Here is a 40923-nt window from a genome sequence, read left to right as displayed (position 1 = left end):
CCCGAACCTTTGATGCACTCTGGCGAGCGCTCGGCGACATCTGCGATCTCTTCGAGCCACAAGAGTGTTGGAACTACCTCAAGGCAGCCGGATATGCGTCCGTGTAATCGTCCGGTGCTCTAGCCTGCAACGGGCGCGATCACCCTTTCCACGAGCCTGAGAACCGCGACCCTGAACTCGGCCGGATCAGCGCCGGCCTCGATTGCGAGGGCTGCGCGGTCAAACGCCGCCGACAGAAGCGTTGCCAAGGCCGGGCTGGCGATCGATCTGTCGCCGGACCCGGACCCGGACCCGGGCACGAGCGCTTCGAGTCCCTCCTGCAAGGTTCGCGCCGAATGCGCGGCGTCAATGGCTGCGATCTCACTTGAGCCGAGGACGGACGGACCGTCGATCAGCAGCAAGCGGGTGCGGCCGGGAACCGCCATGGCATCGAGGTAGGCCACACTGCCTGCCAGCAGGGCCTCCTTGGCGGGCATTGCGGGAGCGGTCGCGGCGCCGATCTCCATCGCCACGGCTGCCGCCTCCTGCTCCAGCACCGTCCGGAAGAGATCCCGCTTGTCGCTGAAATGGTGATAGAGCGCGCCGCGCGTGACCCTGGCCTTGGCGACGATCTGTGGGGTGGAGGTTTCCGCATATCCGTTCTGAATGAAAAGGGTTCGCGCCGCCTCCAGCAGGGCGGCCCGCGTGGTATCAGCCCGCTCCCGATTTGTCCGTCCCTGCCGCGACCGTTGCATGCATACAGCCTGTATGTTAGTTAAAATACATACAGACTGTATGTTATTTAGGGAGCCTTGAACAGCCATGAGGATCACGAGCTATTATCCGGTCATCCTGACGCGTGACGTGACCGGCACGGCAGCCTTCTATCAAGCGCATTTCGGCTTCCGCTCGCTCTTCTCGAGCGACTGGTACGTTCATCTGCAATTTGGTGAGGACGCGGCGGTCAATCTCGCGGTCCTGGACAGTCAGCACGACACCATCCCGGAAGGTGGCCGCACTCCGGCATCGGGCCTGATCCTCAATTTCGAGGTCGAGGATCCGGATGCCGTCTATCGCGATATCGAGGCGGCGGGATTGCCCATTCTCGCCCCGCTTCGGAATGAGCCATTCGGACAAAGGCACTTCATCACGGCGGACCCGAATGGAGTGCTCATCGACATCATCAAACCGATCCCCCCGAGTGCTGAGTTTGCGGCCCAATACGAGGCGGAGGCCTTGCCGCATGACGGCTAGGCACGGAGCAGGATCGATTCGCCACCGCCGACAGTGGTCTCGCCATGCCCGAACGCGTGCGGAAAACGGACAGCCGGCCCCGCCTCCCCTCGCGCTAACAGGCGCTGGAAACCGAAATGGTCGCGCGGATCAACACTCGCTCGATCCGGGGGCTAATCGGGCCTGCCGAACAGAATGGTGAGCAACAAGGACGCGTCCTCGAGGCCCTTGAGGGAGTGCCTCACACCGCCGTCCAGATACACCCACTGGCCGGCGGACAGCTCCACGCTCGTGTCGGGCAGATCCAGCAGGACGCGGCCTTCCAGGCACTGGAGGGTAATCGGTCCGGCGACCTCATGGGGCGCAACGACACGACCGGCAGGAACGATCAACCGGGCCGCCTCGAAGACATCGGTCTTCACCAAGGCCGTGGTTTTGGTGCCCGCCAGCTTTTCTCCGAGCGGTCGCAGGTCGACGACATCTCCGGATTTCACGTGATCAAGCGCCATCGGACCTTGCTCCCTTCCACCCAACGCCGCCCGCTTGCGCTGCCGGCAGCTGCGTATGCTGGCTCACTCCCGCACGGGGAGATCGGTTATCTATGGCGCATGGCCGCTGGATCCATCTGAGACGGCCTAGAACTTGCGGGCGAGGATCATTTTCTTGATCTCGGCGATGGCCTTCGCCGGGTTCAGACTCTTCGGGCAGGTGTTCGAGCAGTTCATGATCGTGTGGCAGCGATAGAGCCGGAACGGATCATGCAGCGTGTCAAGCCGTCGATCCGTCGCCTCGTCGCGGGAATCGACAAGCCAGCGATAGGCCTGGAGCAGGGCCGCTGGCCCGATATAGCGGTCGCCGTTCCACCAGTAGCTCGGGCAGGAGGTGGTGCAGCAGGCGCAGAGAATGCACTCGTAGAGTCCGTCGAGCCTGGAGCGCTCTTGAGGGGTCTGCCGCCACTCGGTCTCCGGCGGAGGGGTTTCTGTCTGAAGCCAGGGCTCGATAAGCGCGTGCTGGGCGAAGAAGGTCGTCAGGTCCGGGACCAAATCCTTCAGCACTGGCATGTGCGGCAGAGGGTAGATCTTGATCCTGTCAGTCTGACAGTCGTCCATTCCCAAGGTGCAGGCCAATGTATTCAGGCCCATGATGTTCATGGCGCAGGACCCGCAGATGCCTTCGCGGCAGGAGCGGCGGAAGGTCAGCGTCGGATCGACGTTGTTCTTGATCCAGAGCAGCGCGTCGAGGACCATCGGGCCGCAATCGTCGCGGTCGATGTAGTAGGTATCGATGCGCGGATTCGCGCCGTCGTCCGGGTTCCAGCGGTAGATGCGGAACTCCTGGAGATTGGCGGCCCCAGCCGGCTTCGGCCAGGCCTTGCCTTCGGTGTACTTGGAATTCTTGGGAAGTGTGAACTGGGCCATCCAGATGCTCCTCCTGCCCCAGGATCTGTTGCCGCTTTCGTCGGTTCGACCCGGAATGGGCACCCTGCCCCCAGGTTGTCACCGCCGCGCCGGTCCGGCATGCATGATGTCATCGTTCTGGGGACCGTCGACGATCAGATAGCCGACAAGCCCACGCTCCAGCCGCGAGAGCGCATGGTCGACCAGAGAATAGCGCCCGGGCCGGCGGATCTTGAAATCGGCGATGACAGCGCCGCCTGGGGGCACCATGACGGTCTGCATGCCCGTCATCGGTATTCCGCCAAGGCCCGCTCCCTGATAGACGTGATCGAACATCTCTCCTATGACGTGGAGTGATGATGCATAATTTGGTCCGCCGACTCCGAAGAACAGGCGCACCGTCTCTCCAGGCCGGGCCCGCAGCGGATGGCTTCGCGTGAGCGCGCCGACGGATCCGTTGAACAGGAAATATTCCGGTCGCTCCGACATGAGCTTCTCGTAATCCATCTCCTGGTCGCCTTGAAATCCGAATGGCTGCGTCGTGTAGAGTTCGCCCTGCATGACGTAGAATTCCCGGTCGACCTGCGGGAGACCGCCTTCCGGCTCGACGAGGATCAGGCCATACATGCCGTTGGTGACATGATGCGCGACCATGGGCGTCGCACAATGATAGACGAAGAGGCCGGGTGTCAGCGCCTTGAATGTGACGATACTCTCCTGCCCTGGATCGGTTTGCGTGAACTCCGCGCCGCCGCCCGGTCCTGTCGCGGCATGGAAGTCCACGGAATGGACCATCAGGCTGTCGTCGCTGTTCTTGAGATGCACTTCAACCGTATCGCCGACGCGCACGCGCACGAACGGACCAGGCACTTTCCGGTTGAAGGTCCAGTAGCCATAGGTGGTTTTGTCGTCCAATTGCCCTTTCAATTCGACAGCCTCGAGATCGACGCGCACCACCTGAGGCGGTCGGACCCCGATGGGCGGCGGTAGGTCAATCGGATCGTGCACGATATCGGGAGCCGACGCCTGCATGGCGGCCCGCGGTCCGGGCATGACCTGAAGGCGCCCCTCCATGCCAGCCTCCCGGTGGCCGGGCACGGAGCAGAAATACGCGAACTCGCCGGTCTTGTCGGCCAGGAAGGCGAAGGTGGTGCTGGCCCCTTTGCCGACCACTCTCTCCGAACGGACGGCATACTGGTCGATGACGACGTCGTCCTCGGCCCCCTCCCCGTTGATGAGGTTGATCTGCACGGTTTCATCCTCATGGATCATGAGGGTCGGATTGACCCGACCGTCAATGTCGCCGCCGACGCCGATGAACACCATCTTTCCCTGAGCCACGCCGGAGCGCAGCGTGAACACGGCCGGCGCATGCATCCGCAGGGTGGCGGGCTGGCGCGACCCTGCTGCCGGGCCTGCAGGTGCAGGCGCATGGGCCGCCGGAGCCGCCGACTGGGTCTGCACCTGCAGCTCGCTAGGCTGGTGCATCGACTGGGCTTGTGCTGAGAAGCTGAGGACCGTGAATAGGGCTGCCAATAGGAGGGTTAAGTTGAGGATCCGCATGGTGAACCGATTGGGCGCAGTTTCCACGATGCGGGGCCGAGCGCCCAGGCGCTACAAGAGCCCCGTTCACATGCGGAGAACCATAGGAGCGCTGACCGGTTCCTCGCGGCGTGCGGTGCTGTCCTGCTCAGGCGGGTCGTCACCATTCCATTGGTCTGCTGGCGTACCGAGTTTCTCCTCGTCCGGCTGTTCTGGCCGACGTCCTCATCCTAATCCTTGTCGCGCGTCGGGCTCTCTCGATCACTTGCCGCTAGATCCTTCAGGATCAGGCATGTCCGCCGTCGATCGGTCACGACGCGCCGCTTGACCTTGCCGCCGTTGCAGGGCGCAAGCTGAGCCAAATTCAGCGGACAGGCAGACGTTGGAAGCCGTCATCCATGCGCCACTGAAGCAGGCTTCTGCCGAGAACGGGTTCGACGTGGCAGGGCATCTTTCGAACGCCCTTCGAACTCCTCGCGGACGGGTCCCGTCCCCATGTCGGCACAGGATCCAATCAGGCCGCCCTCCCCTCACAGATGAGCCGGCGTGTCCTGGAGTGCCGGTTGGGCAACGACGCTCAGGGCCGCACCCAGCCCCGTCCGATCGGGACGGCAAACAGGCGGCGATAGAGCGGCTCGGCCAGGCGGGGCATGATGGTCCGCTCGACCCAGGTGCGGAACGGCATCACGACCAGAAGGCCGACTGCCGCGACCGGAACCGCTCCGAGCATGTCGAAGGGAAAGTGGATGCCCAGGTACAGGCGCGACCATGCCACCGCGAGGGTCAGCAGCAGGACCAGGATGCCGGCCCAGCGCTCCTGCGTCCAGGCCAGCAGGCCGATGCCGACGGCGACGAGGAAGGTGATGTGATCGCTCGGGAAGGAGCTGTCGGCAACATGCTGGATCAGCGTGTGCCCGATCGGCACGGCGAACGGACGCGGATGGTACCAGAGCAGCGCCGCCACCTGGTTGAAGCCCAGCGCCAGCTCGGCTCCGACGAAGGAGAGCAGCAATCCTGTCCGGCTCTCCCGATGCCCCCACAGCCACAGGGCCGCGAGCAGCAGGGGCACCAGGAAGATCGCTCCCTGCGCGATGGCGATCGCCAACAGGACAACAGCATGCGAGGGATGCTCGGGGGCGTTCAGGGCGAGGAAGATCGCGTCGTTCCAGGATTCCATGTCTGCGCGTGCTCCTTGCTCCCCCTGGCATCATAGGGTCCAGGTTGGCGTGGTCCAGTTTGCATGAGCGCCCTCGCTGCGGGGGAATTGCCGCAGGCCTAGGCGACCCTTGACCACGCGCCAGTATGCTCGCCTGCTGGCATCCTGGCTTCGTGCGACTGGACTGGATCCGTCGGCCTACGGCACCCATTCCCTGCGACGGACCAAAGCGTCGATGATTTACGAAGGACAGGCAATCTCCGGGCTGTCCAGCTCCTGCTCGGCCACACCAAGATCGAGAGCACCGTGCGGTATCCTGGGATCGACGTCGACGACACCCTTCTGATTGCAGAACAGGTTGAAATCTAAACGCAGGGGCGGCTCCCCGACGAGCCGCCTCAAAGCTCATGCAACGTCCGGACTTGAGGCTTGAGCAGCCACAAGACAAACGACCGGGGCGTGCCATGTGTGGACGGCTCCCCGTTGGCAAGGGATTTGTTGAACGCGTCTGCAAGGCTGGTCGGTGCGGCCATGTGTTCGACCTGTTGGAGCGGTACTCATGACCGCTGGCCATAATGCCCTCCGCGAAGGGGTCCCGACCAAATGCTCGCATTCCAAGATGCTCTGGCACGAGTGGGTTGTCCCGCTTCCCGGTTCGACCGGATCCTGCATTAGTGTCCTTGCGCCCTTCCCAACCTCCTGATCGCCGGCTCTCCCGACGATGATTATGCCGCCTGCCCGACCACCGGCTCGCGATAGCGCTCGCCCTTGGCCATGATCGCCCACACCATGCGGGCCATCTTGTTGGCTAAAGCCACAGCCGCCACCTTCGTGGCCCGCCGCGCCAGCAGTTGCACGATCCACGGCCGCCGCGTGCCATGCCGCTGGGCAAAGCGGATCACGGCGAGAGCGCCTACGGTCAGCATGGAACGCAGGTAGCGGTTGCCCTGCTTGGTCACGCCGCCCAGCCGCTCCTTGCCGCCGCTGGAACTCTGCTTCGGCACCAGCCCGATCCAGGCCGCCAGATTACGACCCGAGGCGAATGCCTTTGGGTCAGGAATATGCGCCACCAGGGCGGTAGCAAGCAACGGACCAATGCCGGGGATCTCGGCCAGCCGGCGGCTGACCTCGCTGGCCCGGTGGCAGGCGGTGATGCGCCGGTCCATCTCCAGGATCTGACGCTTGACCAGCGCCAGTTGCTCGGCGAGTGCCAGAATGCAGGCCCGAGCCAGTTCCGGGATGCGCTCATCGCCATCGCGGACCAGCAGAAGCAGCTCGTCGACACCCTCACGGCCGATCTTCGCCACCACGCCGAACTCGGCCAGGTGTGCCCGGATGGCGTTGGTGAGCATGGTCTTCTGCCGGACCTGCATCAGCCGTACCCGGTGCAGCATCAGAACACTCTGCTGTTCACACGTCTTCGTCTCGACAAAGCGCATGGGGGCCGGGTGACCGCCTCGCAGATCGCCTCGGCATCGGCCATGTCGTTCTTCTGCCGCTTCACGTAGGGTTTGACGTAGGCCGGCGGCATGAGCTTCACCTCATGACCAAGGTTCTGCAACTCACGCGACCAGTGATGGGCCGAGGCACAGGCCTCGATACCGATCAGGCACGGCGGCAGGCTCACAAAGAACTTGAGCACCTGCCCGCGCCTGACCTGGCGTCGGATCAGCACCTCGCCCGTGACGCTGATGCCGTGCACCTGGAAGACGGACTCGGCGATGTCCAGACCGATGGTGGCGACCGTGCTCATGGGCTGCTCCTGTGCCGATGGCTGATGACAACAGCCATGCTACCTCACCGCTGGGTGGGAGCCGTCCACAGCATCAGGAGCGTACCATTCGCCATAACCTTCATCTCGCCAGAACTGGTTCATCGTGAGGGATATTCTCTCCACCGCCTGGGTCCGGAGTCGATTCTCCCGCAGAGCAGGCGCCACTACCGCCTTCCCCCGCCGCCATTGCCGCCGCCGTGTCCACCGCCGTTGCCGCCACCGGAGTTTCCGCCGCCGTTCCCATTGCCGCCACCCGGTCCCCCTCCGTTTCCGCCAGCGTTGCCGCTAGGCCCACCTCCACCTGCGCCGGAGCCGCCCCGCGAGTTGCCTGCATTGCCAGATGGCCCATTGCCGTCACTGCGTCCGCGTGCCGTCCCGGAGCTGGAGTCGCTACGCGGGGATCGAGTAGGGCCGATCTCCTGTCCGTTGGGTGAAGCCTTGCCCCTCTGCGAGCCCGTAGACGGGCTCGTTGGGCTGCCGACATCGGAGCCCTGACGGCCTCGGCTTGCCGGAACCGGGGGCCCCTGAAGCGAGACACCCTCAAGGCCCAGACGCCCTCTTGGATCGGGCGCAACAGTCACCACGGCCGGAGCATATGTTCCAGCCGGCAGGGTTACGGAGGCTTTGCCGACAACCTCAAGACCAGAACCAAGACGCAGTCCGTCCCGGGTCCGCTCGACATAAGCCTCAATGGAAAGCTGCCGAACCTGAGGACCGAGCAGATCGCGCTCTATGGTCGTTTGGGCAACTTCCAGAATGCCCCGGTTGTGCCTCCCTTCGAGGACCACTCGGCGGCCGGCGATCGGCGCGTTCACTCCGGCGAGCCTCAACGCCCCAATCCTGAGACTGCCGTCGCGCAGCCTGGTCACCTCGCCGGCGATCCTGTCGGGGCCATCGGCCCTGCGCTCGATCAGGCTTGCGACGATCATTCCATCCGGTTGGCGTAGGCCGAACACCGCAACACGCTCGCCGCGGCGCCATTGTTTCAGCCCGGTGAGTTTCTCGGTGGAGACCGTCTGACCAAGCACCCTGAAGGTTTTGCCGCGCGTTGCCTCGATTGCGCCGACGACTTCGCTGGTCACCTCGATCCGCCCTGTCGCCAGTACGCCGTTGCGGCTCTCCGCAACAACCTGCACCACCTGGCCGATCTTGAGGTCGGAGGCCGCACGCGGTTGCCCGTCGATCCGCACCGTCACGTCCGGCGCATAGGACACATGCATGCCGTTGACAATGATGCTACCGAACCCACGGATCGTGCCCATGACGCCCGTGCCACCGATGCCGCGATCACCATCAGGGTCCGACGCTATCACGCCGGTTCCGCCAATGCCGCGGTCCCCTGTCTCTTGGCTCCGCGCCGCCAGCGGCGCAAGGAGCAACGTCAGCGCTGCCAGCCCGCAAGCGGCGGTTCGTGCAATCGAAGCAGCACAGTCCCTCACGTCCCGGGCTCCTCGTTGTTGCGCTCACTGGGCCTGTCAGTCGTCGCAGGCGGGACAACCTCTTCGGAATAGACGTAGATACCAAAGTTCCAACGCCACTGACCGGGCGGCCTTCCATCGCTGGCGGCGTGCGCCTCCCGATTGAGCTTCTGGAGCGCCTGCATCGCGACCTCTCGGGACCGTTGCTGGAGTTGCTCGGCCAGCTCCCTTGTCAGGCCGTCGTAGTGGACGGCACGCTCGAGGAATTGCGGCGAAGGCGCCTCCACATTGGCCACGGCAGCAGCGATGTGGTCGTGCAGGTTGCGTCCCAGATAGTAGAGCTGCTGGTCATCCCCGCTCCGCGGCACGTACGCAGCCTCGACCAGAACGGCCCGATCGTGGTCATCGATGACGACGAGTTTTCGGTCGAGCCACTCGTCCAGCACCGCACGGGGCCGCACATCGCGTGTGACAGAGGCAACGAGGCGCTCGAAGGACGGCTGCGACGGTTCTGCTGTGCGGGGCAGCGGCAAGGGATGTCCATCGCCATCACTGAACTCCGGATCCGCGAGCCAGCGGGCCAGAATGCGGCTCGTCTGCGAGACTGTCGCTGGAACAGTGTTCACCGGCGCTCCGGCCCCGCGCAGACGGCGGACCTCCTTGCGGTGGATGCCGGTGAGAAGACTGACCCGGCTGTCGGTCTGCTCTTTGCCGGGCAGAGCAAAGTCGTACTCGGCGACATTCACGTAGAGCTCCCGCAGCAGCTCCATGAGCATCGGAAATGTAATCCCGCTCCGGATCAGCAACCGCACGAGCGGACGCAGCAGGCGCGCCAAGGGCGCGTGAAGCTTGGCTGGTTCGAGGGTTCGAGGAGCGTCGCCGGACATGCCGTCCACCTAAGCACTTTTGACGTGGGAATCAATCCCACATCTGAGTTGACGTGGGAAAATTTCTCACTTAGCCTTTCTGCAAGGGGGCTCACTCGATCTCTCGATTTGTTGGAAGGAAACTTCATGACACGGCGTCTTGCTCTCACAGTTTCGGCTTTCGCCTTGGGTCTCGCCATCAGCCTGCAACCGCTGTCGCTGGACATGACATCGCTCAAGCTTGAGAAGTCTCAGGCCCAGGCCAAAGGCGGTGACGGCGGTGGAGGAAACGGCGGCGGGAACGGCGGCGGCGGCGGAAACGGCGGCGGCAATGGCGGCGGCAATGGCGGCGGCGGTGGAAACGGTGGCGGCAATGGCGGCGGGCATGGTGGCGGAAACTCCGGTGGCGGTGGTCACGGAGGCGGTTCCGGCGGTGGAAACAGTGGCGGCTCTCGCGGCGGTGAGAATTCCCGTGGCGGCGGCAGCGAGCGTGGCGGCCGCAGCTCCGATGTGAGCAAAGGCTACGCACATGGCCAGTCCAGAGCCGAACAGGCCCGGAGCACCACCCGCGACACCAAGGACGGACGGGAGAAGGTCTCCTCCGAAGCAAGAAAAGCTGCGTCCAACGCCAAGAGCATTGGCCTCGACTCAGCCAAGCTCGGTCGCATGAACGCGGTGAATGCCTCGGCAACGGCTCGGCAGCACGCTGCGCCGAACTCCACGGTTGGCCTGATCGCCACCTACGAGAAGGCCCTGAGCATCGGCGAGGACATGGAAGACCAGATCACCGATGCCGAGATCACCGAAGCCGCCAAGGCTCTCGCAGCCCTGTCGAAGGCAGGCGTGCCGGAAGAGCCCGTAAAGGTGCTCAACGAGAGGCTCGGGCTCGACATCGATCCTGAATCGGATCTGTTCGATCGCGTCATCGACGAGGCTCGGGAACTCCAGGCCGCCCGTCAGTAACCCATTGAACGTCCTGCCGCTCCTCAGCGGCAGGATTCTTCCCAGAAAGCGATCACCCAATCCATATGGAGGATTCCTTGGGCTTGACGAGAGAAGCAGCGTTCATTCAGGACATTCGGGCTCATGTGCACGGACACGTTCAGCAGGTCGGGGTCTCCGGGAGAGCGCCCATGCGCAAAGCCGGCAAGCCTCGCGTGCTTATCGTCGAAGACGAGGTCATGATCTCGATGATGATCGAAGACATGGTGCGCGATCTCGGTGGACAGGTGGTCGGCCCAGCCGGTAAATTCGAGCGGGCCATGGCCTTGGCGCTGGACGAGGACCTCGATCTCGCTGTTCTCGACGTCAATATCGATGGTCTGGTGGTCTATCCCATAGCGGACGTTCTGCGTTATCGCGACATCCCGTTCATCTTCACGACGGGCTATGATTCCAGCGTCGTTCCGCAGCGCTACCAGCACGATTGCGTGCTCTCGAAGCCGTTCTCGCAACAGGCCTTTAATGATGTCCTGCAAGGATTCTTCGCTGACTCGTCTCTACATCCGTCATCGCGCAATTCACATGTTGCATGACGCCGCTCTTCGCGATTAACCGGCGCACGGACATCACCTCACGATGTCCGTACATCGACCGAAACCAGGATCTTCCTAAAACTGCCGAAGAACTGATCAGCCTGCCTCTTCACGACGCCGTCTATCAAGCGGCCTCCGAGCTGCGCAATCTTGCCGCCTATCTGTGCCTGAACGTCATAGATCAGGCAGGTTCCCTCCGACACATCCTTCAGCTGGACCGTAGCTCTCCCCTTCGCGAAACCCGCTACGCCTCCCTGACCCTCGCCTAGAATTCTGTAGCTGTTTCCCGGCTCGATGTTCGAGAGCTCAATCCGTCCCTTGAAGCTAGCCTTGACCGGGCCGACTGCGATTTTGGCCACCGCCTCGAACTCTGATTCACTGAGCCTTGCAAGCTCTTGGCAGCCCGGAATGCAGAGTTTGAGAACCTCTGGATCGTTCAGTGCATCCCATACGGCCGCACGGGTGGCAGGGAGGAGGACTTCCCCGGTCATGAGTATCGCCACGAGATTCTCGCTTTCCTTGATATGAGGTCTGAAACTCCGACGCCAGCCCCGGTTCACGAGGAGCGCGCATGTGAGCGATGCGGGCTGAGCTCACTCATCTGCCCATTCTCGGATGTGAGCGTTGCTCAGCTACAAACTCGTGTTTGCGCCCGGAATTGCGACTAATCAGTCCAAGCGCGAACAAGCTGTTCCTGCTCGCCGAGGTCTTCGATGCCGAGCTCGACCTCCCAATCGGTTTTCTCGGACCCGCGCGGAATCTCGATGCCGTCGTTCGGACCGCAGATGGCGCTCGTCGCCTTCATGAAGATGATGGGTTCGGGCGGCACGGTCATGCCCGATTCCGCCGCATGGTCGGAATAGTTGAGGCCGATGCAGATGAACTTGCCGACCTGTCCGACGCAGGGGCCGATGCGCGGATTCCCCTCGACACGCGGTAATGTGGACGGATCGATGCTGCGCAGCCGCTCGATCCCCGCAGGAGAGAGGGCGTCACCGGCAATGTCGGCGACGATGCCCGAAAGGTCTCGGATCTTACCATCTCGGTCAAGCATTCCAGGCTTCTCTTGACCGGGGGAACCATAGCGCAGCAGCTTCATGGGATCTTCTTGCTCCTGTGAGTTTATGGGCTAGGTTTGAGACGCGACCAAGAGGTCGGCACCCGCAGGCCGGCACGCTTCTAAACAGTCGTGTCATTCACAAGCGCGACCTTCGCGATTTTCACACAGCCTGATCCGACTGACTCTGCCCATCGACACGCAATGTAAGATGCCGCGCAGGCTCCCGTGCCCGCGACCGTGAGTGTCGAGTCGAACATTCACTCGATTTTAGAATCTACCGCCGTCGAGGATGTCCGACCCGAAGCCTTATGGACCTAGATTACTTGCTCGGTGCTCACCCCCCGGCAGTCCATCTCGTATTCAAGCTCCAGGACCGGAGGCCGGTTGTAGTGCCAGGTGAGGCCGCCACGAGCCGCGCCGCGCCTTACGATCTCTTCCGCAAGGAAAGGGTGTAGATCATGGACGGTGTAGACTTGGGCCGCAGTCGTGTCTTTCCAGGTCGCATCAACGGCACTAAGGCGCCGCTCCATCTCGTCGAGGACGAAACGAGCCTTCTCCTGCAAGCCCGCGGGAGTGAGATCGCCGCGACGGACGATATGATCCTTATAGTTGGCGAAGCCTTCGGGCGCCTCCGCACTTCCGGCAATGATGAAGGATGACGGCGCACCCTCGACCACTCTCGTGTAACTGAAGGCGTAGAACGATGGCTCACCGGGCGGGGTGATTTCGGGACAGACATTGCTGCGTGCGACTGGATTGGCCCCGTCGCGGAAAATGCCCCAGCGCTCGAGGGTGCCCACATACACTTCATTGAAGGCCTTAAACGTCTCCTCGGTGAACGGAGCCGGCGAGCGCAGTTCGCAGGCGCAGAAGGAGGTCAAAGGACGGCCGGTCGCCTCAATAACTTCTTTGATCCGCTCGAAACCCTCGGCGAGCGCTACAGGCTCGCGAAAGCGGACGCGGACGATTTCGTGGCCCGGAAGCGCCGCGACACCTGCCGAGTACTGGAAGACGCCTGGAATGTAGCGGTAGCCGCCAGGGGTAAAGTCGATCGTGCTCAAGTTCTTCCTCCTTGTTGAAGCTTCTGTCGCGCTGCCGTTTGGACGGCATCTACGATGGCGTGGTACCCGGTGCACCGGCAGTAATTGCCGGAGATCGCCTCGCGGATCGCATCCCGCGATGGATCCGGATCAGACGCGAGAAGTTCTGCTGTGGTCAGCAGCATCCCGGGCGTACAGAACCCGCACTGCAGTGCTGCGCGCTCAAAAAACGCATCCTGCAGCGTCTTGATTCGGCCGCTGGCTGTTGCCCCTTCGATCGTCTCGATGCTGCATCCATCCGCCTGGACGGCGAGCATGAGGCAGCTGCGAACGCAGCGTCCATCGACGACGACTGTACATGCCCCGCAAACTCCATGCTCGCAGCCGACATGTGTTCCAGTGAAACCGAGTCCCTGCCGCAGCCAGTCCGCCAATGACAGGCGCAGCGGTACCCGCGTGTGAACATTTGCACCATTGACGGTACAGGAGATCTCCGCGGTGGGCTCTTCAGGGTGCGCATTCATGCCTGTTTTCCCGTGTGCTTGGCGAGCGCCCGGCGAAGCAGAACACCTGTGATATGGCGCTTGTACTCCACCGAATATTCGCCCGAAGAGAATACCTCGATGTCTGAAAGGGCCTCGATGGCTCGCACTTGGGCAGCCGGGTCGGCTGGTGAATGCCCAGCCAACACGCCTTCCACGGCCCGCGCCCGGACGGGCCCGTCAGCAATCCCAAAAAAAACGATACGTGCGCTCCTGATGACGCCCTCCATCGTCTGTATTCCGCTCGCTAGGCCCGCTATCGCGAAATCGCCGTGCCGACGCGCCACTTCCTCGAAGCTGAAATTCCAACCTGCCCCCTCTCGAGGGAAGAAAACCTCAACGATCATCTCGTCGGGTGCGAGGGCCGTTTCATACATCCCAAGGAAAAACTCCGAAGCCTTGACGATGCGCCGCCCGCGAATGGAGGCGGCCGTCATCTCGGCATCGAGACAGAGGGCACAGGCAGGAAGTTCCGAGGCGGGATCGGCCAACGCGAGGCTACCGCAGACTGTCCCACGATTGCGGACTGCTTGGTGTGCAATATGCGGCATAGCAGCCGCAAGCAGCGGAAATCCACCAGCCCTGGTGACATGAGCCAGGAGGTCGGCATGACGTACGGTGGCGCCGACCCGCAAACCGCTCTCTTCATCAACAAGCGCCTGGAGCTCTGGAATATGGTTGATGTCGATGAGGAGCCCAGCCTGCGAGAGCCGCAGGTTGAGCATCGGCATCAGGCTTTGCCCGCCCGCGAGGATCCTGGCATCCTCGGCCCGGTCCGCCAGAGCGGATAACGCCGCGTCCACGGACGCCGGACGCAAATATTCAAACCGAGCGGGCTTCATGGTTCCTCCTTGGCAGAAATACTTCCTAGAGAGCGGAGGATAAGCGCCGGCGAGATCGGGGTCTCGCGGATGACGGCACCATGCGGAGCAAGCGCATCGTTCACTGCGTTCAAGACGGCCGCTCCAGCGGCACATGTGCCAGCCTCTCCGGCGCCTTTTGCACCGAGCGTGGAGCCCGAGTAAGGGGTCTCGACATGATCGACCACAATGTCAGGCATTTCCGCCGCCATCGGGACCAGATAATCGGCAAGGGTGGCGGTTGTGAGCTGACCCTCCTCATCATACCGGCACGCCTCCAGCAGCGCCTCGCCGATGCCCTGGATGACCCCTCCCCGAATTTGTTCGTCCACCAGAAGAGGGTTTATGATGCGGCCACAATCCTCCACGACCCAATGCTTCAGGCATCGCACCAAGCCGGTGTCGAGGTCGACCTCAACCAGCGAAGCCTGGATGCCGTTGGTCGGGATGGCGGCATCCGCCGGGCGGCGGTAGTTGTGCGCCACTGTAGGCTGAGGCTCGATACCAGGCGGCAGTTCGTGACCTCGAAACAGAACGACCTTGGCAATCTCGTCGAGACCGAGACGGCGGGCACCGCTCAGGTCGATGACGGCCCCGTTCCGGATGTCGAGTTCATCCGGTGCAGTCTGCAACAGGGCTCCCGCCGCTTTGAGGATCTCGACACGTAGTTTTCGGCCGGCGCCCCAAGCCGCCTCGCCTCCGATCGCGGCTCCGCGCGACGACCATGCGCCACCGCCATGCGGGGACTGGCGCGTATCGCCGGTTGCAATCGCCACGCGATCCACATCGAGCCCGACGGCATCGGCTACGATCTGCACCAGGCCCTGTGTGATCCCCTGCCCGATCTCGCACACGCTGGCGCTGCCGGTGACACTGCCATCCGGTTCGAGGGACAACACGACGGTATCTACCGCAGCCACCGGAACATGGGCACGGCCGTATGCCTCGGATCCGGACGCCGTCATCTCGACGAATGCAGCAAACCCGATCCCAAGCGCACGCCCCTGCTCCCGAGCCGCCACTATGTCCTTTCGGAGCGACGGCAGGTCTATGAGGCCTATCATCTTGTCGAGACAGGCCTCATGCGAGAGGTCGAGCAGGCGCAATCCTGCCGGATTCGTACAGGGCATGTCCTCCGGCCGCATGTAGTTGCGCCGCCTGAACTCGAGCGAATCGAGACCTAGGCGTGCGGCCGCAATGTCGACGAGCCGCTCCGTGACGGTGCAGGCGATGGGATGCCCAACCGAACGGTACTGGCCCGTGAGTGCCTTGTTCTGCAGCGCCACTTGCGCCCGGGCCCGGAGACAGGAGATACGGTAGGCCGCCCCGATCGGACGCAGGGCCATGATGGTTTCCATGGTGCTCGATCGCGGAAACACCGAGTAGGCGCCAAGCCCGTGCAGATCATGGATGTCGAAGGCGGTGATCAAGCCGTTTGCGTCGACCGCCATGCGGGCTGTGATCTCGTGCTCGCGGGCATGGATGTCGGACATCATGCTCTCGATCCGGTCGGCGACGAACTTGACCGGTCTTCCCATAAGCCTTGCCGCCGCGCATATGGCGATCTCGTCTGAGTAAACGTGCATCTTGATGCCGAAGCCGCCTCCGACATCCGGCGCAGAGACCCGCACCCGCGCCATCGGCATACTCAGCAGTTCCGCAATGTGCAGATGCATCTGATGCGGCATCTGATGTGAGATACGAACATCCAGAACCCCGGAAGCCGGCTCGTAGACTGCGAGCACGCTCCGCGGTTCCAGCGTGACGCCGGTATGTCGTGTGAATCTCAGGCATTCCTCGACCACGAGAGACGCGGCCGAGAAAGCCGCATCAACGTCGCCCGATCCCAGCTCGCAGCTCCAGGCGAGATTGGTGCCCAACTGGGGATGCGCGAGCGGTCCGTCGGGTGCGAGCGCGGTTCGGAGGTTGGCCACCAGCGGCAACTCCGAAAACTCGACCGCGATCAATTCCAGTGCGTCCTCGGCAATGGCGCGAGAGTGAGCAAGAACGAGGGCGACTGGCTCACCCTGATATGCCACTCGGCCATTGGCCAGTGGATACTGCTCCGGCGACTTAAGACCGGGGAAGACCGCCGAGACTGTCTCCCACGATTGACAGACAGGTTCGAGATCGGCCCATGTCAGGACCGCCACGACGCCCGGAAGGCTCTGCGCATCGGCGGTGCCAATGGACAGAATTTCCGCGTGTGCATAGGGGCTTCGCAGGAAAGCGGCATGGAGTTGCCCCGGCAGGTCAAGATCGTCGACGTAGGAGCCGCGCCCGGCCAAGAGGCGTCGCGTGCCCTCGCGCGGCCGTGGTCGTCCGACCTCACGAAAGCTTTTCATCAAGCCAGTCCCATGTAGGCTTCGCGGATCCGCGGATCATTCGCAAGATCGGACGCCCTGCCGGATGCCGTGATCCGACCGCGATCAAGCACGAAGGCTCGATCGGCAAGCTCGAGCGCGTTCATGACGTCCTGCTCGACCAGCAGGATCGCGACGCCGCTCTTGTTGATCTCCCGCAAGCTGTTGGACAGAAGCTCAACTATTCGCGGTGCGAGCCCGAGAGAAAGTTCGTCGATGAGGAGAAGCCGCGGTCGCGCCATCAGCCCACGGCCTACTGCGCACATCTGCTGCTCCCCACCGGACATGGTCCCAGCGTCCTGGTTGCGGCGTTCCGCAAGGATCGGGAATGTACGGTAGACACGCTCCAGGTCAGCGTTGATTTCGGCCCGATCCTTGCGGAGATAAGCTCCCATGAGGAGATTGTCGCGGACGCTCATCGCCGAGAACAGGCGTCGCCCCTCTGGAACATGGGCGATTCCTGCCTGGACGAAATCTGCTGGTCGAGCGCCCGACATTTCCTTGCCACCGTACTGCATGCCGCCGGCCTTTGTCGGGATCAGGCCCGAGATGCAGCGCATGAACGTGCTCTTTCCTGCACCGTTTGAGCCAACCAGGCAGACGATCTCGCCTGGATTGATATCGAGCGTCACGTCCCAGAGCACCTGTACGTCACCGTACCCGGCCTGCAAATTACGAACTTCAAGATGTGCAGGAGTCCTCATGCCGCCCCTCCGATCGCAGCCGCATACTTTGCGCCAAGGTAGGCCTCGACGACTGCTGGGTCTCGAAGCACGGCACGAGGCTCCCCTTCAGCAATCCGCTGACCGTGGTGAAGCACCAGGATACGTTGCGATACTGACAGAACAACTTTCAATAGATGCTCGATCAGAATGATGGTGACGCCCTGCTCCGCGATACGGCGGATCATCGCCAGAGCTTCATCGACCTCGGTCGAATTGAGACCGGCATTGACCTCGTCGAGCATCAGCAGCCGAGGTTTCATGGCCAGGCCTTTGGCGAGTTCAAGGCGTTTTCGCTGGGCCAATGTCAAGGTCGCAGCAGGACGATCGGCCACCTGCCCCAGCCCCGTAAAGCGCAAATGCTCCATAGCGGCCGCATGGGCATCGCGGAGGCCCCCAACCTGACCGGCGAAAAGCGCCCCGGCCGCAACGTTTTCAACGACTGTCATCTTCGGGAAGGGCTGAACGATCTGAAACGTGCGAGCGAGGCCGAGTCTTGCAATTTCGTACGGTTTCAGACGTGTGATGTCCTTTCCGTCGAACTGGATGCTGCCGCGTGTCGCGGGATGAACGCCTGTGATGACGTTGAGAAGCGTCGTCTTTCCGGCGCCGTTCGGGCCGATCAATCCAAGGATCTCACCTGGCTGGATCGAAAACGTGATGTCGTCAACCGCTCTGAGCCCTCCGAATACCCGAGAAACCTTGTTCAAGGATAGAATAGCGTTCATGCGGGAAACCTCTTCGCGCTGCGCCAGTTGCGGACGAGAGCAAGCAGGCCGTTGGGGAGGAAGAGCACAAGCAGCACAATGATGACTCCGAGCGCCGCAGCATGGAGCGTCAGAAGGTTACGCCAGACAACCTCTTCGAAGAGGAGGAGAATGAAGGCTCCAATTGCCGGGCCGAATACCGTGCCGAGGCCACCAAGCAACACCATGACGAGCGGCTTCACTGACAGCAGGATGTCGAAGACGTCCGGAGGCTCAATGTAGTTGACCCAGGACGCATAAATGGCGCCAGCCATGCCGACGAAAACGGCCGACAGAGCGAATGCACCGGTTTTGTACGCGTATGCGTTCACGCCGAGGATGTTCGCGGCATCCTCGTTCTGCTGGATACAGCGCAGGCCGAAGCCAAGTTTGCTTGCCTGTACGAAGACGGCGGTCGCCATCGTCATCGCGGCCAATGCCAGCATGGCATAGAAGAACAGCATCGCCTGGGCGCCGACCGATATTCTCAGAAGGGGGAGGTTTATGCCCATACCGCCGCCGGTGATGTCCGGTGTCGTATTGATGATCTCACGGAGGACCTCGGCGATGACAAGGCTTGCGATGGCAAAGTAGTGACCACGCAAGTGCAGGATCGCCCCGCCGATGACTGCAGCGAAAAGCATCGCCACCAAGCCCGCCGCGGCCCATGTACCGATCATCGGAACTCCGCCTCCTTGAAGCACCGCCGATGTATAGGCACCGAGGCCGAAGAAGGCGGCAGTCGCGAAGGATGGATAACCGGCGAGACCGCCGATGAAATTCCAGGATTGAGCTAGAACCACGTACATCGCAAGCATGGTCGCGAGACGGAGAATGTAGTTGTCACCAAGCAGTGGTAGCGCCGCGAAGACGCACGTGCCGATGAGGAGAATGAGCCAGTTTCTCATTCATAGCCCCTCTTGCCGAGAATCCCGCTCGGTCGAACGAACAGGAGAAGAAGAAGGAGACCGAACGACAGCGTGACCGCGTGCTCGGGCCCGAACCAGAACGCCCCAAGGCTCTCGATGACCCCGAGAACAAGGCCTCCGACCAGCGCGCCGGGCACACTGCCGAGCCCTCCGAGCACGCACACGACGAACGCCTTGCCGAGGAACATCGAGCTGTTGAGAGGGGAAATCGGGTACACGATGGAAAGCAATGCTCCAGCGGCACCGGCCATAAGAGCCCCGAGACCGAAGGTGATTGCATTGATGTGACTGACGTCGACACCCATCAGCGCTGCCGCTTCGCGATCCATGCGGACTGCAACGATTGCGCGACCGATACGACTGTCTCGTAGGAGCCGATACAGCAGCCCCGTCAGGAGCATGGCCAGAACCATTGCCGCCACACGGTCGCCTGGTAGAAAGATCGGACCGATCTCTACTGATGGCATCGGCGTGGCCAGGTTCACCTTCTTGTAGTCAGCCGTGAACGCAAGAAGCATTGCGTTGTTGAGGAGCAGATCGAGGCCGAAAGTGAGGGTCAGAGTAATCAGGACTGGTGCCGTGATAACCCGGTTCACGAACCCTGCCTGGATTGCATATCCCAGGCCGTAGAGCAGGCCTCCGGCAATCACGACCGAGGCGAAGGGGTGAATGCCTGCGTAAACGTAGCCAAAATATGCGACGTAGGCACCCAGCACGACGAAGGAGCCGTGCAGAAGGTTGATCACGTTGAGAACGCCCCAGACCAGGGAGAATCCGACTGCAATGCAAGCGTAAAGCCCGCCCAGGACGATGCCGTTCGCTAGGACTTGAAGATAAATCATGGGATTGGTTTTCGCTGGATGTGCGAGCTTTTTGGGAGGGCGGGAAGGAGTGACCCGGGTCGCCCCTTCGACGATGATCGGCCCTAGTTGAACTTGAAGTCAGCCTGCTTGATTGATGAAGGATGAATGACTACCGGCTTGCCTCCTTGGATCTGGAAGACGGGCGGCTCGAGGGAGATGATCTGCCCCGTCGGGCCAAACTTCACCCGACCATAGAAGGTCTCCGTATCCATTGCAGCAAGGGCGTCGCGGACCTTCTTGGGATCAATCGTGCCTACGGCCTCGATGGCAAGCTGAAGGATTGCCCCACCGGCTGCCGCAGATGCCTCCGCATAGTCCGCCTCGCCGCCATATTTCTTGGCCCAGGCCTCGTTGAAAGCCTCGGTCGTTCCGAAGACGTCCTTGCCCTTATAACGGACAGCCGGATGCCACCACGCAGCGCTTGAGATGTTCTCGCCCAGAGGGCCGGACGCCTGGATGAATTCCTTGTATGCCGGACCTGCAATCATTGTGATGACGGGTGCTTTGACACCCTGATCCGCCATTTGCTTCCGGATCAGGATCAGATCGTTGATGTAGCCCGTTGCGAAAACCCAATCCGGTTGAGCCGAGCGCATCTGCGTGATAGCCGCGCTGTGGTCCATCGCGCCGATCGCATAGCGCTCAAACATGACGACTTCGAGATCGCGCTTCTTGGCCCCCTTCTCCATCTCCTGGGCAATGGCGAGCGGGAACAAGTCGTTGCGGGCGAGAATGGCAACACGCTTCACGTTCTTGTTTTTCTCGGCGACGATTTTCGCGAGCGGCTCTGTGAGTGTGTCGTTCGGAGTGAACGTCCCGAAGAGATACTTGTAACCCTGGTCGTAGACCTGCTCGGAGGACGCCGTCGACGCAATCGTGGGGATCTCATACCGCTCCGAGACGGTGCTCGCTGCCTTCGCCGCGCCGGAGCCGAAGGGCGAGAAGAGGAAGTTGACCTTGTCCTCGGTGATGAGGCGTTCCGCGGACTGAACGGCCTTCGGCGTGTTCGATGCGTAGTCCACGTATACAATCTGAACCTTGTAGGCCTTGCCGCCAGCCTTGATGCCGCCCTTGCCGTTGACCGTCTCGGCCCAAAGATCATAGCCTCGCTGCTGTTTGATCCCTTCAGGTGACAGAGGCCCGGTGAGAGGCAGCGGCGCACCGATCCGAATGACATCCTGTGCATGAGCGGCACCGATGCCTATTGTCAGTGCCGCCGCAGCAAGTACTCCTGATACTCTCTTGAAAGACATTGTTCTCTCCCCTCTTTATTGCCGGTAGTGTGGCCCTACCGCTCGGTTTGCTTCAAGATTTAATTCTGGAACAATCCGTTCTCGTTTCGGCAACGAGTGCTCAAATGATCAGCACCGATGATCGCGATTGGATTGCATGGAGCAGGCTGTAGGCGGTTGACGCAGACGTCTTCGGATTGCTGCTGGCATGGCCTGCCATCACAACGCTCATGCTGCCGATCTCGCTTTCTGCTTCGAGGACGCCTGTGTTGCCGGCGGCCGATGGGTCCGCCACGAGGCGCACCGTTGTCCGCTCGAAGCCGAGCCCCGCAAGGGCGACTGTCGCAGCCAGATTAGCATTCTTAGGATAGTTCAGGGCGGCCTCACGGGCACTTCCCTCGAAGAAGACAGTCCGCGCCTCTAGACCCTCGAGGTCGAGGATCTGCTCGGCAGGAGTGCCACGCCATGCGACAGGCGGTTTTACGGATGTGTATGTAACTTTGTTAATGCCCGCAAGTTTCAGCGCTCCAAGCCCATCGAGTCCGGCGATTGCCCCCGCCGGTATGAGAAGCTGTGCCGGTGGAGTGGCGGCCTCCAGCAAACCTTCAAGGAAACCCGGCTCGGCGAGAGCGCCTGTCGAGATGATCATGAGGCGAATACCGGCCTTGAGCACTCCAACCGCATAGCTACGCACGGCATCCTGCCCCGCGCATTCCACGACGAGCGTCGGACTGTATGCCAGGAGATCGAGCAGACTCGTCACGATCTGCACATTGCCCGGCAGCGCCTTCCGCGCTCGGTCAACATGGCCCGGACGGACCAGTATGCCAACGAGCTCCGAACCACTGCAATCCTCGATGAGGCCAGCCGCAACCGTCTGCCCGATTGCTCCAAAACCGATGAGGGCGATACGTTCAGAACTTCCGGTCATCATGGCCTCAAACTTGTGTGGAGAGCATGCTACCTCTCGCCTGCGTTCGAACAAGATGCGATGCTGCAGCACTTCGTTGCCATTTTTCGAACGTTAAGGGCCTTCCCAATGTCTCAGAGCCAAGTCCGGTATTTTATCGAGGTTGCTCGCACAGGATCAGTTCGTGAGGCTGGTGAACGGCTCAATGTTGCATCGTCCGCTGTCAGCAGACAGATTCAAAACCTTGAGCACGAGCTTGGGATGGAGCTGTTTGAGCGGCGTCCGCGCGGAATGGTCCTAACGGCTGCCGGCGAGATCTATTTGAACTACGCCCGATCTGCCGCGCTCGAAAGCGAGCGGGTTCGTTCGGAGCTGGAGGCTCTGCGAGGGCTGAGGCGCGGGACCATTCGCATCTACACGGTTGAGGGCATCATTGCCGATGCTCTTACGAACGCTGTAGCCGTCTTCAGAGCCAAGCATCCCGGAATCGCCTTCAAGCTCGTCGCCACGGGCACGAGCGAGGTCATCCCGGCCGTGCACGACGGTCAGGCCGATCTTGGCATCTCGTTCAATGCGCAACCCCATCCGCTGGTGCACTTTGTCCGCCGAGTGCGTGACCCGGTTGCCGCCGTCGTGCATCCAGACCACCCACTCGCTCTTTTGACGCAGGTCGCATTTTCCGAACTCCTGCCATTCCCGATCGGCATCCCAGAAGTTGGTTTCGGCATCCGCCGTCTTATCGATGATCAATGCCGCAGGTTTGGGACCTCGATCGAACCTGCGCTTGAGACGAACTCGATTGAGGCACTTCGCGGGTTTGCCCGCTCCGGTGCTGGGGTGTCCATCCTGCCTCCCCGTTCGATACAACGCGAAGTCAAGCTGAACCTCGTCAAGGCGGTTCCGCTGAGCGATGCGGCGTTCAAGCATGCGTCAATCGACATAAGTGCTTTGGCCGGACGCAAGCTACCGACGGCCGTCTGTGAATTTGCTTCGGCCCTGGAGCAGGCACTATTAGGCACAAGCCCGCTCCTGAAGGAAACCTCTGTCGGAATGGAGATGTCACGCTAACCGGGAGAAGTCAGCAACAGGCGCCTTGTCGCGCGGATAGGCGATTTAGCAACCGAAGCTGGATGGCATAGGAGGACTTCGCCGTCACCACATTCCCAGAAAGCGGCACCGGGTGACGAACTGGGCTGAGTACGACGCAGCCCTGCGCCGGCGCGGAAGCCTCATGGACTGGTTCTCTGAGGAAGCAATTGCCGCCTGACGGGCCAAGCTCCGCTCCATGCGAGGCGGTCAGGGTTCTGTCGCAAGTTCGGTTTTACTTGTCTATACGCGAGCGCTCCCGGTGACCGGATCCTGTAGAATAAAAGGCTTGGCGCCGCTACCATACCGCCAAATGGCACCGAAAAATTGGCTATACTTCAAGTTTGCAACAGAACCTGAGGACTGCCGTCGCCACACTTGCCCTGTTTGCCGCCTTCAGTCCCCGGCCTTGGCCGCCGATCAGATCGAGAAGTCCCAGGCTTATGCGGTGCTTGGGCATATGCCGAAGGCAGACGAGCAGAGGGTGGACCATTGTCGGCTAACCCGGCAGGACACCCATTGGCAGCTCATCCGTGCCAATGGCAGGCAGGAACCGATCCCCGGTATCACGCTCCAGACCTTCCGATCCGTCGACGGGATTATCGTCACGGCATTGTCAGGCGCATGTAGAGAGACTGTCCCGGATAGTTGCGGGAACCTTCCTGATCCCTCCTCATCCAATGATCATCCCCAAGGTCCCACCGGGCACGGACGAGGACGCCATGATCCGCTCGGTTGCCTATTCGAAAGCCATTCTCGCCGGCATGGCGGGCGCCGTTGCCTGGGAGGTTGTCGCGCGGCTGCTGATCTGGGCCGGCGTGCCGTTCTTTGACCTCATCATGATGCTCGGGACCTTGGTCCTTCCCAACGCAGGCCCATGGGCATCCTGGTTGGCCGGGATGTCGATCCACCTGATCGTCGGCGCGATCTGGGCGGTCTTCTACGCCTATTTCTTTTGGTCCGTTCTGCCGCTGCGCCCAGCCGTGCAAGGCTTGGTGTTCGCCTTCGTGCCCATGCCGCTAGCGATCCTGATCATGCATCCTCAGTTCGATCTGATGCACCCTCTCGTCCAAAGCGGCCATTGGCCGTCTTCCGGCCTGTTCGGCTTGAGCGGGGGCGCGCACGAGCCACTCTCGATTGGGGTCGGCCACCTGATCTGGGGCAGCGTGCTGGGCCTGCTCTACACACGGCCCGTCGGCTATCCCGCCAACCGTTCCCTAAGTCCGGGCCGCCAGTCGGCCGGAGCTCATCCGCATCTCCGTTCGGCTCCCGGGCCCTCCGATCACCACTTCATGTTCGCTACTGGGATCGAATGCAGCTATCCCACGCTCGAGGGGGGACATTGGCGCATGGACCAGATGGCAGCCTGCGGCCACTACCGCCACTGGCGCACCGACCTTCGGCTCGTCCGGGAGCTCGGCCTTCGCTATCTGCGCTATGGCCCTCCCCTGCACCTGATCAACCGGGGCCCCGGCGAATATGACTGGGCCTTTCTTGATGAGGTCTCCGCCGAGATGGAGCGACTCGGCATCGCGCCGATCATGGATCTCTGCCATTTCGGCCTGCCCGACTGGCTGCAGAATTTCCAGAACCCGGAGGTGCCACAGGCGCTCGCGGATTATGCGAGGGCTTTCGCCCGGCGCTACCCACGGGTGCGGTTCTATACTCCCGTGAACGAGATGTATGTGTGCGCTAAGCTCAGCGCCCTGGAAGGATTGTGGAACGAGCAGTGCCGGGACGAGCATGCCTTCGTCACGGCCGTGCGTCACCTCGCCAAGGCCAGCGTGCTGATGATGCAGGCGATTGCCTCTGAGCGTTCCGATGCCGTCTTCATCAACAGCGAGAGCGGCGAGTTCTATCAGCCCTGCTGCCCTGATCCCGAGGTCCGCCGCATTGCGGCCTTCGAGAACGAGCGGCGCTTTCTGCCGCTGGATCTCCTGTATGCAAGGCCGGTCCATGAAGATACACGCGCCTATCTCCTCCGGCACGGCATGCCGCCCGAGGAGTACGCCTGGTTCATGCAGCAGAATGTACGCAGTCGGGCGATTTTGGGTGTCGATTACTACGAGTGGAACGAAAAGCTCATCGACAGCACCGGGCATGCGCAGACGCTAGGAGAGCTATTTGGCTGGTACGCCATTGCGGGCCAGTACTACCAGCGCTATCGGCGGCCGATGATGCACACCGAGACCAACCGAATGGATGCCCGAGATGGACCACGCTGGCTCTGGCGGCAATGGCACAACGTCCAGCTGATCCGACAGACCGGCGTGCCGATCGTGGGCTTCACCTGGTACTCGCTAACTGATCAGGTCGATTGGGACATCGCCCTGCGGGAGCCGCTCGGCAACGTGAATCCAGTCGGCTTGTTCGATCTCAACCGCGATCCGCGGATCGTCGGCTTAGCCTATCAGCATCTTGTACGCCTCTTCCAGGCAGACCTCGGCGCAGCCCCATCCATCGAGGCGGTGCTGGAAGACGCGTCGAAAATCGCAATGCAGGGGGCATGGAGGCACCATGCTTAGGATGCTTCAGGCCCATGGCCTTGATGCCGGTCCGACCCAACGGCCGCTTCTGGTAGGCGCCGTCGCGGGCGTGATCGCCACTGTCCCGGCCTTGGCGGTCCTGGCCGGGTTTCAGTCCCTCGACGCTCCGGCCCGGGCCACCGGCACGTCCGTGTTCGCGGCCAGTCTCACCTACACTGGCCTGATGCTCTTCGGCGGGATCCTCTACGGCTGGCTGTTCCAGCGCGCGGCCAACGACGTGCGGGGCGGCTGGCTCTTCGGAATGGCGTATGGCTTCATCCTCTGGATGCTAGGGCCGATTCCGCTGCTGCAATGGCTGCCGGACGAGCCCATCCTGCAGGGCTATCCCGCTGCGGGCCTGCTGCTGGCCCAGCTGCTCTGGGGCCTCGGGCTGGGATTGGCATTTCCACCAGTTCACCACTGTCTGCATGCAAGCCTGAAGAGCGAAGCCCATCCAGAATCTGGAGGCACGGGGCCGGAAGCAGCAGCCCAGGCACAGATGCTGCGGCCGCTTCCAAGGTCCAAGCGCTCATCTCTCTGAAAGGGCCGTGCCGATCAGGATTGGGATCCGGGGGAAGAGTGATATGTCCTAGAATACAACTTGGCCCGGGACGGTGAACAGGCGGTGCGAATGGAACTGGCTGGACTGGTTGGCGATGCGATTCTTTCTGCTGCCGCGGATGCAATCGTGGCAACGGACCGCGACGGGGTCATCCGGGTTTGGAACGCAGGCGCCGAGCGGATCTTCGGCCATCGCGCCGACGAGGCTTTGGGCCAATCGCTGGACCTGATCATCCCGGAGCGCCTGCGGGCACGTCACTGGGAGGGGTTTCACCGCGTCATGACAACCGGTGAGAGCCATTACGGCGAAGGCGACCTCCTCTCGGTACCTGGCCTCCGCAAGGACGGTCAGCGCATCTCGCTGGAGTTCACCATCGTGCCGCTCAAGGACGAGCGCGGACAGATGCAGGGTCTCGCCGCCGTCATGCGCGATGTGACCAGCCGCTTCGAGGAGATCAGAAGCCTGAGGAAAAAGCTGGCGGACGCAACCGCGTCCCCAAACACCCGCTGATCGGCATGGCAAATCCGTTCTACACGATCGGGCACTCGACCCGCACCATTCAGGAGTTCGTGGACCTGCTGCGCGAGGCCAATGTCCGTCTCGTGGTGGATGTGCGGACGGTCCCCCGCTCCCGTACCAATCCGCAGTTCAACCGCGACGCGCTGCCCGGAAGCCTCGGCGGCTATCAGATCGGATACCAGCATATCGCCGAGCTAGGCGGGCTGCGTGGCCGGCAGCGTCTGATCGAGCCGTCCCCGAATGATTATTGGGAGAGCGCCAGCTTTCGGAACTATGCCGACTATGCCCTGACGGACCGGTTCAGGGAGGGGCTCGAGCGCCTGATCGATCTCGGAGGCCAAAGCATCACCGCGATCATGTGCGCTGAGGCGGTGTGGTGGCGGTGCCACCGTCGGATCATCACTGATTACCTGCTCGCCTCCGGTCACTCTGTGTTTCACATCATGGGCCCGAGAAAAATAGAGCCCGCGTCGCTCACGCCCGGAGCCCGCCCTTCGCCCGACGGAATTCTCTATCCCGCCCCAGGCAAGTCAACCTGACATGCCTGGGCTGAACCGGCCTCGGCCGGTCATTTGCGCCCTGGTCTGCCCAGGCGGGAAGCCCGCGTCACGACCCGAATCCGGAACCCGGCCCCGCATGGCGGGTTCCCCTTTCAGTCAAGCTTGACCCGCCGTGGCAGGCGAACCTTGAAATTATAGGAAAGGAGCAGGGCCCGAGTGACAAGCGAACGTTATGCTATCGGTCTGGCGCGGGCCTTCGGCGGCTCGATCCTCTTTAGCCTCCCGCTGCTGATGACCATGGAGATGTGGTCGCTGGGCTTTGCCATGGGCCGTGGCCGACTGCTGCTGCTCATGACCTTCACACTCGTGGTCTTGGTCGGCCTCTCATACTTCTCGGGCTTCGAGAAGACCTTCAGCCTCAAAGAGGATGCGATGGACGCCTTCGCCGCCTTTGGGGTCGGCGTCATCACGTCCGCGGTGCTTCTCGTGGCACTTGCGGTGATCACCTTCGAGATGAGCGGGGGCGACATCGTCGGGCGGGTGGCCCTACAGAGCGTACCGGCGAGCTTCGGCGCCATGCTTGGGCGCAAGCAGCTCGGGGCGGAGCAGGACCTGAAGGCAGAGGAGGAGCGCAAGCAGGAGGCTGGCTATAGCGGCGAGCTCTTCCTCATGCTGGCCGGCGCCCTGTTCCTGGCCTTCAACATGGCCCCGACGGAGGAGATGATCCTGATCGCCTTCCAGATGAGCCCATGGCATGCCCTGGCGCTCGGCGTGCTCTCGATGCTTCTCCTGCATGTCTTCGTCTACAGCATTGGGTTCTCCGGCCAGGAGAGCAAGCCTGAGGGCGGGACCTTCCTGTCGAACTTCCTGCGCTTCACACTGGCCGGCTACGGCATTGCCCTGCTGGTGAGCCTTTATGTGCTCTGGAGCTTCGGGCGAACGGACGGTGTGGCCATGGCCGAGATCGCGAACATGCTGGTGGTGCTCGGCTTCCCAGCGTCGCTCGGCGCCGCGACGGCGCGACTGGTGGTGTGAGCCGGTGATGGACCAAGAATTCAAAGCAACCGGCATCCGCCCCGAAAAATTCCGGCCGCAAGTGCCGTGGCTGGAATGGGTGGCCTCCGGCATCGGTCTAATTTTGGTGCTCGGCCTTTTCGGTGTAATCGGGTGGCAGGCATTCAATGGCGCGTCCACGCATCCTGCAATCATCGTCGAGGTCGGAAGCGTTTCCCCCGTGGAGAGCGGCTTTCGGGTGCTGTTCAGGGCCCGGAATACTGCCGGAGAGGCTGCCGCACAGGTGGAAATCGAGGGCACAGTGTCCGGGGTGACCGCAGATGCGGAAACCAGCCGGGCGGTCCTCGACTATGTCCCCGGAAACTCGGAGCGGCACGGCGGGCTGTTCTTCACCCAAGACCCCCGTGCCGGCACCCTGGCGGTGCGGGCCACAGGCTTCGCCGATCCCTGATCAAGCCGCGAAGGCCTAGATCACGCCCGACCGGAGAAGATGATCAAGTGGGACTACGACACGCGTTAGATCCTAGCCTATAGGGCGGACCCGAAGGGCCTCGTGAGTGAAAATTGAACCCGGTTTTCGCTGACGCGGACCTCCGGTTCCACATGAACAACACGATGCTCTGGCGCTGCAGCCTCTTGCGCATTGAGAGACGCCACTTGCAATGGGCTTGCACGATCGGCACGTGTAGGCAATCCAGGAGGCCCCCTTTGACAACCAAAGGGTATCTGCCCTCGCCGCCGCGGGATTGCAGCAACATTGGCTGGCCCATGCGGGTCAAGGATGTCGCGTCGTATCCATTGGAACTTCTTGAGCGGTAAGAGGACCGCTATCACCTCCCAGGAGGATTCTGCCATGGTGCTCCGTGAACAATATGGCAATCGCGAAGCCAAGAAACCCAAGAAAGACAAAAGCAACACGAGAGTACAATCCAGCAAATGGGTTGTCAGCGAAGTGGTTGAGGCGAAAGCCAGTTCCAAGCATGAGGGCTGAACGGAGGTTCCGTACTGCGTTTCCTGCCACTCAAGAATTTGGATAAACCTGATGGGTAATCCGGAACCACGTCGGTGCTGCGTGAGTGAATTTCACAACGGGCGGTTCTTTCATCAGGGCCGCCCGTTTTCGTGCGCTCTGTCGAGCATTTCACCGAGTCTAAGTTTACCGCTTAGATGCTCGGGAGCTCACTTTTTAAGCGCGTCCTTGGCGCTTCCCAAGGCATTCTGGACCTTGCCTTTGGCTTGGTCCATCTTGCCCTCAGCTTGCAGTTTGGTATCGCCGGTCATGTCACCGGCAGCTTGCTTGATCTTGCCGCCTGTGCGGGTGGCTGCGCCTTTCACACGATCTTTATCCATTGGCATGGCTCCCTCCTGGGAGAACTGACGCTTGCTGGCGTCCACAGAACCAACTGTCTCAGGTCCGGCTCGTTCCTAACCTATTGCCGCACCTCACGATCCCGGCCTGAGTTACAGCTATGTTTTTCAACGATGTTAATCTTCTCCGGAACGGGGATGCCGGATCAGAGTTGGTCCCATGAAACGGAGCCGGATTCGTTCTTTACCGAGCCTCCATGACGGAGAGTCGCCATGGCCGATACACGCTCAGCCTCACCCCAGTCCAGCCCTCGTGAAGCGACAGGTCAGCCACAGCCTTGTCCTCCGGATTGCGATCTGCCCGAGAATTCGAAGGAGAACCTCGATGCACGACTGGATCATGCCATCGAGGAGACCTTCCCGACCAGTGATCCAATCTCGGTGACGGTCACCAAGGAGCCTGTCACGGAAGTCCCGCGCGAGCTAGGGACAGCCACCTCCAGCCCACCGAGCCGAGACCGGCAGGATAAAGCCGAGCAGGATACTGCCGAGCAGCTTCTGGATCAGGTGAGAGACACTTTGCAGGACGTAGCCCAGACGGCCTCTGGAAAGGCGCGTGAAGCTTATCGTGAGGGCCGGGACTATGTGCGGCAAGCCCGTGAACGCTACCCGCAGGCTGAGCAATATTACCAGGAGAGTCGCCGAGCCGTTGGCCAGCACACAGCCGAGAACCCGCTGATGTCCCTGCTGCTCGCCGCAGCTGCCGGGTATGTCTTAGCCTGGATGGTCCATGGTCAGTGGCGCGGACGCGACGACCATGTTCCGGAATATGGCCGAACCAGCCGGGGCTATGCTCCTCATCATGATGGAGAGCGCAGGGGATAGTCGCGAGGCGAGACGTCAAGATATCTGACCTCTTGCTGGCCGGGCCGGCCGCACCATGGCCGAGGCGGACGGAACGCCTGATCGGCACGCCGCGTTGGCATGGCGAGGCCATTCGAGCGAGGAGGCATGCAGGTCGCTCCTGACGCAGATTACCTGGCATCCCGAGCACCCGGCTCGGGCGAAATCCGGATCGGTACTGCCGCCTGGAGCATTCCGAAGGAGCATGCAGCACCCTTCCCGGTGGCAGGATCCCACCTGGAGCGTTACGGCGCCGTCTTCAACGCGGTGGAAATCAATTCGTCATTCTACCGCCCGCATCGAACGACCACTTACGAGCGCTGGGCGGCGTCGGTGCCGGAGACCTTCCACTTTGCCGTAAAGGTCCCGAAGGCGATCACCCACGAGCGCCGGCTAAGGGACGTCGGCGATCTGCTGGACCGGTTCCTGTCGGAAGCGGGAGGCCTTGGGCCCAAGCTCGGCCCGCTCCTGGTCCAGTTGCCGCCAAGCCTGAGCTTCCAGCCAGGAATCGCCGACAGTTTCCTGAGCGTCCTCAGGAGCCGGACCGAAGGTGGCATCGTCTGCGAGCCCCGCCACGCCTCCTGGTTCACGCCGGAGGTCGAAGCTCTGCTCGCCGAGTTGCGGATTGCCCGTGTGGCAGCGGACCCGGCGCCGGTTCCCGGAGCCGACGAGCCAGGCGGATGGCGTGGGCTGTCGTACTATCGCCTGCATGGCTCACCACGAATCTACCACTCCGCCTATAGTCCCGAGCACCTATCCGCCATCGCAGGGCTGCTCACGCGCGACGTTGCAGCAGGCATCGAGACCTGGTGCATCTTCGACAATACGGCAGCCTTCGCCGCCACCGGCAATGCGCTCACGACCAGACATATGGTGCAAGCCAGCTGAGCGGTGCCGCAGGATATACGGCCATAGCCGAAGGAAATTCAACAGCAGGACGTATAGCAAGTGCTGGTGGTGAATGACCGATCTTAATCAACCTAAGATATAGAGCGCTTTCCTATGAAGGTCCGCTTATGCTGCTGATGCGGAATTCTGTTAGGGTCCGCCCCGTGGCAGAAGGAGCCCTCCCAGGGTTTCGGTTCATGTCAACTTCGCGAAAGGCCGTTCAAGGAACATGGGTAAAGGAGGGTTGTTGCGAGGAAATCCTGCTCCATTTAACCTAGTCGTCAAAATCTGATGCTTGGCACTCGCTCCCGAGTCCAGCCACGGGTGGCTTGCAGTCGTTCAATTAGAATAGAACGACGCACCCGTCCTCCGCCTTCTCGGCACCCTCGGGTGTGCGACGGAGCATGTCCGGGCTCATGTGCGAGAGCAGGACGGACTTAGCAGCGATCTCCGGCAAGTGCTGTTGCAGCGTCGCCCAGTCGAGATGGAAGCGCACGGGGCGTTCGGCCGTATAGGCCTCCGCGATGAGAAGATCGGCCCCACGCGCGGCAGGGATCAGGGCATCCACCCACTCCGTATCGCCCGTGTAGCAGATCACCTTGTCCTCGCAGGTGAGTCGCAGGGCGAAGGATGGACTGCCGGATGGATGTTTTACCGGAAAGGCCCCTACCTCAATGCCGTTGACCTCGGTCGGCGTCTCCGGCTCGATCTCTACCAGGCGCACAGCGAACTTGCGTTCGACGTTGGACGACCCAGGAAACATGGCTTCCATCAGCGCCGGTAGGCGCTCGCGCACGCCCGGCGGTCCGGCGATGGTCAGGGGCGCGGTGCGACGGCTGACAAGCTGCGCATCAAGGATCAGGAACGGCAGGCCGCCGAAATGATCACCGTGCAGGTGGGTCAGAAACACCGTCTCGATGCCGTTCGGATCGACCCCGAAGCGGCGCATGGCGATCAGCGCGGAAGCCCCACAATCGATCAGGAAGCGGGTGGCTGCTCCCTCGAGGTAGAAGCACGTGTTGAACCGGCCGCCTGAGCCGAAAGCGTCACCGCAACCGAGAACACGAAGTTTCATCGCCATGCCTCGAAGTGGACGGACTTGTCCTAGCAACTCTCATTCTCGCTCTCTTGCTTGCGACCGCAATGGGTCAAACTAAGCCGTTTTGGCGCGGCTATGATGAGAACCGCTCTTCATCTCTGAGCTGCCTCCCCCTCTCTTCCTGGAGGACATGAGGTTCTGTGGGACGGCCAGTGCGAGGGCCCCTAGAAGGTTGCGGCAAGCCCAATCAGTGGCAGTACGATATCGCACGAGAGATATCGCTGCCACACAACTCCCTATGGTCTCATCCGGCGTCGGTCGGTCGCCTGATGTTGGAGACGGATGCTTCCTCTTCATTGGTGAGCGGCAAATGGGTCAGTAAACCCCTCTGTGATGAGCAAATTCGAATGTTTGGTCCTAAATGGGAAAGTCCGGAGCAGGTCCAAATTACACATATAGCCGGCCACCAAACGTCGGTTCATGGTCGCCGATATGGACTAAGCTCGTTAGTCCGGGCAGTGATCGGCGCGGACAACTGCTGGCAGTAAATTTGCCATGCTTCGCAATGGAGACTCAACCGCGCCGCGCTGCCTCGATCGCGGCGACGTCGATCTTCCCCATACCCATCATTGCCTCGAATGCACGTTTGGCTTCATCGCCGCCGGCCGCCAGCGCCTCGGTCAGGACGCGCGACGTGATCTGCCAGGACACTCCCCACTTGTCCTTGCACCAGCCGCACGCGCTCTCCTGGCCACTGTTGCCGACAATGGCATTCCAGTAGCGATCGGTCTCGGCCTGATCGTCGGTAGCGATCTGAAACGAGAAGGCTTCGTTATGCTTGAACGCGGAGCCGCCGTTGAGACCGAGACAGGCAACGCCCGCGACCGTGAACTCGACGGTCAAGACGTCGCCCTTCTTACCTGCCGGGAAGTCACTGGGCGCACGGTGCACGGCAAGCACCGCGCTGTCGGGAAAGGTCTCCGCGTAGAAGTGGGCGGCAGCCTCGGCGTCCTTATCATACCACAGGCAGATCGTGTTCTTTACCATCGCAAGTTCCTTTCGCTTCGAAGGACAGCACTTCGGCCATTCTCGGCTCAAGCTCTTCCGAAATGGTTAGCGAACTGCCTCGATCATCATGCTAGCGCGCCACATGGCTTTACCATCCCGGTCAGCCCTGGACCCCTATTCCAATAAGGGGAGTATCAGAATCCTTGAGTCAATCCGTGAGAGGATCCGCTCCCGGGGAGCGGCAGCCGAGCCTGATCAGAGACCATGCGGCAATCCCGGAGGGCAACTGAATTGTCATCGGCGGCGCATCCCTAGAATGGCGGTCTTGAATCATCTTGCTCGACCGGAGCCTGTTTGCTTCCAGAGCCACCCTTCAGCGGGATTGTGGCCACTCATCAAGGCCCGCAGGTGCTCGACGAGCGCATCAGGATGCACAGGTTTTGCGATGAACACGGCCGACGGCGGCATGTCCCCCCGGCCCGGGAAGGCCTTGCCTGACATGACCAGCACGGCGATTTCCGGCCAGCCCTGCGCCACGAGGCGTGCGAATTCAAACCCGTCGAGGGAGCCGGGCATGTCGACATCGGTCAACACGACACGCACGTCTTTTCGCCGCCTCAAGGTTTCAAACGCCTCGTCCGCATCCGCAGCTTCCAGCACCCAGAAGCCGGCCTCGCGCAATATGTCGACCTGGGTCAGCCGCACCAGCGGTTCATCCTCCACCAGGAGCACGACGGGTTGATCCAGGATCGGGGCGCGGGGCTTGACCTTCATGGGGCCCAACAACGGCGGTTGCTCGACCTCGGTTCCCGCTGGTCCTGCAAGGGGTTCGGAGTACTTTTCATCAGAGTTATGGGAGCCCGCGGTTCAACATCAAGGGCGCTTGGCCTTCGCCATGAGCTCTCTGATACGATCGACCACATCCTGCGGCGGATACGGTTTCTCCAATAACGGGCCCGCCTCGCAGAGTGTCGCCGCGATTTCGGCCGAACGCTGGACCCCTGAGGTGAGCACGACCTGCACGCCGGGCTTGTGGGCCCGGATCCAGCGGGCCAGTCCGAACCCGTCCATGTCGCCCCGCATCTGAACATCGCTGAACACGACATCGATCGACACCTCAGGGGACTGCAATACTGCAACCGCCTCGTCGGCATTCACCGCCTCATAAACCCTGTAGCCGCACTCTCGGAGGTAGTCGGCAATGACCAGCCGAACCAGAACATCATCCTCAACCACGAGGACGGTCTGAAGAGGGATTTCGGTGTGCGGTGTCAGGTTGGGCGATGCGGGGCTCATACAGAGCTAATCGTCACGCTTGGGCCTGAGTTCCATCCTCAAATTTTGGGTGCGTTCGGCCAGTTGAGGCACTCGCTGACCAGATCGATCAACTGCGAGATCAGGTAGGGCTTGCGGATGAACGGCCCGAAATCCTCGAGATCCGCATTGGAGGGGACGTCTCTGCCCGAGGTGAGGATCACCTGAGTCGGCATACCGCAGTCCTGTATATATCGGGCGGCGTCCAACCCATTGCGGGCGCCAGGCAGGTGAATATCGATGAACAGGAGATCGACATGCACGCTGTCGAGCACGGTAATGGCATCCGCCCCGGAACTCGCCTCCAGCACCTTGAAGCCATGGGCCCGCAGTTCATCGCTGACGAGGGCTCGTGCCATGACATCATTCTCGACGACCAGAATAGCGAGAGGCGTCCGGCGCGGAAAGGCCGTGACCGAGGCTGAACTCATTGGGACCTCTTACGCAACTTGTTGCCCGAATAACGGGATGCGGCCCCTTGGGTTCTCGCCAGAGGAGGGATATCACTGGAAGCGGCAGGTGGAGGGAGCCGGACCTGATCTGAATCCTATGCCGCCACCCTGTGCAAGCGGAACCGTGCGGCGGCGGGTGCGTTGAGTCGTGTTATTCTGCCATCGCTGCTCGCGTCTTTTGTCATGTTGTCTCTGTGACCAGTTCATTTTCCGGTGTTGTTCTGTTGGTTGAGGACGAGCCGCTGGTGCGGCTGGTTGCGTCCGACCTTCTCGTGGACGCGAACTTCCGCGTGATCGAAGCATCCAATGCCGAGGAAGCCCTGACGGTCCTGCGGGCCGGGGTCGAGGTGGATGTCCTGCTGTCGGACGTAGAGATGTCGCCGGGCCTCAACGGATATGAGCTCGCACGACACACGCATGAGCGCTGGCCAACAGTCGAGATCCTGATCACCTCGGGCCGTGCGTGGCCGCAGGACGGAGACTTGCCGCCAGGAGCTGCTTTCCTCGCCAAGCCCTGCCCGAGCGAAACCCTTGTCTCGTATGTGTATTCGGCCGCTGAGCGCGCTCAGGCCGCCAGAGCCGCACGCTCCGCTCCGGATGGGGCCGAGCAAAGCGAGGGAGCGATCGTGCCGTTCCCCAAGACCGGGTGAGCTCGTCAAATCGCCAAGAGAGTTTTCCGTTCCAATGAGACAGGCTGTCGGAGCACTCCGAGAGCCTTCTATTGGCGATTGATAAGCTGAATGACTTTTCGGCTTTCCGGCTCCACGATCGCAATCTCGTCGCCGGTAATCAGGTAATTGTAGGTCGTGACGGTCGGGACCGTCGTGGCGGCATCCTGAGGCAGTTCAAGCAGTTCCACCTCTGGCGGAATGGCCATGCCGATCCGGAGGGACTCGTTCAGATCGGCTTCCGGCAGGTCGGGGGAGGCCTTGACCTGGTTCAGGATCATCTTCTGCTTCTCAGCGGAGAGCGGGATCAGATCGCTTGTCTCAGTCGGTGTCCCTTGCGCCGGCTGGGACTGTGCGGGAGAGGCACCGCCGAGGGCTACCATTCCAACCAGGATCAGTGGCACTGTCGCTCTCATCGCAACCTCCTACGCTGATCGGGAGAACGACGAGCTTGAGACCTGGTTGCGTATGTTCCTCAGTCGCAGACCCTGATGCGCCGCTCGATGACCTCACCCCATGGGTTCATCCGGCGCTTGATGATCACGCGGCAATCTTCGCCTCTCCACCAGGGCTGGGCCGCAGCGGGATACTCGGACCGGTGCCATGCTGGCCTCGGTCGGCCATAGATCTGGTCTTCCTCGACGTAGCTCGGGCCGCGCTCGATTCGCTGCTCGCGAAAGCGCTCAGTGACGGCGGGCGGCGGGGCGTCATAGATCTCGCTGCGGTTGTCGGCTTCTACCCCTTCGTAAGGAGCAATCCCGTAATCAGCCGCCTGGGCTGAGGAGGTCGTCAGGCAAAGACCAGTCAGGCCTGCGATGAGAATTGCCGTGCGTGCTCGCATCACTCTCTCCTCGACGTGAGGCTCGAATCCGAGCCTGATGATGACGGCACAATAGCGGAGACGGTGTGACGCCAGCCCGAATGGCTCCTTCAGCTGGGATTCATGTGCGCGAGAGCCGGCCACCAAGCGGCCGTTCAGGTACGGGGCCTGGAAATTGAAACATGTCTGGATCCTGCAGGGGTCGGGAACTTTGCGGCAAGCTTGGCGTTATGTGGGCTCGACCTGAGGCATCAGGCTTCGAGCCACAACGAAGAGCGGCTGTTCCAGCCGCCCGCCAAGAACCTGCAAGGGCACTCATGCACGCATCTCCTCAAACCACCCGGCCCGAACCATCGCGAGCCTTCACCATCATCCTCGAGCGCCTTTACGCCATGGCGCGACAGACGGATGCCTCGTTGGGCAATCCCGCGGATCTGGAGGCATCCCTCACCGCTTTGCCGACGGAGAACCGCAGCCAAGTGATGCTGGTGCTCGAGAGCGTCGAGAGCCGGGCGCAGGCTCGGGCCGACGCGGAACTCGCCGAGGCGGCCCGGATGGTCCGGCATGCGGCCGGCCGGGTCTGGGCTTATGAGGGTTATGGCAGCATGCGCTGTGCGTAAGGCAGAGGATGCCGAGGCGAGAACTCGGACCGCCTGAAGGCGATTGGAGAGCCTTCTGAACGACGGCTCCCCCCTTATGATTGGACCGGCACAGGCCGCACCCAAGGATCTCAAGCTGGGCTTTCAGCGTTGAAGCTATGCCACGCTACACAAGGGAGGTCCGCATGTCCCGTCTCATGATCACACTCGCGGGACTGGCATGCAGCGCCCTGCTGGCCAGTTCCGCTCAAGCCCAATCGTCCGCTTCGCTCAGCGGCGGACCTGCCGGCTTCTTCGAGCGCCTGTTCGGCGGGCCGGTATCGCCGACAGTCCGTCAACTGGTCATCTGGCGCGGTTCGCATCGGCCTGGCACGATCGTCATCTCGACCAGCCAGCGCCGCCTCTATTACGTGCTCGGTCAAGGCCAGGCGATCCAGTATGGCATTGGAGTCGGGCGGCCTGGCTTCACCTGGACGGGCACCAAGACGGTCAGCATGAAACGGGAGTGGCCCGATTGGAGCCCTCCGGCCGCAATGTTGCGCCGCCGCCCTGATCTGCCGCGCTACATGAAAGGCGGCCTGGGCAACCCTCTCGGCGCCCGGGCTCTTTATCTTGGCTCGTCGATGTACCGCATCCATGGCTCGAATGAGCCGGAGACGATCGGCTATGCGGTCTCGTCCGGGTGCATCCGCATGACCAATGCCGATGTCGTTGATCTTTACAGCCGAACGCGGGTCGGCACCAAGGTCGTGGTCCTGCCCTGAGATGATCGAATGTGAACGGCTAAGGCTTGGAACTCGGTCGCGGTTTGATGCCTTAGCCAATGCAGCGGGATCACTCGAAATCGCCGAGATCGGGCTTATCGACATCGAAGAACCACAGCGAAGCGGGAATGGGCTTGAAGGGCATGGTCTGGAGTTTTCGTGAAATTGTGACGGTTGGCTTTTCGGATTGTCTCAGTTGCTCTGGCTGAAAATTTGTTACCCATGGTTCAACGCATCGTCGTTCGCGCGCGCGTCTCAAGTACTTTCCGACAACCAACAATGGCGCTCTCCCAAGCAGGGGGAGCGCCATGGTCGGACGATTTAGAACCCAACACCGATCGAAATACCGCTACCCCGATAGTAACCTGGTCCATAGTAGCCAGACGGCCGGCCGTAGTAGCCGTAGCGATAAGGACGGTGATAAACAGGGTAGCCGTACCGCACGACCCTTGCTGGTCGATAGTACCCGTAGCGGTAAGGGCGATGGTAGCGGACCACCCGAACCGGACGACGGTAGCCGTAGTGGCGATGATAGACGCGTCGATAGCCTGAATGGTGACGGTGCCTGTAATGGCGATAATGGGCGTAGTCTGTCTGGACCTGGTCCAGGACCGGCACCGATGCGGCAGGCGAGGCTTGCGCGATGCCGCCGATCCCGAGGGAGGCCACCGCGGCTATCAGTACATGTCGTAGGAGCATAGACTCCTCCTAGGATTGTCTTGATGGCTAAACGCACAAGGTGACTGACCCGTTCCTAGCCTGTGGGTGGCAGAATATGTCAGCCGTCCGTCGCATCCCACGGTGCTGTTCGGGACAGGCCCGGCCTAGTCGCAGACCCGGGCGGACCGCCGCACGGCCTCACCAGTATAGGCGTCATAGTAGCTCCGATAGACCGTCCGGCACGCCGCGCGGCGGTCGATGGTGCGGCGAGAGTACGCGCGATCATGCCAACGCTCCTCGCGCCAGCCGCCGCCTTGCCGCCTGCGCATCCACGGCGGCCCTCCCGCATGACTTGGCTTATGGTGGATCTCGATCAGGGGCGAGCCCGAATCTGACAGAAGGCCGCCGTCGAAGGAGGCGGCCGAGGCCGCGCCGCGCCACGAACACAGAGCACAGGCGATCAGGGCACCAGTTGCACGCATATTCTTGTCTCCATGGTAAGGCCGCTCCCTCCGAGAGCGCGATCCGGCCCGCGTCCCCGCCGTTGCTATGAACTGCGTGCCCGATGTCAACTAAGAGGTCCAAGGGATTCCTCACACCAAGCCGCTAGCAATCCGTCCGAGAAGCTTTCGCGGCTGGGGCGAGTTGCTCCGAGGCTCGATTCCGCATGCATCTGATCCTTCCCGGCGCTTGCTTTGGTTTGCCCATTGTCCCGGTCTGTGGCATTCCCGGGTTTGAGGGACGGCACGGGAACCTCGCTGGGCACTGGCGGGATGGAACAAGGTGACCCCCGGCGAAAGTTGACGATACTGCAACAGGAAACCAGGACGGGTGAAGATCACCGACACACGAACGGGCAGCGCAACGCCGGACAAGCCGGTGCGAGACATTCTAGAGCTGGGAAGCTCGGCACCCTCTCGTCAGGTGCCTCGAATTCACCGGATTATGGCCTCTGCCCGACAAGCCTCTACAAAGGCTCTCGCGAGAGCCAAGTCCTTCCTCCACGCCACCAGTGCGAAGGCGCATTCCGCTCCTCTTCGCGCGCTCCGGAAGGCTCGCGTTTGGTCGGCTCACGCAGCATCCGTTACAGTGCCGTGGCGGCGATCGGCGGCGCGCGCAGGTTGGCGGGCCGGGGCGGCCATCGTGGCCCTTCTCCGACGAATCCGGCTGCGGCACGTCCTCATCGTCACTGCCAGCGTCAGCACCCTGTTCTTACTCATCATTGGCTATAGCATCGCGACCCTGCCTCTCGAGGGCGGCCTGCAGGTCGATCCGACACCGAGCGCTCTGGTGATCCAGTCCGATAGCGGCGAAACGTTTGCCACCCGCGGCGTGTTCAAGGGCACCAAGCTCACAGCGGCCGACCTGCCGCCTCACTTGGCGCAAGCCATCGTTGCCATCGAGGATCGCCGCTTCTACCAGCACGGCGGCGTCGATCCCCGTGGCATTCTCCGGGCCGCCTGGCGCAACTGGCAGGCAGGTGGAACACGGGAGGGGGCCAGCACCATCACGCAGCAGCTCGTCCGCCTGATGTTCCTGTCGCCCGAGCAGACCCTGCGTCGCAAGGTCCAGGAGGCTATCCTGGCCCTCTGGCTCGAGCACCAACTCAGCAAGGAGGACATCCTCCTGCGCTATCTCAACACCGCCTATTTCGGCGCCGGTGCCTATGGCGTGGATGCCGCAGCCCAGCGCTATTTCGGCAAGCCGACCAAGGAGCTGTCTCTTGCCGAAGCCGCCATGCTGGCTGGCCTTGTCCGTGCTCCATCGCAGCTTGCCCCCACGCGCAATCTCGGCGGCGCCAAGGAACGGGCCGACACCGTTCTCCAGGCCATGGTCGAGACCGGCGCCATTACGGCCGACCAGGCCGAAGCGGCTCGCGCGGAGCCTGTGAACCTGCGGGCGCCGCCGGAGACCCCACCAGGAACCAACTACTTCGTCGATACCGTCGCCGCCGACGTGCGCCGATTGCTCGGCGGCGCTACTGGCGATCTGACCCTGCGCACCATGTCAAGCGAACCGAAGAATTGACCCCTCGGGCGAACTGAAGATTTGACCCCCTCTCATTGCTTTGTAGCGCCCTCGGTTTCGAGCGCCGATCCAGCCTTCTGCAGCAGACCGGATCTGCGC

General features: G+C 62.0%; 44 protein-coding genes and 3 pseudogenes. 18 read left to right on the top strand and 29 right to left on the bottom strand.

Annotated features, from left to right (window positions below; genetic code table 11):
- Positions 1-119: 119 nt before the first annotated feature.
- The gene (locus ACS5Q0_RS23785) at positions 120-734 is read right to left on the bottom strand and encodes a TetR/AcrR family transcriptional regulator (RefSeq protein ID WP_473129131.1); all 615 of its coding nucleotides are present in this window, start codon (positions 732-734) and stop codon (positions 120-122) included.
- A gap of 67 nt (positions 735-801) precedes the next feature.
- Between ACS5Q0_RS23785 and ACS5Q0_RS23780 the strand changes: the two genes are divergently transcribed.
- Entirely contained in the window at positions 802-1233 is a 432-nt protein-coding gene (locus ACS5Q0_RS23780; protein ID WP_473129130.1) for a VOC family protein, read from the top strand.
- Between the two features lie 152 nt (positions 1234-1385).
- Here the strand turns inward: ACS5Q0_RS23780 and ACS5Q0_RS23775 are convergent, their stop codons facing one another.
- The 4 genes from ACS5Q0_RS23775 to ACS5Q0_RS23760 form a co-directional block, all read right to left on the bottom strand.
- Positions 1386-1721 (bottom strand): cupin domain-containing protein, encoded by a 336-nt coding sequence (locus ACS5Q0_RS23775; protein ID WP_473129129.1) that lies wholly within the window; start codon positions 1719-1721, stop codon positions 1386-1388.
- A 126-nt stretch (positions 1722-1847) separates the two neighbouring features.
- Positions 1848-2630 carry a succinate dehydrogenase iron-sulfur subunit gene (locus tag ACS5Q0_RS23770; RefSeq protein WP_473129128.1) on the bottom strand — a complete coding sequence of 261 codons (783 nt, stop codon included), beginning with the start codon at positions 2628-2630 and terminating at the stop codon, positions 1848-1850.
- A 78-nt stretch (positions 2631-2708) separates the two neighbouring features.
- Positions 2709-4097: a copper-containing nitrite reductase gene (gene nirK / locus ACS5Q0_RS23765; protein WP_473129127.1), complete on the bottom strand. Its 1389-nt coding sequence runs from the start codon at positions 4095-4097 to the stop codon at positions 2709-2711.
- A 631-nt stretch (positions 4098-4728) separates the two neighbouring features.
- On the bottom strand, positions 4729-5328 hold the full coding sequence (locus ACS5Q0_RS23760) for a phosphatase PAP2 family protein (protein ID WP_473129126.1): 600 nt from the start codon (positions 5326-5328) through the stop codon (positions 4729-4731).
- 109 nt (positions 5329-5437) lie between these two features.
- Here ACS5Q0_RS23760 and ACS5Q0_RS23755 point away from each other — a divergent pair.
- Positions 5438-5676: pseudogene (locus ACS5Q0_RS23755) on the top strand (tyrosine-type recombinase/integrase); the annotation flags it as partial.
- Positions 5677-6032: 356 nt separating this feature from the next.
- Here the strand turns inward: ACS5Q0_RS23755 and ACS5Q0_RS23750 are convergent.
- From ACS5Q0_RS23750 to ACS5Q0_RS23740, 3 genes and pseudogenes are all read right to left on the bottom strand, one after another.
- A pseudogene (locus tag ACS5Q0_RS23750) lies at positions 6033-7060 on the bottom strand (IS110 family RNA-guided transposase).
- 185 nt (positions 7061-7245) lie between these two features.
- Entirely contained in the window at positions 7246-8394 is a 1149-nt protein-coding gene (locus ACS5Q0_RS23745) for a DUF5666 domain-containing protein (protein WP_473129125.1), read from the bottom strand.
- A gap of 122 nt (positions 8395-8516) precedes the next feature.
- Complete coding sequence (locus ACS5Q0_RS23740; RefSeq protein ID WP_473129124.1) at positions 8517-9386, bottom strand: DUF6502 family protein; 870 nt, start codon at positions 9384-9386, stop codon at positions 8517-8519.
- A 126-nt stretch (positions 9387-9512) separates the two neighbouring features.
- Between ACS5Q0_RS23740 and ACS5Q0_RS23735 the strand changes: the two genes are divergently transcribed.
- Positions 9513-10328, top strand: a complete 816-nt coding sequence (locus ACS5Q0_RS23735) for a hypothetical protein (RefSeq protein WP_473129123.1) — start codon at positions 9513-9515, stop codon at positions 10326-10328.
- Positions 10329-10498: 170 nt separating this feature from the next.
- Complete coding sequence (locus tag ACS5Q0_RS23730; RefSeq protein WP_473129122.1) at positions 10499-10900, top strand: response regulator; 402 nt, start codon at positions 10499-10501, stop codon at positions 10898-10900.
- 38 nt (positions 10901-10938) lie between these two features.
- On the opposite strand, the gene ACS5Q0_RS23725 is transcribed toward ACS5Q0_RS23730, so the two are convergent.
- The 12 genes and pseudogenes from ACS5Q0_RS23725 to ACS5Q0_RS23670 form a co-directional block, all read right to left on the bottom strand.
- Positions 10939-11403 carry a CoxG family protein gene (locus ACS5Q0_RS23725; RefSeq protein WP_473129121.1) on the bottom strand — a complete coding sequence of 155 codons (465 nt, stop codon included), beginning with the start codon at positions 11401-11403 and terminating at the stop codon, positions 10939-10941.
- 209 nt (positions 11404-11612) lie between these two features.
- Positions 11613-11999, bottom strand: a pseudogene (locus tag ACS5Q0_RS23720) (fumarylacetoacetate hydrolase family protein); the annotation flags it as partial.
- 275 nt (positions 12000-12274) lie between these two features.
- Entirely contained in the window at positions 12275-13021 is a 747-nt protein-coding gene (gene cnbZ, locus ACS5Q0_RS23715; protein ID WP_473129120.1) for a 2-amino-5-chloromuconate deaminase CnbZ, read from the bottom strand.
- Entirely contained in the window at positions 13018-13524 is a 507-nt protein-coding gene (locus tag ACS5Q0_RS23710; protein ID WP_473129119.1) for a (2Fe-2S)-binding protein, read from the bottom strand. Before ACS5Q0_RS23710 ends, cnbZ begins: the two co-directional genes overlap by 4 nt.
- Positions 13521-14384, bottom strand: a complete 864-nt coding sequence (locus ACS5Q0_RS23705) for an FAD binding domain-containing protein (protein WP_473129118.1) — start codon at positions 14382-14384, stop codon at positions 13521-13523. Before ACS5Q0_RS23705 ends, ACS5Q0_RS23710 begins: the two co-directional genes overlap by 4 nt.
- Positions 14381-16747: a xanthine dehydrogenase family protein molybdopterin-binding subunit gene (locus tag ACS5Q0_RS23700; protein WP_473129117.1), complete on the bottom strand. Its 2367-nt coding sequence runs from the start codon at positions 16745-16747 to the stop codon at positions 14381-14383. Before ACS5Q0_RS23700 ends, ACS5Q0_RS23705 begins: the two co-directional genes overlap by 4 nt.
- Positions 16747-17469 carry an ABC transporter ATP-binding protein gene (locus ACS5Q0_RS23695; protein WP_473129116.1) on the bottom strand — a complete coding sequence of 241 codons (723 nt, stop codon included), beginning with the start codon at positions 17467-17469 and terminating at the stop codon, positions 16747-16749. Before ACS5Q0_RS23695 ends, ACS5Q0_RS23700 begins: the two co-directional genes overlap by 1 nt.
- Positions 17466-18215, bottom strand: coding sequence for an ABC transporter ATP-binding protein (locus ACS5Q0_RS23690; RefSeq protein WP_473129115.1), 750 nt, complete (start codon positions 18213-18215; stop codon positions 17466-17468). Before ACS5Q0_RS23690 ends, ACS5Q0_RS23695 begins: the two co-directional genes overlap by 4 nt.
- Positions 18212-19141, bottom strand: a complete 930-nt coding sequence (locus ACS5Q0_RS23685) for a branched-chain amino acid ABC transporter permease (RefSeq protein WP_473129114.1) — start codon at positions 19139-19141, stop codon at positions 18212-18214. Before ACS5Q0_RS23685 ends, ACS5Q0_RS23690 begins: the two co-directional genes overlap by 4 nt.
- Positions 19138-20004: a branched-chain amino acid ABC transporter permease gene (locus ACS5Q0_RS23680; RefSeq protein ID WP_473129113.1), complete on the bottom strand. Its 867-nt coding sequence runs from the start codon at positions 20002-20004 to the stop codon at positions 19138-19140. The genes ACS5Q0_RS23685 and ACS5Q0_RS23680 overlap by 4 nt, the downstream gene beginning before the upstream one ends.
- Before the next feature lie 83 nt (positions 20005-20087).
- Complete coding sequence (locus tag ACS5Q0_RS23675; protein WP_473129112.1) at positions 20088-21278, bottom strand: amino acid ABC transporter substrate-binding protein; 1191 nt, start codon at positions 21276-21278, stop codon at positions 20088-20090.
- A 100-nt stretch (positions 21279-21378) separates the two neighbouring features.
- Positions 21379-22116: an aspartate dehydrogenase gene (locus ACS5Q0_RS23670; protein ID WP_473129132.1), complete on the bottom strand. Its 738-nt coding sequence runs from the start codon at positions 22114-22116 to the stop codon at positions 21379-21381.
- Between ACS5Q0_RS23670 and ACS5Q0_RS23665 the strand changes: the two genes are divergently transcribed.
- The 8 genes from ACS5Q0_RS23665 to ACS5Q0_RS23630 all read left to right on the top strand — a co-directional run bounded on the left by ACS5Q0_RS23665 (position 22063) and on the right by ACS5Q0_RS23630 (position 29364).
- Entirely contained in the window at positions 22063-23235 is a 1173-nt protein-coding gene (locus ACS5Q0_RS23665) for a LysR family transcriptional regulator (protein WP_473129111.1), read from the top strand. The two genes, ACS5Q0_RS23670 and ACS5Q0_RS23665, sit on opposite strands and share 54 nt — an antisense overlap.
- A 740-nt stretch (positions 23236-23975) precedes the next feature.
- Positions 23976-25778, top strand: a complete 1803-nt coding sequence (locus ACS5Q0_RS23660; protein ID WP_473129110.1) for a family 1 glycosylhydrolase — start codon at positions 23976-23978, stop codon at positions 25776-25778.
- Positions 25771-26319, top strand: a complete 549-nt coding sequence (locus ACS5Q0_RS23655; protein WP_473129109.1) for a hypothetical protein — start codon at positions 25771-25773, stop codon at positions 26317-26319. The genes ACS5Q0_RS23660 and ACS5Q0_RS23655 overlap by 8 nt, the downstream gene beginning before the upstream one ends.
- A gap of 90 nt (positions 26320-26409) precedes the next feature.
- The gene (locus tag ACS5Q0_RS23650; protein ID WP_473129108.1) at positions 26410-26850 is read left to right on the top strand and encodes a PAS domain-containing protein; all 441 of its coding nucleotides are present in this window, start codon (positions 26410-26412) and stop codon (positions 26848-26850) included.
- Between the two features lie 5 nt (positions 26851-26855).
- Complete coding sequence (locus tag ACS5Q0_RS23645) at positions 26856-27398, top strand: DUF488 domain-containing protein (RefSeq protein WP_473129107.1); 543 nt, start codon at positions 26856-26858, stop codon at positions 27396-27398.
- A gap of 177 nt (positions 27399-27575) precedes the next feature.
- Positions 27576-28394, top strand: coding sequence for a TIGR02587 family membrane protein (locus tag ACS5Q0_RS23640; protein WP_473129106.1), 819 nt, complete (start codon positions 27576-27578; stop codon positions 28392-28394).
- Positions 28395-28401: 7 nt separating this feature from the next.
- Positions 28402-28824, top strand: coding sequence for a hypothetical protein (locus ACS5Q0_RS23635; RefSeq protein WP_473129105.1), 423 nt, complete (start codon positions 28402-28404; stop codon positions 28822-28824).
- A 402-nt stretch (positions 28825-29226) separates the two neighbouring features.
- Positions 29227-29364 (top strand): hypothetical protein, encoded by a 138-nt coding sequence (locus ACS5Q0_RS23630; RefSeq protein ID WP_473129104.1) that lies wholly within the window; start codon positions 29227-29229, stop codon positions 29362-29364.
- 188 nt (positions 29365-29552) lie between these two features.
- Here the strand turns inward: ACS5Q0_RS23630 and ACS5Q0_RS23625 are convergent, their stop codons facing one another.
- Positions 29553-29729 (bottom strand): CsbD family protein, encoded by a 177-nt coding sequence (locus tag ACS5Q0_RS23625; RefSeq protein ID WP_473129103.1) that lies wholly within the window; start codon positions 29727-29729, stop codon positions 29553-29555.
- Positions 29730-29954: 225 nt separating this feature from the next.
- Between ACS5Q0_RS23625 and ACS5Q0_RS23620 the strand changes: the two genes are divergently transcribed.
- Together ACS5Q0_RS23620 and ACS5Q0_RS23615 are read left to right on the top strand one after the other, a co-directional pair.
- Entirely contained in the window at positions 29955-30566 is a 612-nt protein-coding gene (locus ACS5Q0_RS23620) for a hypothetical protein (RefSeq protein WP_473129102.1), read from the top strand.
- Positions 30567-30692: 126 nt separating this feature from the next.
- On the top strand, positions 30693-31472 hold the full coding sequence (locus tag ACS5Q0_RS23615; protein ID WP_473129101.1) for a DUF72 domain-containing protein: 780 nt from the start codon (positions 30693-30695) through the stop codon (positions 31470-31472).
- 343 nt (positions 31473-31815) lie between these two features.
- Here the strand turns inward: ACS5Q0_RS23615 and ACS5Q0_RS23610 are convergent, their stop codons facing one another.
- The 5 genes from ACS5Q0_RS23610 to ACS5Q0_RS23590 all read right to left on the bottom strand — a co-directional run bounded on the left by ACS5Q0_RS23610 (position 31816) and on the right by ACS5Q0_RS23590 (position 35264).
- Positions 31816-32547: an MBL fold metallo-hydrolase gene (locus ACS5Q0_RS23610; RefSeq protein WP_473129100.1), complete on the bottom strand. Its 732-nt coding sequence runs from the start codon at positions 32545-32547 to the stop codon at positions 31816-31818.
- A gap of 537 nt (positions 32548-33084) precedes the next feature.
- Positions 33085-33558 carry a VOC family protein gene (locus tag ACS5Q0_RS23605; RefSeq protein ID WP_473129099.1) on the bottom strand — a complete coding sequence of 158 codons (474 nt, stop codon included), beginning with the start codon at positions 33556-33558 and terminating at the stop codon, positions 33085-33087.
- A gap of 291 nt (positions 33559-33849) precedes the next feature.
- Positions 33850-34293 (bottom strand): response regulator, encoded by a 444-nt coding sequence (locus tag ACS5Q0_RS23600; protein WP_473129098.1) that lies wholly within the window; start codon positions 34291-34293, stop codon positions 33850-33852.
- 99 nt (positions 34294-34392) lie between these two features.
- Positions 34393-34815, bottom strand: a complete 423-nt coding sequence (locus ACS5Q0_RS23595) for a response regulator (RefSeq protein WP_473129097.1) — start codon at positions 34813-34815, stop codon at positions 34393-34395.
- 38 nt (positions 34816-34853) lie between these two features.
- The gene (locus tag ACS5Q0_RS23590; RefSeq protein WP_473129096.1) at positions 34854-35264 is read right to left on the bottom strand and encodes a response regulator; all 411 of its coding nucleotides are present in this window, start codon (positions 35262-35264) and stop codon (positions 34854-34856) included.
- 215 nt (positions 35265-35479) lie between these two features.
- Between ACS5Q0_RS23590 and ACS5Q0_RS23585 the strand changes: the two genes are divergently transcribed.
- Entirely contained in the window at positions 35480-35935 is a 456-nt protein-coding gene (locus tag ACS5Q0_RS23585) for a response regulator (protein WP_473129095.1), read from the top strand.
- A gap of 68 nt (positions 35936-36003) precedes the next feature.
- On the opposite strand, the gene ACS5Q0_RS23580 is transcribed toward ACS5Q0_RS23585, so the two are convergent.
- Together ACS5Q0_RS23580 and ACS5Q0_RS23575 are read right to left on the bottom strand one after the other, a co-directional pair.
- Positions 36004-36369, bottom strand: a complete 366-nt coding sequence (locus ACS5Q0_RS23580) for a DUF1236 domain-containing protein (RefSeq protein WP_473129094.1) — start codon at positions 36367-36369, stop codon at positions 36004-36006.
- Between the two features lie 59 nt (positions 36370-36428).
- Positions 36429-36794, bottom strand: a complete 366-nt coding sequence (locus ACS5Q0_RS23575) for a hypothetical protein (protein WP_473129093.1) — start codon at positions 36792-36794, stop codon at positions 36429-36431.
- Between the two features lie 296 nt (positions 36795-37090).
- Between ACS5Q0_RS23575 and ACS5Q0_RS23570 the strand changes: the two genes are divergently transcribed.
- Positions 37091-37393: a hypothetical protein gene (locus ACS5Q0_RS23570; protein WP_473129092.1), complete on the top strand. Its 303-nt coding sequence runs from the start codon at positions 37091-37093 to the stop codon at positions 37391-37393.
- Positions 37394-37557: 164 nt separating this feature from the next.
- Positions 37558-38136, top strand: a complete 579-nt coding sequence (locus ACS5Q0_RS23565; protein ID WP_473129091.1) for a L,D-transpeptidase — start codon at positions 37558-37560, stop codon at positions 38134-38136.
- 824 nt (positions 38137-38960) lie between these two features.
- Here ACS5Q0_RS23565 and ACS5Q0_RS23560 read toward each other — a convergent pair.
- A complete protein-coding gene (locus ACS5Q0_RS23560) occupies positions 38961-39278 on the bottom strand; it encodes a hypothetical protein (protein ID WP_473129090.1) in 318 nt (105 codons plus the stop codon).
- A gap of 661 nt (positions 39279-39939) precedes the next feature.
- Here ACS5Q0_RS23560 and ACS5Q0_RS23555 point away from each other — a divergent pair.
- Positions 39940-40824 carry a transglycosylase domain-containing protein gene (locus tag ACS5Q0_RS23555; RefSeq protein ID WP_473129089.1) on the top strand — a complete coding sequence of 295 codons (885 nt, stop codon included), beginning with the start codon at positions 39940-39942 and terminating at the stop codon, positions 40822-40824.
- The last annotated feature ends 99 nt before the right edge of the window (positions 40825-40923 follow it).

The organism is Microvirga sp. HS2, from assembly GCF_055792805.1.
This window is presented reverse-complemented; position numbering and strand designations above follow the sequence as displayed.

Bases quoted from the DNA above. Each gene is read 5' to 3' on its own strand.
- ACS5Q0_RS23785 (WP_473129131.1), bottom strand. From the start codon at position 734: ATGCAACGGTCGCGGCAGGGACGGACAAATCGGGAGCGGGCTGATACC.
- ACS5Q0_RS23780 (WP_473129130.1), top strand. From the start codon at position 802: ATGAGGATCACGAGCTATTATCCGGTCATCCTGACGCGTGACGTGACC.
- ACS5Q0_RS23775 (WP_473129129.1), bottom strand. From the start codon at position 1,721: ATGGCGCTTGATCACGTGAAATCCGGAGATGTCGTCGACCTGCGACCG.
- ACS5Q0_RS23770 (WP_473129128.1), bottom strand. From the start codon at position 2,630: ATGGCCCAGTTCACACTTCCCAAGAATTCCAAGTACACCGAAGGCAAG.
- nirK (WP_473129127.1), bottom strand. From the start codon at position 4,097: ATGCACCAGCCTAGCGAGCTGCAGGTGCAGACCCAGTCGGCGGCTCCG.
- ACS5Q0_RS23760 (WP_473129126.1), bottom strand. From the start codon at position 5,328: ATGGAATCCTGGAACGACGCGATCTTCCTCGCCCTGAACGCCCCCGAG.
- ACS5Q0_RS23740 (WP_473129124.1), bottom strand. From the start codon at position 9,386: ATGTCCGGCGACGCTCCTCGAACCCTCGAACCAGCCAAGCTTCACGCG.
- ACS5Q0_RS23735 (WP_473129123.1), top strand. From the start codon at position 9,513: ATGACACGGCGTCTTGCTCTCACAGTTTCGGCTTTCGCCTTGGGTCTC.
- ACS5Q0_RS23730 (WP_473129122.1), top strand. From the start codon at position 10,499: ATGCGCAAAGCCGGCAAGCCTCGCGTGCTTATCGTCGAAGACGAGGTC.
- ACS5Q0_RS23710 (WP_473129119.1), bottom strand. From the start codon at position 13,524: ATGAATGCGCACCCTGAAGAGCCCACCGCGGAGATCTCCTGTACCGTC.
- ACS5Q0_RS23705 (WP_473129118.1), bottom strand. From the start codon at position 14,384: ATGAAGCCCGCTCGGTTTGAATATTTGCGTCCGGCGTCCGTGGACGCG.
- ACS5Q0_RS23700 (WP_473129117.1), bottom strand. From the start codon at position 16,747: ATGAAAAGCTTTCGTGAGGTCGGACGACCACGGCCGCGCGAGGGCACG.
- ACS5Q0_RS23695 (WP_473129116.1), bottom strand. From the start codon at position 17,469: ATGAGGACTCCTGCACATCTTGAAGTTCGTAATTTGCAGGCCGGGTAC.
- ACS5Q0_RS23690 (WP_473129115.1), bottom strand. From the start codon at position 18,215: ATGAACGCTATTCTATCCTTGAACAAGGTTTCTCGGGTATTCGGAGGG.
- ACS5Q0_RS23685 (WP_473129114.1), bottom strand. From the start codon at position 19,141: ATGAGAAACTGGCTCATTCTCCTCATCGGCACGTGCGTCTTCGCGGCG.
- ACS5Q0_RS23680 (WP_473129113.1), bottom strand. From the start codon at position 20,004: ATGATTTATCTTCAAGTCCTAGCGAACGGCATCGTCCTGGGCGGGCTT.
- ACS5Q0_RS23675 (WP_473129112.1), bottom strand. From the start codon at position 21,278: ATGTCTTTCAAGAGAGTATCAGGAGTACTTGCTGCGGCGGCACTGACA.
- ACS5Q0_RS23665 (WP_473129111.1), top strand. From the start codon at position 22,063: ATGGCCCGGACGGACCAGTATGCCAACGAGCTCCGAACCACTGCAATC.
- ACS5Q0_RS23660 (WP_473129110.1), top strand. From the start codon at position 23,976: ATGATCCGCTCGGTTGCCTATTCGAAAGCCATTCTCGCCGGCATGGCG.
- ACS5Q0_RS23655 (WP_473129109.1), top strand. From the start codon at position 25,771: ATGCTTAGGATGCTTCAGGCCCATGGCCTTGATGCCGGTCCGACCCAA.
- ACS5Q0_RS23650 (WP_473129108.1), top strand. From the start codon at position 26,410: ATGGAACTGGCTGGACTGGTTGGCGATGCGATTCTTTCTGCTGCCGCG.
- ACS5Q0_RS23645 (WP_473129107.1), top strand. From the start codon at position 26,856: ATGGCAAATCCGTTCTACACGATCGGGCACTCGACCCGCACCATTCAG.
- ACS5Q0_RS23635 (WP_473129105.1), top strand. From the start codon at position 28,402: ATGGACCAAGAATTCAAAGCAACCGGCATCCGCCCCGAAAAATTCCGG.
- ACS5Q0_RS23630 (WP_473129104.1), top strand. From the start codon at position 29,227: ATGGTGCTCCGTGAACAATATGGCAATCGCGAAGCCAAGAAACCCAAG.
- ACS5Q0_RS23625 (WP_473129103.1), bottom strand. From the start codon at position 29,729: ATGCCAATGGATAAAGATCGTGTGAAAGGCGCAGCCACCCGCACAGGC.
- ACS5Q0_RS23620 (WP_473129102.1), top strand. From the start codon at position 29,955: ATGGCCGATACACGCTCAGCCTCACCCCAGTCCAGCCCTCGTGAAGCG.
- ACS5Q0_RS23615 (WP_473129101.1), top strand. From the start codon at position 30,693: ATGCAGGTCGCTCCTGACGCAGATTACCTGGCATCCCGAGCACCCGGC.
- ACS5Q0_RS23610 (WP_473129100.1), bottom strand. From the start codon at position 32,547: ATGAAACTTCGTGTTCTCGGTTGCGGTGACGCTTTCGGCTCAGGCGGC.
- ACS5Q0_RS23605 (WP_473129099.1), bottom strand. From the start codon at position 33,558: ATGGTAAAGAACACGATCTGCCTGTGGTATGATAAGGACGCCGAGGCT.
- ACS5Q0_RS23600 (WP_473129098.1), bottom strand. From the start codon at position 34,293: ATGAAGGTCAAGCCCCGCGCCCCGATCCTGGATCAACCCGTCGTGCTC.
- ACS5Q0_RS23595 (WP_473129097.1), bottom strand. From the start codon at position 34,815: ATGAGCCCCGCATCGCCCAACCTGACACCGCACACCGAAATCCCTCTT.
- ACS5Q0_RS23590 (WP_473129096.1), bottom strand. From the start codon at position 35,264: ATGAGTTCAGCCTCGGTCACGGCCTTTCCGCGCCGGACGCCTCTCGCT.
- ACS5Q0_RS23580 (WP_473129094.1), bottom strand. From the start codon at position 36,369: ATGAGAGCGACAGTGCCACTGATCCTGGTTGGAATGGTAGCCCTCGGC.
- ACS5Q0_RS23575 (WP_473129093.1), bottom strand. From the start codon at position 36,794: ATGCGAGCACGCACGGCAATTCTCATCGCAGGCCTGACTGGTCTTTGC.
- ACS5Q0_RS23570 (WP_473129092.1), top strand. From the start codon at position 37,091: ATGCACGCATCTCCTCAAACCACCCGGCCCGAACCATCGCGAGCCTTC.
- ACS5Q0_RS23565 (WP_473129091.1), top strand. From the start codon at position 37,558: ATGTCCCGTCTCATGATCACACTCGCGGGACTGGCATGCAGCGCCCTG.
- ACS5Q0_RS23560 (WP_473129090.1), bottom strand. From the start codon at position 39,278: ATGCGTGCAACTGGTGCCCTGATCGCCTGTGCTCTGTGTTCGTGGCGC.